The following is a 56,460-nucleotide window of genomic DNA, read 5'->3' as shown; positions in this document are numbered from 1 at the left end:
GTTGGCGAGTTCGAGGCGAGCGAGTTGGCGGTTGTGTTCGCGTGAGCGTCCGGCTTGGCATTTGATTTCGATTCCTGACGGGTGGTGTTTGAGGTAGACGCAGGTGGAGGATTTATTAATTTTTTGGCCACCGGCGCCTGATCCGAGGATGAATTTTTCGGTGAGAGTGGCAGGAGGGGCTCCGAGTTTGGTGAGGAGGGTTTCGAGTTGGGGATCGAGTGGCATTTGGATGGTGCTTATAGCATTGTCTGAGGAGAACATCCAGCGAAGCTGGGGGGAGGGTTTTGCTGAATCTGGAGGGAACAAGTAGTGGGGGGAAAACGAGCGTTGACTCAAGAGGATCCATGATTAGGCTGCGCACATGTTCGCAGGAACCCATACAGCAATAATCACACCCTTTCGTGAGGGCCGCGTCGACGAGTCCGCTTTCCGTCAGTTAATCGAGAAGCAGGTAGCCGGCGGGGTTCAAGGGATCGTGCCTGTAGGCACGACTGGTGAGTCACCGACCTTGGATGCGGACGAGCATTTAGAGGTGATTCGGATCGCGGTGGATGCTGCGGCAGGCAGAGTGAAGGTGATCGCTGGAACTGGTGCGAATTCGACTTCTGAGGCGATTCATTTGACTGAGGAAGCTGAGGCATTGGGGGCGGATGCCTCTCTGCAAGTCACACCTTACTATAACAAGCCTTCTCAGGAGGGATTGTACCACCATTTCCGAGCGGTAGCTGAAAGTTCCTCGCTACCGATCATGTTGTATTCGGTACCTGGTCGTTCGGTGGTAGAGATTGCGCCTGAGACAGCTGCGCGCTTGGCGAATGATTGTGAGACAGTGGTGTCTATCAAGGAAGCTGGAGGGAACGTGGAGCGTGTGGACGCCTTGAAAGCGGCGCTTCCTGATGGATTTGAGATTTTATCTGGGGATGACCCATTGACTATTGAATTCATGAAGCGTGGGGCATGTGGTGTAGTTTCTGTGGCATCGAACATCGTGCCAGACAAGGTTTCAGCATTAGTGAATGCGATGTTAGCTGGAGACGTTGCAGGGGCGGAAGCCATTCAGGAAGAATACTTTGATTTATTGAGCACCTTGATGTCTGTAGAGACAAACCCGATGCCCATCAAAGCTGCAGCAGCATTGATGGGGCTTTGCTCAGATGAAATTCGTTTGCCGATGTTGCCATTGGAGGGGGAGAAGTTAGAGCATGTGCGTTCGCTACTTCAGAAGTATTCTCTCGTCTAAATTTACCTACTGATACTTATGACAAATCTTCTTATTTTAGGACGTTCTGGCCGCATGGGTCAGGCATTGATTGAGGCAGCGGAGGCGGATGCTCATGCTGCAGTGGCGCAGACTCACGACCATGGTGAGAACCTTCTTACAGCTTTTGAGGGGGTGGATGCTGCGATTGATTTCACTGTTCACAATTTTACTGAGAGCGTGCTGAATGCGGCTCTTGAGAATAACACGCCATTGGTGATTGGGACGACTGGCCATAGTGACGAGGAGAAAGCTCGCATTGTGGAAGCTTCGAAGACATTACCGATAGTGTTTGCTGCGAATTACTCTGTTGGTGTGAATACTTTGTTTTATCTCACTCAGAAAGCTGCTCAGATTTTGGGCAATGAGCGATTTGACATTGAAGTCACAGAGATGCACCACAAGCATAAGATCGATTCACCATCTGGTACTGCACGTAGATTGTTAGAAATTCTCAATGAGGAGACAGCCACAAGCTACAAGGATGATGTGACTCATGGGCGTGAAGGAAACATTGGTCCGCGTCCATCAAGGGAGATTGGGATGCACACATTACGTGGTGGCGACGTTGTGGGCGATCACACGGTGATGTTTGCTGCGGATGGTGAGCGTGTGGAGTTAACCCACAAGGCATCAAGCAGAATGACATTTGCGAGTGGTGCGGTACGGGCAGCTATTTGGTTACAAGGTCGAGGACCTGGGCTTTATGACATGCAGGATGTTTTAGGCTTAAAGTAAGTCTTGATGAGTGAATTGGTATGGCGACACGGGTTGGCATAGCACTGGGGGCAAACCTGGGGCAACGGCTCACGAATATTCGTGTTGCGAGAGATATGTTGAGGGGTTTAGTGGACCCGGAATCGCTGTACCTTCAGGCTCCGATCTATCAGAGTCAGCCGGTGGATTGTTCGAGTGATGCACCGGACTTTTACAACACGGTGATTGAGATTGATTACATTGGTGAGCCATACGAGTTACTGCAGATGACGCAGGCGGTAGAATTTCGTTTAGGGCGCGAGGCTGTATACGAGCAGAATGCACCGCGGGTCATCGATGTGGATATTTTGTATTTTGGGAGCGGGGTGATCAGCGAGGAGATTTTGACGATTCCGCATCCGAGGTTATTGGAGCGTCGGTTTGTGCTTCAGCCGCTGAACGACATCCGGCCTAATTTGGTATTACCTGGGGATACGGTGACGATTTCTGAGCACCACAGGTATTTGGATTCCGATGAACCTCCTTTGACCTTGGTGCAATCAATTTGGTAAGCTACACGACGCAATGAAGACACGCAGTCAGGAGAAGGCTCAGGCGCTGAAGATGAGAAAGGGCGGCAAGCGGATTGCTTGTCTCACTGCTTATGATTATCCCAGCGCTCGTTTGCTGGATGAAGCTGGGGTTGACTTATTGCTAGTGGGCGACTCGCTTGGGATGGTGGTGTTAGGTTATCCTGACACAACACATGTGACGATGTCGCACATGTTGCACCATGTAGAAGCGGTTGCACGTGGGTGTTCGAATGCGTTAATCGTGGGTGATTTACCTATTCATTCATATGATACTGCTGAGATGGCTTTAGCGAATGCAAAGCGTTTAGTGGCAGCTGGTGCTGATGCTGTAAAGTTAGAGGGTGGGGTGCGACAATTTGATAAGGTGAAAGCGATTGTGGATGCGGGGATTCCAGTGTTTGGGCACATGGGAATGTTACCGCAGCGCGTTTTAGAGGAAGGCGGCTACAAGAAGAAAGGAAAGTCTGAGGCTGAGTATGAGGCTATTTTAGAGGGTTGTCGGGCCTTGGAGGATGCAGGTGTTTTCGCAATTGTATTAGAGAGTGTGGTGGCGGCGACTGCGGAGCGTTTGACTGAAGAGTTGGAAGTTCCCACTATTGGTATTGGTTGTGGCGAGCAGACATGTGACGGTGAGGTTGCAGTGATCTCTGATTTGGTTGGTGGGTATCCATGGTTTGTACCACCATTTGCGAAGCCGCAGGCTGATATTTCTACTGAGGTGACGAAGGCGGTACGTTGGTACGTTGACCAAGTTTGATTTCTTGGGGCAATGGGGTGGGGAGATTAGGTCTTGCGTGGTGTTGGATGAGTGGAATAGGGTTGTGATTGACCTTATTTTTACCTCCTATGAAGTTCGCTCCCAAGATTCTCCATGCCGTATGTTTATTTTCTTTAGTGAGTTCGAGCCATGCAGCGATTTCGCTATTTGCGGAATACCGGCTTGGTGAGGCTGGTAGTTTGGGGGCAAACAACCTTCCGTTAGATTCCTCAGGTAACAATAGGGATCTGACGAATCAGATAAATGGAGGAAGTGTGGGGGTGGGGACTACAGGCGTTTTTGCTCCGGGTTCTACGGCTTACATTGACACGTCTGCAGCGACGAACCAAGGGTGGTTTGGTAATGCTCTAACGGGAATAGCAGATGACAATTTTGCATTTGGTGTATTTGCTCGAGCATCTGGACAGGGGGCTAATAACGGGAATGTATTTTCGTTAGGTGGTGGGGGAGGCTTCAAGCTAAGCCTTGTCAGCAATGGATGGGGGGCGAGCCAGCACAATGTGGCTTGGATATCGGATGTGAATGGCAATGCGGGTACATTCGTGGCGGACCAATGGGTGCACTTGGCATTAATTCGTTCTGCAGGAGTGACAGAATTTTACATTGATGGGGTGGCTCAGGGGGCGAACTATGCTGGAGTGCCGACGCATGAGAATGCCCATTTTTCAGTGGACCCGGGGGGCGCGACATTTTTCGATGGTCACATAGATGAGGCAAGGGTGGTGACTTTCACCGCTGGGGAGAGTGCGCAGGATATTCTTAATGTGTTACAGGGGGTGCCCGAGCCTTCCTCAGTGAGTTTGTTAGCACTGGGGGTGACGGCGTTTTTGGCACGCCGCCGCAGGAACTTATGAGTGGCTTTGGGGGGCAGGCCTGGCACAAGTATTTACCATTATTCGTATTCTTTTTCTAAGGCGCCCATTGGGAAGAGTGGGTTTGGGGTACGTGCTGAGCGCATGTAGCGTTCTAGTTCTTCGACCACTTCTGGGAATTGTTTTGCGAGGTTCTTTTTTTCACCGATGTCGGAGTCGAGGTTATAGAGGGCGAGAGGGGTGGAGCTGCCTGATTTCATCACATTGTTACGAATGCCTTTCCATTTCCCCATGCGAACGACTTGTTGTCCTTTGGTGAGGCGGCTTTCCCAGTAAAGGTATTTGTGTTGGGGTTGTTCTTTACCCAGCAGGGTTGGGAGGAATGAGATTCCGTTAGTGTTTTCTGGAAGTGTGGCACCAGTCATGTCACAGACGGTAGCGAGGAAGTCCCAGATGGCAGTGATATTTGATGTGGTTTGGTTTGGTTGGATTTTCCCTGGCCATGCTGCGATAGCAGGTACGCGGATTCCGCCCTCATAGAGGTCGCATTTTTTTCCACGAAGGGGACCATTGCCATTGAAGAAGGCGCGGTCGTAGCCGCCATTGAAGGTGGCGCCATTGTCGCTGGCAAAGAGGATGAGGGTGTTGTCATCGATATCTAAGTCTTCTAAGAGCGTGCGCATCATACCTAGAGTGCGATCCATGCGTGTGACCATTGCTGCATAGGTGGCACGCGGAGTTTTGTTAGGTAGGTAACCAGCACCTTTGACGTATGGCTTTTCTGGACCAAATGCTTCGCGGTATTCAGCGAGTGAGGGTTCATCCTCTGGGACTTGGAGGGCCGCATGTGGGATAGGAGTGGCGTAGTAGAGAAAGAAGGGATTGTCTTTGTTTTGTTTGATGTAGTTGAGGGCCTCTTCACGCATGACATCGGCTGCGTAGGTCTGGCCTGTGAGGCCGCGATCATTACCAGGGAGGTCGACTTTGCTGTCATTTTTCCAGAGGTAGCGTGGGTAATAGTTGTGTGCTTGGACTTGGCAAATGTAGCCATAGAAGAAGTCGAAGCCTTGTTTGAGCGGGCTACCTTCATCCAGCGGGTACCCGAGCCCCCACTTTCCGATGCATGCAGTGGAGTAACCCTTTTCTTTTAGAACTTCGGCGACGGTAACTTCCTCAGCGGGGAGTGGAGCTTGTCCAGGGAAGCCGTCTTGTTTTTGATAGACTTTAAATTGGGGCATTTTCCCTCGGAGGTGGGAGGAATTTTCACGAATGGCGGCGTTGCCCATATGCTTGCCAGTAAGAAGGGCGCAACGGGTGGGGGCGCAAACGTTTTGACCGGAGTAGAACTGGGTGAACTTGATGCCGTCGTGCGCGAGTTTGTCGATGTGTGGTGTGCGAATTTTCTTTTGGCCGTAGACGCCGACTTCACCGTAGCCGAGGTCATCTACGAGAAAGCAGATAATGTTGGGTGGCTTGGCTTGATCTTCAGCGAAGCTGGAGACGGGTAATAGGGCACAGAGGCTGAGGAGTATCTTTTTCATCATTCTACAAAAGCTATGCAGAAGTCCGCATGAGTATTATTGAGAAATGCTCTCAGGGAGACATTTTTTTGTCGGGCGTATGCGTGAGATGAGGAAAGGGATAGAAGGTCAGCCTTTAGAGGGAATAGAGACGGTTTTCTCTGAGGTTTGGAGGGGTGGTTTAGGAACTGGGTTGGGTGCTCAGGCGAGGTGATGTAGACATTTATTAGACAAAATCTAGAAGTGGGTGATATTGAGGATGCGGTGCTTGTACTTGAATGGGTGGGAGCTGCGCAGAAATGTACGGAGATATGAAAATGCGATTATTGAGAGTGACTTTGCCCTTTGTATTGATTGGGTCATTGGCTGCGAATGAGAAGATGGTTTTAGCAGATTTGGAATCGATGCGTTCAGGCATGAACTGGAGGGCTGTGAATGATGGCGTAATGGGAGGTTTGTCACAGGGTGGGGCAGCGGTGGATGAGAGTGGGCGCTTAGTCTTTGAGGGGAAGATTTCTTTGGAGAATAATGGAGGGTTCTCATCGATTCGTTCCTCGGGCAGGGAAATGGATTTATCTGGTTTTGAGGGGATAGAGTTGAAGGTTAAAGGTGATGGGAGGAAGTACTACCTCACAGCACGTACGAAGGGGGGATGGCGAGTGGCATTTTGGAGTCCGATCCAGCCTGCGAAAGGGGAATGGGTGACAGTGAAGGTGCCTTTTTCCGATTTTTATGCGACATCATTTGGACGGAAGCTGCCGGGAGTGAAGTTCAAGACTGATCAGATCACGAGCATTGGCTTCATGCTTTATGACAAGAAAGATGGAGACTTTCATTTAGAAGTGGAATCCATCGGAGCCTACAAGTAGAGGTATAATAAGGCAGATGTCGGATAGGGCGCTTGCAGCAGCAGGACAAAAAAAGCCCCTCCGAGAGGAAGGGGCCTTGGTAAAATCAACTCACTCTATTGTGAGATCACTTCGAGGTATCAGGCACTTAGCCTTGAACTTCAGCGTACGCCCAGTCGAGCCATGGGACCAAGGCCTCGATGTCTTCGGTATTGACTGTGCCGCCGCACCAGATTCTGAGGCCTGCAGGAGCATCGCGGTAGGCACCGATGTCGTAAGCTGCGTCCTCAGCTTCGAGAAGTTTCACCATCGATTTCACACGGTCAGCCTCAAGCGAGAGAGTGAGACACACGGAAGTGGTGGACGCAGTTGCTGGGTCGACGGCGAGGTTGCTGACCCAATCACGTTCAGCGACAAACTTTTCGATGACTGCGGCATTGGCAGATGCGCGGTCGATCATTGTTTGAAGTCCGCCGATTGATTCGACCCAGTTAAGGGCGTCGATATAGTCGGCAACGGCGATCATGGAAGGCGTGTTGATGGTGGCACCTTTGAAAATACCGGCGATGATTTCGTCACCTTTAGTGAGGCGGAAGATTTTTGGAAGTGGGCGATTTGGCTTGTAGGTTTGGAGGCGTTCGACGGCACGAGGGCTGAGAACGATCATTCCGTGCGCACCTTCACCGCCGAGCACTTTTTGCCACGAGTAGGTGGTGACATCGAGTTTTTCCCATGGGAGGTCCATGGCGAATGCGGCAGAAGTTGCATCACAGATCGTGATTCCTTCGCGCTCATCGCTGATCCAGTCGGCATTTGGAACGCGCACACCGGAGGTGGTTCCATTCCAAGTGAATACGACGTCGTTGGCTGGGTCGACTTGGCTGAGGTCAGGAAGGAGTCCGTAATCAGCAGTGATTTCGTTAACGTTATCGAGCTTCAATTGCTTGGTCACATCTGTGAGCCAGCCTTTACCGAATGATTCCCAGTGGCAGACATCCACTCCACGCGCACCGAGGGTATGCCATAAAATCATTTCAACAGCACCCGTGTCTGAGGCGGGCACGATGCCTACGAGGTAGTCGTCGGGAATGCCGAGGAGGGTCTTACTTTTGTCGATCGCCTCTTGGAGCACCTTCTTGCCGATGGCCGAACGGTGGGAACGACCTAGGCAGTCTTGGTTGAGATTAGCAATATCGTAGCCAGGTCGCTTGGCGCATGGACCTGAAGAGAAGAATGGACGTGCTGGTTTCGTTGTTGGCTTTGACATGTGATTGAGTGGTCAGAAGTAAGTATGCCCCATGTGCTACATTCGAGGGGTATGTGAGTCAAGGTAGTGGGTTGTCAGTTTGTCAGATAATCTCCTGATGGGGGGCAATTTTTGGTGGCAGGATCAGGACGTAGGTTGTGAGCGGGTCGCCATTCCATTGATGTGCTTAGGTTGGTTGAAAAGGTGGCGCGCAAGTTTGGGTGGGGTTGGGGAGGCAAAGTCGGGGGCGTATTTGCATTGTCATGAGGGTGTTGGGGCGTATGCTTTCGGCTAGATGGTGAACGTTACGGAAGCTGCTGTTGAGATTAAAGACTTAGTGAAGACTTACCCTTCGTCGTTTCGGAGGAAGACTTTTAGGGCTGTCGATGAGGTTTCGTTACGCATTCAGAAGGGGGAAGTGTACGGGCTGATTGGGCCTAACGGCTCGGGAAAGTCGACAACCATGAAGGCCCTATTAGGTCTCGTGGCACCGACGAGTGGGGAGTGTCGGGTATTTGGCTATGATTCGATGAAAGTGGATGCGAGGAAGTATGTGGGGTTCTTACCGGAGAATCCCTATTTCTATAAGCATCAGACAGCGGTGGAGACATTAAAGTTTTACGGAAAACTTTGTGGCATGCGTGGAAAGCAGCTGGAGGGCAGGATTCGTGAGTTGTTAGAATTGGTTTCTTTGGAAGACGCTAAAGATAGGCGTCTCGGTGGATATTCAAAGGGGATGCTACAACGCGTTGGCCTAGCCCAAGCGCTGATACAAGATCCGCAGCTTGTCGTGTTAGATGAACCCACTGCTGGAGTGGATCCTGTGGGTTCGCGACAGATCAGGGACTTAATTTTCAAGCTTAAGGAAAGTGGGGTGACTGTTTTCCTCTGTTCTCATTTACTTGAGCAAGTTCAAGAGGTGTGTGACCAAGTGGGAATCTTATTTAACGGAAAGATGGTGATGCAGGGGAGTGTGGACTCACTGACAGCGGTGAGCAGTCAGAGGGAGATTTTAGTGGAGGGCATTGAGAGCATGGACATGGAACAATTAGAGAGCATGCTTACAAAGGCGGGTGGCAAGCTCATTGAATGTTCGGCACCGAGGAAGAGTCTGGAGAATTTGTTTTTAGAGATCGCAAAGCAAAGTGGGGAGGAAGCGAGATGAGAGATTTTTTATCGATACCGAGGGTAATGGTGATAGCGGGGCATACGTTCACGCAATTGGTGAGGATGAAGGTCTTTTACTTTTTGGTGGTATTTGCGTTGATCGTGTTGGGAATACAATTTGTGGACATGAGTATGTTGGGGGCGGTGAGTGCGGTAGAGCAGAACTTGCGGGTGATGAAGGGGGCTGGCTTTTTTGCGATGAATACTTTTTCCGTGATATTGGCTCTGTCTGCTACGGCGTTGTTGTTGCCTAAGGACATAGAAGATAGGACTCTTTATACGATTCTGTGTAAGCCGGTGCAGCGTCTCGACTATCTGTTAGGTAAGCTAATGGGGGTGATGTTACTGGTTGGGGTAGGATTGTTAGTGATGGATGGTTTATTTTGTTTGATCTTGAATTCGAGGGTGGAGTCTATCGTATCGGCCCAGTCGGAGGCTTTGCAAAAGATGGGGAGGTCAGAGGTGTACATCGCTGAGAGTGTGGAGGCAATAAGGGCACAGGGGGTAAGCTGGGGAATGCAAGCGGGGGTATTGGCAGTATTTTTGAAAGCTTTAGTTGTGGCCTCGATAGCCTTATTGGTGTCGACATTTTCGACGTCTACCTTGTTTACGATAGTTATCACTGTGGTTGTGGTGGTGATTGGATTAATCCAGGGGGAAGCTAGGGATTATTTTTTGGAGCAGCAGAGTTTGGGGAAGAGCTCGGGAATGCTTGAGATGACTCGGTGGGTCGCTTTATTATTTCCTGATTTCAAGCTATTGGGAATTGAGGATGGGGTGATAAATGGGAGGGATGTTCCATTACGGTTACTATGGCAAGTGAGTTTGGTAGCGGTTTTGTACTCAGCTATTTACACATGTTTGTCTTGGTTTGTTTTTAGGCGAAAGGAGCTTTAGTTGAGGAGCACTTGGATGAACTTACTAGTCGTTGTTGTCGTCCTAGTGTTAACTGGGTGGGTACGCATGGGCTATGAGCATGCTCTGAGTGAGGAGTTAGAACGTGAGCGTGTATTGACTCCGGCTTTTGATATGGAGTCACGAGCTGGGTTGAGCCAGAAGGGGTTCATTGCGACCTTTGGGAGCTTGAGACCGACCTTGGCGGCTTTGACAGTACTGTCATCGAGTAAGCATCACACTAATCAGGATTGGACAGCTTTAGAGGGCGCGATCGAGACCTCTGTTATGTTGGATCCCTACAATCCTTACTACTGGGATCTAGGGGCCTGGCACATGGCCTACAATGCTGCGGGTTCTTACCAGAAAAACGAGGAATATGCGCCACTACGAAGGCAGCGTTTGTTCAAGGAATCGATATACACGGGTGATAGCTTATTGGAGCGGGGGATTCATGCGAACCCAGAGGATTTGGGTTTACGACTTCAGCGGGCACGGCTCTGGTCGAGTGTGCATCGGATTCAGGATTTCCCCAGAGTGGTGGAGATTTTGCAGCGAGCACTTACGGAACTTGAGTTGAGTGATCAGCAGCGATTGATGTTACAGAGTGATCTTTTTTATACGTTGATGCGAATGCCTGAGAAGGTGCAAGAGGCGTATGCATTGGGCAGGTGGTTGTACGAATCAGCGCCCAGCACACGGGTGCCGTCGTTAGTGAATGGCTTATGTGCGCTGCAGATGCATCCAAAGGTGAAAGTGGATGAACCTATAGGTATGGCTCAACTTTATGGCAATAAGGCTAATGCTATTCGCTTGGTATCTAATTACCTGAGAGACGAAGACCCGGTGAAACCTCGCTATGGGATGCAGGCATTGTTGGATCGTTTACGTGCTGAACCACCTAGCAAATAGGTATGCTACTGTGGTGTGAACAGGAAGACAATGAGATGAGAAATCACCGAGCTATGGATGCCAATTTCGTGCTTCGAGGATGATTTGGCACAGTGCTGTGTTGGCAATGTGGTCATCCCGCGCGAGCGGGACTCCTCACTCACTGCCTTGCCAGTCACGAAATCATCTCTCATCGGCTAGCAAATCAATTTGTCCACACCGCACTAGGGGATCCAATTCTTATTTAGGGAGCTAAAGCATTTTTTTCTTTTCTATTCCGTCACTTACGTGCATTGCTTTCTTTACCTAGATGACAAAGCTAGGGAAACCACCAATTTCATAATGAAAATCGCTTTATTTGGAGACATTCACGCTAACTGGGAGGCCCTTGAGACGGTACTCGCTGATGCCGACGCACAGGGTTGTGACAGCTATGTGTGTCTCGGAGATGTGGTCGGTTACAATGCTGATCCAGTGAAGTGTTTGGAGAAGATTCAGGAAATGGGGTGCCCAGTTGTCAAAGGTAACCACGATGAGGATGCAGGTGGTGAACATTCATTAGAGATGATGAACCCGACAGCGGCAGAAGCATTGCAGTGGACTCGTGATCAACTGAGTGCTGAGCAACGCGAGTGGTTAGCGCGCATGCGCATGGTCCGTCAGGTTGAGGATTTTACGATTGTACACTCTACATTGGACCAACCGAATGTATGGAACTATGTGACCAACAAGTTCGATGCGATGTCTAACTTTTCCTACCAGTTTACTCAGGTTTGTTTCCACGGTCACACGCATGTTCCTCGAGTATTCGTACGAGGCACACGAGTTCAAGAAGTGACACCAGACTCAGTAGCGATTGAGCCAGGGATGAAGTATTTCATCAATGCGGGTTCAGTGGGGCAACCGCGTGACGGCGAGTGGAAAGCCTCCTACTGTATTTATGATACAGACAACAAGATCGTGACATTCCGCCGTTTGGAGTACGACATTGAGACAACTCAGAAGAAGATTCTCGATGCTGGATTGCCGAAGGTTCTCGCCGACCGTCTCTCACAAGGGAGATAGTTTGCAGTCTAGAGGTCTAGTAGACCATCGACTGTGACGAGTGAAGTCAGCATGCCGTGCCTAGAGGTTCGGCATTTGTTTTATGGAGTAGGGGTTTCGAGGGCTGAGAGGCAGCGTTGCATCTGTATTGAGCAGGTTTTGGCGAAGTCTTGGACGCTAATGGGGCGCTTTGCTTCATGTTCGACACAGGTGATTTTCACACCATCGAGGCCACATGGGGTAATGGACAGAAAGCCGATGAGGCTTTCCTTGGTGATATTGATAGCGAAGCCGTGCATACCGATCCATTTGCGGACGCCAACGCCGATGGAGGCAAGTTTACGGTGACCGACCCAGACGCCGGTGAGACCATCTCGTCTAGTGGCATCAATGTCGTACTGATTACAGGTGTCAATGAGGGCTTGTTCGATGGCTCTGATGTAGGTGTGAAGGTCTTTTCCGAGGGGGCGGAGGTCGACGATTGGGTAGCCGACAAGTTGTCCTGGGCCGTGATAAGTGGCCTGTCCACCTCGATTAATTTCAATGGTTGGGTGGGGGAGGTGTGCTGGGTTTCGCAGTGAAGATTTATCGCGCGTACGTCCAATGGTGTAGACGGGAGCATGCTCTAGCTGGAAGAAGGTATTTGGGCTGGTTCCATCGAGAACTTCTTTGAGTTTACTTTCCTGGAGGGCGAGGGCGTCATTGTAAGCGATGTTTGATCCTAACCATTGGTCGACGAGCTGCATGGAGGGAGTGATAAGCGAAAAGTGAGAAGTGTAAAGGGATTAGCTGTCTGTCTCGAATTGGTAAGACCCCTGTTGCATGAGTACGTTGGGCGGGCGTCGATGTTGTTCGAAGAATAGGTAACCGGGTTGGAGTTCCTCCCAGAAACTCAGCCATTGGTGTTCTTTGTGCTGGGATAGACTTTCTTCTGTGAGCTGGAATGGGAAGCAATGGACTCTAAAAAAGGGTTGGCCGTGCTTGAGAGCTGCATCACAGAGTGTGTAAATTTCTTCAATTTTTGCGTCAGTCATAGCGAAGCAACCGATCGAGACGGTTGAGCCATGGACCATAATCGCGGAGCCGGTGCGCCCTAGGGATCGGTCATAGGAATTGGGGTAACCAATATTGAAAGCGAGGTGGTAGCGGCTGCGAGGGTTCATTAATCTTTTGCTGACGGCATAGAACCCTTCGGGGGCTTGGCGGTCGCCCTCGGCTAGTTTGGGGCCAAGCGCACCTGACATGCCAGCGATGGGGTAGGTTTTGAAGTGTTCAAACTTTTGTGTGACGGAAGATTCAATCCAGATTTCGAGTTCGAGAGATTGTTTAAAGATGCGAATGAAGATTGGGGCACCAAGCTTGAGTTGCTTTTCTTGGAGCTGGTTTTGTAGTAGCGGGGTCACTCGTTGGGCAGCATCAGTTGCGCGCAATTTGCCATCGGCATATTCTTCAGGGCTAAGAGAGCTGAGTGGGTTTGAGCGAGGTTTTGAGTGTTTCATTATTTGGCAATACGCGAAGGTGCTGAGGAGGATGAGCAGTAAAACTCTACCGATGGGGTGGCAGATAAGGCATTTCAGCAAGGACATGCTAGGAAATTAGCACTGTGTGGAAATCTTGTCAGCTTTTTACTGGTGAGTTGGCGGATCTCTGCGACCCTTTGCGCCATGAATCAAGCTATTGGCGTTATTGGAGGGAGTGGGTTGTATAGTATGGAGGGGTTTGAGCAAAATGAGGAACGGGTGGTTGAGACTCCGTTCGGCGAGCCATCGGATGTTTTTGTGGGAGGTCAAATATCTGGGAAGCAAGTATGGTTTTTACCGCGGCATGGACGAGGGCACCGATTGTTACCTCATGAGATCAACCATCGGGCGAACCTATGGGCGATGAAGAGTTTGGGGGTTGGTTTTATTTTGTGTGTGGCGGCGGTTGGGAGTTTGAAGGAAGCATACGCTCCGAGAGATATTGTGCTACCTGATCAATTTTACGACCGGACGAGTCGGCGGGCGGAGCATACTTTTTTTGGGGATGGGATAGCGGCTCATATCGGATTTGCTGAGCCGGTGAGCCATGGCTTACGTGCGTTGCTGTTAGCAGCCTGTGAGGCTGAGGGGGCGAAGGTGCATGACGGGGGCACTTATGTGAATATGGACGGTCCGGCATTTTCGAGCAAGGCGGAGAGTTTTGCTAATCGGCAACTAGGTTTTGATGTGATTGGCATGACGAATGTGGCTGAGGCGAAGTTGGCGCGCGAGGCTGAAATGGCATTGGCTACCATGGCGATGGTAACTGATTATGATTGCTGGCATGAAGAAGAGGAGGCTGTCAATGTTCAGACAGTGATTGGTCACCTGATGGCGAACGCTGCACTCGCTCAGAAAGTAGTTAAGCGGACGATCGAGTCAATAGATGTGGAGTCGCAATGGATGGAGCACCAAGCACTCGAGCATGCGATTATCACGCCAAAGGAGTATTGGCCTGAGGAGACGGTCAAGAAACTAGGGCCAATTGTTGAGAGGTTTGTTTGAGAAGGATTTTTCGATTTCTCTCGAGCAGAAAAGTTGGTAATTCAAATAGATCGAAGTGCCTATGAGTGATCCAGACCAGCACCATTGTGATTCCTGTAATGCTATCTTTTCTGCAGACTCCCCTTTGTCGAGGGAAGCGTCCTGTCCTGATTGTGGTGAGAGTCCGTTTAGGAAAGCAGATTTTACCTCGATCGACCAGATGCAGCGAGTGGTTCAGTCGGATGACCATCACGGGGTGCCTGGTCTAGATGTGGCTGACTTTGTGTCTATGCAAAAGGTCCGTCGCAGGCGTCAAGGGAGGATGGCGATAGCACTATGGGTCATTTTATTGGTGGGAGGAGTCGGCTTTGCTATCTATAATCAACAGCTCGAAGAGGGCGAGGGTGCTGAGGAAAATCAATTTGTGAAGGCTGAGCGTGAGTACCAACAAACCTTGTTAGAGGAAGGGGGGAAATGTCTCAAAAATTATGATCGTTTTTTAGCTGCAAATTCGGTGAATGAGCGTTCTTCTTTGGTGGTAGGTGGGGTGCGGAAGATCCTGAGTATGGAGAAGCATGCTGAGGATATTGATGCTGTTGCGCCGGCACCCCCATTAGAGTTGTTAGGGCAAAAATATGAATCGCTGGAGGGGCGTGATCGGGTTGAGTTCTTGGTGCGTGACGGAGTGGAGAATGTATTTGAGTTAGTATTTTGGGAGATTGATGGTGAGTGGCTTTTAGATTGGGAGCAACACGTTAGGTACTCTGAAAAATCGTGGAGTAATTTTCTTGCTGAGAAGCCCGATGGGGCGAGGGAGAGTTTTCGCCTCTATGTGAGGCGCAGGCATGTTGGCAGCGGGCGCAGCCGGGCAGCGTTGCAGCTCATCTTTTACCAGCCAAAAGTATTAGCAGGTGAGCGTCTTAATGAATCTCCACAGGTGGTTGTCGAGATGGATGACCCACTGTATGGGCAGCTGAATGAAGCATTTGATAAGCTTGAGGCGCTTAAAAATGATGATGAACGTGTGATTGGCGCTAAGGATACTGCAGGTTTGTTAAGGGTGCATGCCGATTTAGAGTGGAGACCCGGGGAGGAAGCTCCAGAGCTTCATTTATCAGGTGTTAGAGCTCTTGATTGGATGGAGCCGGGGCTTGAGTCTGGGAGGTCTCAATAATTTAGCCCGCGACGCATAGCTGCTAGGTCAGGTGATTGTCCTAACCAGAATGCAAATGAGATAGCTCCTTGATGTAAGAGCATTGAGAGCCCGTTGGATGTGCTAGCTCCCAGTTCTTGGGCTTTTGCCAGCAGGGGAGTGAGGGGTGGGTTATAGATGGCATCATAGACCATCTGAGAAGAAGCCAACGCTGACTCAGGCAGAGGAAGGGGATCTTCAAAGTGGAGCCCTAGAGAAGTGGAGTTGATGATGAGGTCGACACGTGCTGCTGCAGTGGTGAGGTCTTCCGTTGCGTTTGAGAGTGTGCAAACGAGTTTTGCTCCATATTCGTTAGTGAGCGACTCGGCAATGGGCTCGAGTTTTTCGACGGTTCGGTTGGAGAGGTAGATTGCGGGAGACCCTTCACGGGCGCATTGAGTGGCGATAGCTCGGCCAGCTCCACCTCCGGCACCGAGAATGAGTACACGCAGTTCGGTGAGCGACTTGCCGAAGTCTTCGTAGATGGCTTGGGCGAGTCCTGGGCCGTCAGAGTTATGGCCGATACGCTTGCCGTCCTTAAAGAGGATGGTGTTGGTGGCGCCGAGGGCTTTGGCGTCCTCTGTGAGTTCGTGGCAGAGGTCCATGGCCTCTAGCTTGTGAGGCACAGTGACATTACAGCCAATAAATCCGAGGCGTTCCATTTCTGCGAAGCATGCTTCTACTTGATGTGGTTCGACTTCTACCCGGATGTATTGGATGTCGATTCCAGCAGCGTCGAGAGCTGCTTGGTGCATTTGCGGAGAGGCTGAGTGTTTGATCGGGTGCCCGATGACAGCGAGTTTCGCGTTGGGGGCGCTTTGAGCGAATGCAGGGTCGCGGAGATCGGAGAGTGTGTAGACGTGTTTCATCTGGGTGTGTTGCATAGCGGTTGCTGTGCTTGCTGCAAGTTTTTCACCACAGATTGTATGGAATAGACAGGCTTTTTTACCGGGTGTTGGTTGGTAGGTAATTCGGGTTAGCGCGCTGTCATTATCTAGAGTTCGAGGGTGCGGCGCCAGTTTATGATCATGAGATAGGGGGGAAGTGGAAGATTATTTGATTACCGCTTTGGCGTTACGGTCTAGAATTTTGAAGTATCCTAGTTGTTTTTTTTGCATGGACATGATGATCCAGTATGAGCCGGATTCGGCACGTAATGTGTGTTTCTGGCCAGCTTTGATGGTAGTCTGAAATTTGAGCGAACCATCTTTTTCGAGTGAGTAGACCTTGCGACTTGCGTGGGTTTTATTCATGAAGACGAGCTGGTAATTTGGGCCATCGAATGCGGGTTTCGGGAGCTTTGAGCTGTCTGAGTGTGCCACCCATTCGAGGGCAGGTAGGGCATCGTGTGATGGTGGTACATATTCTGCGAGTTTTGTGGGGATCGTAGCCGCGAGGCGTTTGATGTGCTTGGCGTGTTGTGGGCTTGAGGCTAGGTTATTCCATTCATGTGGATCTGTTGGGATGTGATAGAGTTCGTGATCGCCATTTTGGTAGCGGATGTAACGCCAATCCGTGCCACTAACAGCGACGGATCCACGGTGGTCGAGGAAGGTGAGTGCTGATTCGAATTGTTGGGCCTGTGACTTGAGGGTGGGAACGAGACTGATGCTATCGGTGCCATGTGCTGGGAGTCCGCAGAGTTCGTTCAGAGTATTGTAGAGTGAGAGGAGCGAAACTGGGTGTTTGTATACGGTGCCAGCTTTGGTGCCATGAGGGAGGGCTGTAGAGCAGCCCTTAGGAACACGGATCATGAGCGGCACGCGAGTAGAGGCACGCCATCCGGTGTATTTTTGCCAATGTTGTTTTTCTCCGAGATGCCATCCGTGATCTGACCAAAGAACCACAATGGTGTTGTCTTTATTCGGGCCTGACTCTAAGGCGTCAAGCACGCGGCCAAGCATTGCGTCGGCGAAGTTTATAGAAGCAAGATAGCCCTGAATACCTTGTTTCCATTGCTTGTGGGCGAGGATGTGCTTGAAGTAGCGGTTCGGTCCCATTTTTTTGCCAGATGGAGGTAGATCATCGAGGTCGTTTTTTTTGTATCCTAGTGGGAGTTTGATTGATTCGAGTGGGAACTTATCGAAATATTTTTGTGGGACGAACCACGGTTCGTGTGGGCGGTAGATACCGCAAGCGAGGAAGAATGGTTTGTCGTGTTGCTTTTTTAGATGTTTGCTTATCCAGTTGGACACGAGGAAGTCACCGCCGAATTCTTGATCGGTAGCGTCGAGACCGCCCCAGTCGGTTTCTTTGTATTGCCAAGCTCCAGCACGAGGGAGTGAGAGTGGCCGTGTTTCTGGGTAGAGAGTGCGAGGGAATGGGTTTTCTGTTTCTTTTTTTGGGAAGTAGGCATCCCATGAATTCGCATCGATAAAGTAATGAAGGAGCTTTCCTGATCCTCCAGACCAGTAGCCATTGTTAGAGAAATGTTTTGGCATGAGTGTGGTATCGGGGAGGACCTCACGCATTTTTTGTCCGTTTGAGTAGATACCTGAGGTGTGGGGGGAGACTCCGAGCATGAGTGAGCTACGGGATGGGTTGCATGATGCCGCTGAACAATGGGCGTTTGAGTAGAGTTGGCCGGACTTAGCGAGTCTATCAAAGTTGGGAGTGATGGTTTGAGGGTGTCCGCCGAGGCAGCCGATCCAGTCATTTAAATCGTCGATTGCGATGAAGAGTACATTGGGTTTTGGATGTTCTGAATGGGCAATAGACGGAGAGAGGGTCAGAGCTGCAAGCGCTAGCATTAGCAATTTCTGTTTCATAGGTTTGTTAGTTAGGGGATGAAAATAGGTGTCAGTTAGTGGGTTTGGCGGCGGATAATGATGGGCTTAATATTGTGAATCATTGCGGGTTGGTTAGACGTGATATTATCGACAGCAGCATTGACGACCTCAGGTAGATTGAGGCCTATTGAGGTTAGTTGAGGAGTCATGTAGTCGCATGCAGGGGCATTTCCCCAACCAATGATTTTGTAGTCTTGGCCCGGTACGAGGTTTGGATAGAGGCGGATGAGTTTAGCGGCAGTCCAGTCATCGGAGGTGAGGATTTGGTCGTTTGGAATTAGATCAGCCTTGTTGATGGATGTGTGTAGGAGCTTGTTTTGTTCGAGGTGGTTTTTCCAAAGTGGTGGGAGATTATCTGAGATGATTTTTATGGGGTGTTTGTTGGAGAATTGATCGAGGGCGAGTTGGATACCGCTGTTAAGAGCTGTTCGGATTCCGCAGCTGGATGGGCCAATTGATCCACCATCGAGCCGGACGGGAATGACGGGGACGCCTTCTTGTTTGCCTAGTTGTAGTGCTTGTTCGAGGTGGGTGTCATCTTCGCAGAATGCGAGTAGAGCATTTACGCCGTGACTGAGGAGGGCTACGATAGAGTGCTCCCAGTTGCTTGATGTTTCGGTGATTCGAGCGCTCATGAGGTGAAATGCATGGCGTTCTACAGAGGTTTGTAGACAGGCAAGGGCTCGGGTTTTGATTGGGTCCATGGCGCCATAGCTGATGGCTCCGATGACTTTGATTGATGAGCCTCGTAGGGCGCGAGCTGCTTGGTGGGGAGTGTAGTTGAGCTGTTTTGCCACCTCGCGGATATGGTCAGAGAGGGCTGGGCTGACGCTGACTTTTCCTTTGCCTGAACCATTGAGTACGTGTGAGACGGCCATGGTGGAAACACCGGCTTTTTGAGCAATGTCACTGAGGCGAATGCGATTCATAACGCGTCAGATTATGGTATATAGCGTTATATAAAAGGGGTTTTTGAGAAAAAGTAAGCATGGTGGGGGGAGTTTGGGGGTAAGAAGCTGCTGAATCTTTGGTTGTGTGGTTGAGCTGTGTGGCAGTGGGTGAAGATGAATCAAACGCATAAAAAGTGGCGATGGAGGATTTGGGCTTGCAAGTTGGGATAAAAATCCCTTGTGTCGTGCATGGCAGAGATTTCTCTCGGACTTTCTTTTGACGACGTACTTCTCGTACCGCAGCACAGTGCTGTGATTCCAAACGAGACGGACATTTCTTCGTGGTTGACCAAGGATATTGGATTGAACATTCCTGTGGTATCCGCAGCGATGGATTCAGTATCTGAAGCTGAGCTGGCAATTGCCTTGGCCCGTGAGGGTGGCATTGGGGTGATTCACCGCAACAACACGATTGAGGAACAAGCTGCGATGGTAGCGAAGGTGAAGCGTTCTGAGAATGCGGTGATTCAGGATCCTGTCACTGTGAGCAAGGCGATGACCTTGGCTGATGTGCGTGACATTATTGCTCAGGAAGGCTTTTCAGGTTTCCCTGTAGTGAACGAGGATAATGTTTTAGAGGGCATGGTTACGGGGCGTGATATTGGCTACGTAGAAAATAAGAATCGTACGGTGGAAGATGTGATGACACCGATCGACCGTTTGGTGGTAGCACCAGCTGACACATGTATTGAGGAAGCGCGACGGATTCTCTATGAGAACCGGATTGAGAAGCTGCCATTGATTGACGGTTTTGGAAAGTTGGCGGGGTTGATTACAGGTGCGGATATTGAGAAGCGCATGACATTCACGCATTCGGCCAAAGATGAGAACGGTCAGTTACGTTGTGGGGCGGCGGTAGGTCCAGGACCGGACCACATGAAGCGGGCGGAAGCATTGGTTGCAGCAGGCGTAGATGCTTTATTTATTGATGCGGCAACTGGCCACACTCAGGTGGTGATAGATGTGATCAAGAATTTGACGACTTTGGGCGTGCCTGTGGTCGCTGGCAACGTGGTGACAGCGCAGGGAGCGAAGGATCTTTGTGATGCTGGAGTATCCGCTGTGAAGGTGGGGGTAGGACCTGGTTCTATTTGTACGACTCGCGTTGTAGCGGGTGTCGGGATGCCTCAGTTCACCGCGATTCAGAATGTGGCATCAGTAGCGCGTGAGCGTGGTGTTGCTGTGATCGCGGATGGTGGCATTCGTTACTCTGGTGATATTGTGAAGGCAATGGCAGCAGGTGCTGATTTAGTGATGTTAGGGTCACTTCTCGCGGGTACTCGTGAGTCACCTGGTCAGACTGTGCATTTCCAAGGGCGCCGATTCAAGACGTACCGAGGTATGGGGTCGTTGGGAGCGATGCGGAAGGGCTCCAAAGACCGCTACAGCCAGAATGCTTCAGGCAAGATGGTGGCTGAGGGAGTTGAAGGTCGCGTTCCTTACAAGGGGCCTGTTGCGGATGTTGTATTCCAGCTTATGGGCGGATTGCGTTCAGGTTTGGGTTACGTCGGTGCGCAGGACTTGGCGAAATTACGTGAACGTGCAGAGTTTACGCAAATCACCGCAGGTGGGCTCCGTGAGTCGCATGCTCACGACATCACCATCACAGAGGAACCAACGAACTATCAGCCGCTCGGTTAAGGCCTAAGGCGTTGTTTTACGTGTTAGGTTATTACGTTATTAGGGGCCGATTCTATGAAACGTAATAACTTAACAACTTAAACTGTCACACGGCTCATTTAACTAATTACCAATTCGCGGGGCGCATGCTCCGCATTTTCACTTTTAAACAACCACTATTTCTATCATGGAAGAAATCAATCATGTAGCCGTACTCGATTTCGGCTCTCAGTACACCCAACTCATTGTGCGTCGCGTGCGTGAGCTTGGATATTTTGCGAAGCTGTACTTGCCTGAGCATTTGGATGCGATTGGGAAGCCGGGAGCGATTATTCTCTCTGGAGGCCCGAAGAGCACGAGTGATGAGGACGCGCCAGATATCGACTTTGAGATGCTCCAGGGGTATGGTGTTCCAGTGCTCGGTGTTTGTTATGGCATGCAGTTATTGAACATCAAGTTTGGTGGATGCGTGAAGAAGTCCAACCATCGTGAGTATGGGAATGCCATGTTGTATCCAGTCGAGCAGACTGGTTTATACGAAGGGATTTCCGCTGAATCTCAAGTATGGATGAGCCATTCTGATACGGTTGATTCTCTTGGTGAGGATTGTCGTGTGATTGCTAAGAACCAGCATGGGACTCCGGTGTCATTGCAGTGGGGCGAGAGTTTCTTTGGGATTCAATTCCACCCAGAGGTGACGCATTCGCATGAGGGAACTCAGATTTTGAAGAACTTTTTGGACACAGCTGGCGAGCTTGCAGCTTTCCACATTGAAGACTTTAAGCAGGAATTGATTGATGAGATTCGTGCGAAAGTTGGAGAGAAGCAGGTAGTTTGTGGGGTTTCAGGTGGTGTTGATTCTACTGTGCTTGCGGTTTTACTGCACGAGGCAGGTGTGAACGTGAAAGCGATCTATGTTGACCAGGGCTTGATGCGCAAGAATGAGACTGCGGAGGTAGAGGCGAACTTTAAGCGGATGGGAGTCCCCATCGAGGTGGTGGATGCTTCCGAGCGTTTCCTTACAGCTCTTGATGGAGAAGGTGACCCAGAGAAGAAACGCAAGATCATTGGCAATCTGTTCATTGATGTCTTCTGGGATGCTGTGGGGGATGCTGAAATGCTTGCGCAGGGAACTTTGTACCCAGATGTGATCGAGTCAGCTTCCAATGAAAATTCTAAGGCATCTACGATCAAGACCCACCACAACCGCGTGGATCGTATTTTGGAGATGCAGAAGGAAGGAAAGGTTCTCGAGCCACTTGCTGAGTTATTTAAAGATGAGGTGCGTGAATTGGGAGCGAACATGGGGATCCAGCAAGACATTTTGGATCGTCATCCATTCCCAGGGCCAGGTTTGGCTGTGCGTTGTCCAGGAGTTGTAACAAAAGAGCGTCTCGATATTATTCGTGACTGTGACCACATCTTTATTTCTGAGCTCAAAGAGAGCGGATGGTACCAAAAGACCTGGCAGGCCTATGCTGGGTTGATTCCAGTGAAGACAGTTGGAGTCAAAGGGGATGAACGTTCTTACGAGTATGCGACTAATCTGCGTGCTGTGATTTCTGAAGATGCGATGACTGCGGACTGGGTGGATTTACCCACACCATTGTTGCGTAAGGTTTCGAGCCGCATTTTGAATGAAGTCTCTGGTATCAACCGAGTGCTTTATGATATTTCCTCTAAGCCACCGGCATCGATCGAGTGGGAATAAGAAGGGGGGGATTTTTTCTTAATGAAGAATAGGCGACTTGGGCAACCAAGTCGCTTTTTTTTGAGGTTGCAGCGACTCATCTGATCTTAATGTTTCGCTTGTTAGTGTAGAACATGGCATGCATTCCCCCACCGAAAAAAATTGATGTGATTGAGTTTGGAGAACTCAAAAGGAAAAGTTACGATCCCAGCACCATGAGAATTCTATTGGTAGAAGACAATGGTCCACTCCGTGGAACCTTAGAAGAAGCATTAAGTGAAGAAGGTTATTTGGTTGATGCCTGTGAGGACGGAGAGGTGGGCTTGTATCACGCGCGGGAGATCTCTTATGACTTAGTGATCTTGGATGTGATGTTGCCAAAGATGAATGGTTGGGAGGTGTTAGAGACATTGCGGAAAGAGGGAAAGGAAGTGCCGGTGTTGATGTTGACCGCTCGGGATTCGACGGAGGATCGGGTGAGAGGTTTGGACTCGGGAGCGGATGATTATTTGGTGAAGCCATTTAAATTGGCGGAATTGACGGCACGCATGCGGTCCTTGTTAAGACGGTCCCGTGGGCAGAGTCAGAATGTGGTAAGGGTAGGGGATGTTACGATTGATGCTTCTAAGAAGGAGATTCAGAAAGCTGGGGAGTTGGTGGATGTGACTGCTTTGGAATACCGGATGGTAGACACCTTAGTGGCGCAGCGCGGCAAGGTGGTGTCGCGAGCTTTTCTTTATGAGCATTTATTTTCTGAGGAAAAGGAGGTGGTTTCTAATATTTTAGAGGTATACGTCTGTAATTTACGCAAGAAGCTGGGGGGGGATTTTGTGAAGACCAAGCGTGGTCATGGCTATTTTGTTGAGTGATGCGGATTTGGCATTCATTACGTTGGCAGATTCAGTCATGGCATTCGGTGCTTTTGGCATTGATTGTGACGGGGATGCTTACTGCGTTCTACTACTATGAGCGCGAGGTGAAGATTCAGTTGCTTGACAAGGAATTGTGGGGGCCGATTCACGGTGTGATTCCTGCCTTTGATTTTAGTGGAGTGCGTGGAGAGGCAGGGAGGCGACCTGAGCGAGAGGGTGGCTATGATGGGGTGCGGCCTGGGCCACGGGAGGGGAGAAGAGGTCGACCAAGCGAGGTTGATGGGTTCGATGAGTTATTTGGTGGGCCACCCCGTGAGAGAGGCCCTGGGCCACGACCACGAGGTCCGGGTTACGAACGTGGGCGTGGGCCTCAAGGGGGAGGGCCGGACCGCAGGCCACCTAGTGAGCGAAATGGGGGGCTGCCTGGCGATTCTTTTTCTGAGGGGGCAGGAAGGCGTGGGCCTCCAGATCCTGCTGGTGTACTTGAAAAAATAGAGAGCAGGGGGTTTTACGTGGTGGCGTTTGTGAATGAGGAGCTGTTCTACAAGTCTGAATTTGCGCCCAAACATATTCCGCAGCCTATGATCAAGCGGGGGCCAGAGCTGGCTGCTGAAGAGGAACGTGCGAGGTGGAACCTGGGGAACCGTGAGGTCATTCAGCCGACTCCACGAGGAGCGGTGATTGTTGGGGCCTCGGCGGATCGTGTGGATGCAGATTTAGTTTCGTTTCGCAACAAGTTGGTATTGGTCGGGGGGCTAGTGATCCTGGTCGGTGTAACTGGCGGGTGGTGGATTACGCATCGGGCTCTGAAGCCTGTGCAGATGATGTCGCATACAGCGAGGGAAATTTCTGGTGGAGATCTGAGCAGGAGGATTGATGTGGCAGACACGCAGAACGAGCTGAGTGAGCTCGCAGGTGTTTTGAACGATTCCTTTGAAAAGTTAGAAAACTCCTTTCAGCAACAGATTCGTTTTACTGCGGATGCCTCTCATGAGATGCGGACACCATTGGCGGTTATTTTGGCAAAATCAGAATTGGCATTGGCTCGTGAGCGCTCACCTGAGAAGTATCGGGAAACGATTCAGACCTGTCATGATTCGGCAAACCACATGCATGCATTGATTGAGTCATTGTTGGAGCTTTCCAAGGTCGATTCAGGCCAATTCAAGGTGCAGTTAGAGCACGGGGATATTTGTAGTTTAGTGCGGAGCTGTGTGGCCTTAGTGCGTCCCTTAGCGGAGCAGAAAGCGATAGTGATTGAGGAGAGTTTAGGTGATGAGGTGATGGTCCAGCATGACGTTCAGCGGATGAAGCAAGTTCTTATCAACCTGCTAAGCAATGCGATTAAATACAACTACCGTGATGGGCATGTGTGGGTGAGTCTTATTGAGGAGGAGCAGGATGTGGTTATTGAGGTGAAAGATACCGGGCCAGGGATTAGCGGGGAGGCATTGCCCCATGTCTTTGATCGTTTCTATAAGGTTGATGACTCTCGTTCGGCTGAGAAGGGGAGCACGGGCTTGGGCTTAGCGATCACCAAAGCGATAGTGGAAGCGCATGGTGGGAGTATCACGGTGCGAAGTCCACAGCAGGAGGGCGCGACCTTCAGAGTACGGATACCGAGTGGGAAGGATTGAGGTGGACGAAAGGATCGATGAGTTTCTTACTCATCTCTCCTTAATATTGAGTTTGTTATTCTTAGGGCATGAAGAAAAGAGAGTTGAGCAAAAAGCGGGTGACCCTCATTGGGCGACGGCCGATCAAGGTTGTCACTCGGGCATTGTTGGTGTTTTGGGTTACTGGGGAGATGCATGCGCATGAGGGAGTTCATGAGAGGGAATCTTCACGGTCTTTGAAGCTCGTGCGTGATAGTGAGGTGTCGATTCAGGTGGTTGGTGAGCGACGGGTGATCAAAGCGAATGGATTGCCAAATCATAAAACTGGGCGTTTTCCGAATCGGAACAATCCCAACGAGGTGCGCGAGCAGAGTTATCTGTTTGAGGTGCCGGCAAAGCCCGAGGTCGCTGGTCGCATGACACCGCTTGAGCGCCAGCCTTTTGGGGTGGCATTGAATGGGGTGGTTTTTGACCCTGGTACGGCAGAAATGTGGAATGGGGATCGGAAATGGACCTATGAAGCGCTGACATGTCCAATGAATTTAGGCTTGGATCACAGCCATGCTCATGTGCAGCCGACCGGGGCATACCACTACCACGGCATGCCAAATGGCTTGCTTGAGAAAGAGGGGGCTGCGAGCAAAGTCAAAAAGAATGTGATGGTGCTGGCTGGTTGGGCCGCAGACGGATTTCCCATCTATGCGAAGTACGGGCATGCGGAAGCTGCGGATGGGAAGAGTGCTTTGAAGGTTCTGAAATCGAGCTATGTGTTGAAGAAAGAAATGCGTCTTGGGAAGCCTCATGGGCCTGGGGGAAAGCCAGATGGGAGCTTTGCTAGTGATTATGCCTATGTTGAAGGGGCGGGTGACTTGGATGCATGTAATGGACGTTTTGGGGTTACTGCTGAATTTCCGGGTGGGACGTATTACTACGTTCTCACTGAGGAGTTTCCTTTTATTCCTCGGTTTTTCAAAGGGAAACCGGACCCGAGTTTTGGTCGTAAAGGTGGCCAAGCTGGGGAAAGGGGGGGCGAGCCAGGTGGACGGATGGGGCCGCCTCATGGTGGAGGAGGGCCACCTCACGGTGGAGGTAGACCGCCACACCGCCACCGTCATTAGGTCGCCTGAAGTCAGCTGAGTCGCAGTAAAGTCGACAGGGCGAGATTAGAGTTCGAGGAAGAGGTCGATCTCGCTGAGGGAGTTGGTATCATTGCTTGCGATCAATGAGATGGGGCTGATGATATCGTCAAAGTCTTCAGAGGCTGAGTAACTGGCTGTCACTTCCTCGAAGCTATCCTCGGTAGAGGTCGCGACGAGAGTCTCAGGGGATTTCTCTGGAGTAGAGGATTGCTGGGTGAGGATGAGCGCGACACAGGCGGCTGCAGTGGCTAAGGTGCCGACCACAGGGGCTGGGCTCAAGCACTTCTTCCACCACGGGGTGGCAGGAGTTTCTTCGAGACGAATAGAGCGCATGACATTTTTGGCAAACATGGGGTCTGCTTTTTGTGTCGATGCGTTATCGAGAAGGTCCCATACAGGCTCTTTATCTTTATCCGTCATAGCTCAATTTCTTTCAGGGTTATAGCACGGTGGCCAGTGAGTTGCAACTGAACCTCCGTGCTATCATGTGAAACCGAGTCGCTAGGAAAAAGTTGTAAGAAAGTTACAATTTTTTTCACTGAGGCTCTAGGAGCGCTTTCTTCTGAGAAGTAACGCGAGTGAGCCAAGGCCGATAAGGGTCATGGATGATGGCTCTGGGACAGAGGCAACAATGGCTACTTGACCAGCGGTGCTTGTATCAACGCGGAAGCTCAGTCCCGCTGGGAGTGGGTCTGAGAGGCTCCCAAACTCGAGCCCATTGTCAGTGAGTGAGCCGCTGTATTCTGCGATCACCCAGCGGTCTCCGTCGGAAGCATCTGAGAAGAGGTTGGTGTCTGAGCTGAGGTTAAGGATACCGTCGAGTGTGAAGTCGGTGATGCCGGTGAGCAGGTCGTTGATGCCACTGCCGATAGTTTGGTCAGCTCCATTCAAGTCGATGTTGAGGATCGTGGCATCTGAGAGGACGAGTGCGTCGTTGAAGGTCATGGTGCCAGGGCTATTGCCAGGAGCGAGCATGGAGCCGTCATCTAAGAGGATTTTACCTACGATATTGCCGGTGCCGGCGAGGCTTTGACCACTTGTGAGGCTGTAGCCTGTGCTCGCGAATGCTGAGACGTCAAAGCTTGCTCCGGACGCGACTTCAATTAGGGCACTGTTATTGAGGCTGCCCGAACTGCTGAGAGTGAGGGTTCCTTGGCTAATGAGTGTGTTACCAGTGAAGGTATTGGCACCTGAGAGGGTGAGGTTACCGGCACCTGTTTTCTCGATACCATGGGAGCCTGAGATGCGGCCACTGATGGTTCCGGATTCACTGATGGTGTGGGCCGTGAGGCGAGTGTCACCGTTGAGGCTGAGATCGCCAGCAATAGTGCCACCTGAGAAGCGGATCGCTCCGAGGTCGCCTGCATTTTCGCTCACGCCTGAGCCACGGAGTGAGATTGAGTTATTGAGTGTTCCACCTGTTGCCCAGAGTTGGCCACCGTCTTCGATGGTAAGGTGTCCTGAGCCGAGGCGATTACCTCCTGAGGAATTCACATTGATGCGAGCGCCGTCGATGTTGATTGCTCCGGTGAAGCTGGAGTTATCTCCGCTTACGACGTAGTTTGAGTTGTTGGTTCCGTTGCCAATGAAGTTTAGATTACCCGCACCACTGATGTTATTATTGAGGGTGATGTTGGTAGTGCCGTTGACTGCTAGGTTTGCATTGTTGGTGATAGAGCCTGTGAGTGAACCACCATTACCGATGGAAAGGGTGCCCTGATTGATCGTTGTTCCACCGGTGTAGGTATGATTTTGTGTGACATTCAGGGTGCCAGAACCTGCTTTGATGAGGCCTCCTGTGCCAGTGAATGCGTAGTTGGAGCCCACGGTGTGGCTGCCGGTATCGAAGGTGAGGTTACCATTGGTACCAGTGAGTTCGACATAGTTGGCATTCATATTGAAATCCGCACTAGCGACCAGTGTGCCGCCACCGAGGTAGAGGTTGATTCCGCGAGACCATGAGGCTCCAGATCCACCGCTGATATTGCCAGTGGTGAGGGTGCCGCCTGTGAGAGTGTATGTGCTATTCCCCCCTGTGCCACCTTGGTTACCTTCGTCTGTACGGTTTGAGCGCAAACTTCCGAGGGTGACTGAACCTCCGGACTGGACGACATCGTACCATGAATCACGGTTGTCTGAGGCCTCACCAGTAACGGTGAGTGAGCCGCCGGTGATCGTGGTTGTGGAGCGTTGTCCGCCATTGTAGCCAGAAAGTCGTGCTAGGCCGCCAATTTGAATGTTGGCACCATTTTCGATGGTGAGGTTTCCTCCACGGCCTCTGCGTAGGTCCCCATCGATGTTGACGGATGCGCCATTCGCGAGGGTGAGGTTGTTTGAGGTGGTGAGGTTTCCGGTGCCAGAAATCTGGTGGGTACTGGAATGGGCTCCGGCAACATTGAAGGAGAGGTCGCCATTGTTCGTAATGGTTCCTGAGCCTGTGGCATTGATGTGCTGGAGCTCTAGTGTTCCACCTGTGACGGTGGTGTTTCCTGTAAAGCCTGAGTTGTCAGCTGTGAGAGCAAGGGTGCCGGTGCCAGATTTTACGAGTGCGCCAGTTCCTGTGAGTGATCCATTAAGTGTTTGGTTGGCAGGGCTATTAAAGGTGAGGTTACCAGTGCCGTTGTGTTGGATGTTAGCATTTGAGGAAATGAGGGCATTGAATGTGGTATTGCCAGAGCCATTAAGGGTGAGTTGATTACCAATGGAGAGGACTTCGGTGCCGTCAGTGAGGTCTTCGAAGGTGTAGTCATTGCCGCTGGTGTTGCTCAGGGTCATGTTGTTAACGGCTATGTTCGACTGGAGAGTGACTGTGCCAGCTCCCGAGTCACCGAAGGTGACATCGTCGTAATCGAAGAAGAGGGCATCTGAGCCGCCGGTCCAGTTTGCAGAGGCATTGGTATCCCACTGTCCATTCCCTGCGCCGTTGTTCCAGGTTTTACTCTCGCTACCGATGTCTAGCTGGATTTTACCGTTGCTAGAAGCAGTGCTGGTGAAGAGGGCTTGGCGGGTAGTGGCATTGAGGCTGAAGTCGGACGCGGCAGTACCTGTGTAATTGCCTGAGTAGTTGAGAATGTCGATAGGGCCGGAGCCTGCACCGACGAGTGTTACGCCAACCGAGCCGGCGCTGGTGTCGAGGTTGCCATTGACCTGGAGTGCGCTGGAGGTGTTGGCATCGGCGATGAGTTCGCTTCCTGAAGCAAAGGTCAGGTCGCCGGTGACAGTGCCTTCGCCTGAGAGGCTTTGTCCTGAGCTGATGGTGAGGCCATTATTAGCAGCTGAAGCATCGATGACGGCTCCACTCTGAAGGTTAATTGCGCTTGAGTTCCCGATAGCGCCATTGCCACTGAGGGCGAGGGTGCCTTCGCTGACAGTGGTGGCACCGGTATAGGTATTGTTGACGGTCAGGAGCATGGTGCCGGAGCCTGTTTTTGTGATGCCACCTCCATTCTCTAGCTCGGTGTTGACGAAGAGGTCTGCACCAGCATCTCCGCTGGCGTCACTCACATCAAAGGTGACGATACCACTCTCTAGGGCGACACCATCTTTGGCGCTCATGGTGGAAGCGGAAGTGCCATCAACGGTGATGGTGGCATTGGGGCGGATGACAAAGTTTTCACCTGCGTATGAGCCGGCTGTGGCTTCGGTGGTCCAGACGGCACCGTTGCGCATTGTGATATTACCGAATTTATTATGGTTGCCGCCACTTGCGGTGAGTGTGCCGCCGTCAATGGTGATACCTGCACTATTGCTGGTCCGAAGGAAGATATTGGTTGATCTGAGGTCTAGGGTGGCGCCGTTATTGATATAGACTTCAGAGTTGCCATTGAGCGAACGGCTCATGGCGAAGGTGCCGGCATTGATGATAGTGTCACCTGTGAAGCTTGCATTTTGGGTCATCAGTAGGGTGCCAGAGCCTTCTTTTATCAGTCCGCCGCTGCCGATCATGTTCACAGAGATTGTGGCGTCGGCGTTTGCAGTGATAGTGCTATTATTTGAGAGTGTAAGGTCGGGAGAGCCGCTGAGGGTGTAGCCGGCGGTGTTGAAGGTGATGTCTCCCACTGAGATGCCTTCACCAAGCGTGATTGTTCCTACTCCGGTCGGGCCGAAAATGGCATTGTCGGGGGTGGCATTATTCCAGAATGGGCCTCCCCAGTTGCTCGAGGTGAGGTCCCAGGTGGTGTTGGTTGCTGCGTCCCATGTGAGGTCATCAGCATGGAGAGGGATGAGGGGGACACTCAAACATAGCGTGAGTGTGGCGGGGAGGTGTTGCAGATTCATTAGTATTGCAGAGTGGTTTTTATTGTCGTCTAGGTTCTTATAGCTGTATGAAATGTTAAAAATGCTATAATTTAGATCATAATGACATGAGCTTGATTTGATCGGTCAAAGCTGAATTTATTTATTGCTTGAATCGTTAACATAGGCTGGGAAATCGGCACATTGTATGAGAGGCGAGCAAAACTCAGGATGAGGGGGAGGAGAGGAAGGTTGCTAACTGTTAAGTTGTTAGATCGATTGTGAGTTGCCGTGCATTTGGGAGGTGACAGTCCTCAAATGGATTGGAGAGCCATGATTGAGGGGGGCACTGACTGCTATAAAAAATCCTAGAAGCATGGATTTTTTGTGTCTGATGGCAGGGATGTCAGCCTGTTAGTACTGGTTTTTTGGGGTATGTGGCGGGGGGGAGAACCACTGGTCGATAAGGTCGTAGAGTGCCTTATCGTAGGCTCTGAGCTCCTCTCTTGTATTGATATGGTTATGGACGCCATTTGGAGGAGAGGCTTCTCGGTTTGCATTGTACCAGCATTGGACTCCTTCGGCCCAGTATTCGATGTGGTTGGTTGCTGCATAGGTGCCATGCCAGAGTTTTTGCTCCATGGCAGCATGATAGAGAGCTTGAAGTTTTTGCTCAAAGTGGGGATCGACATCGTTGATTCCCATTTGGTGGATGGTGTGAGCAAACTCGTGAATCAGTATGTTTTCGCCTTTGTAGCGATCGTCATGGAGCTTGAGCAAGTTTTCTTCTCCGCAGCTAGTTGCGGGGCGAGATTTTGTGGCGCCGAGGCCACGGGCGCGCTGATCCCAATGTTCTTTGGGGGCTAGATCACTATGTTCAGGAATATCTGTTGTTAGTTCAGTGGGCGCCATGATGGCGACGACAACCTTGTTGCGGATGATAGCAGCGCGTACTTCAGGTTTATCGCTGAGCATATGGCTTACAATTTCATATGCCTTAGCATGCGCTGCAGAGGAGACCTTGGCGGAACTTACGATAGGGAGGTCGTGATAGAAGGTGACTTTCTGATAGAAGGAAGCAAAGGTGTTAGTTAGTGGAGCCTTTCCAATCACTGAGCAGGTGGGTCTTTGGCTCATGAGTCGGGATTGGGGGTGTTTGCTGCTCACAGGCACAGAGGACTATGAGTGATAAACTGAGTAGGATTGGAGAATGGCGGAGCACCTAGGGATATTAGCGAAAGGTCCGCGGACTGTATTGGCAAATAGTAGATGCAGGGGTGGAGAATTAGCGGGTCGTGTGAGGTGGTGTCACACGCCACGTTTTGAGCCCCAGAGTTGAATATGCAGTCGGTCAGAAAAACGGTAGTTGTGGTCTCTGCAGAGGTCTGCGAGCCAAAGGCGTTTTTTTTGGAGAGCTTCTTCGGTGCGCCCCTCTGGCATGAGGAGGATACGGTGGCGCGGTAAGTTGTACTTTTTCTCGAGAGCTTGCATTTCCTGAAGGTCTTCTGGGGATTGGATGACAAACTTGAACCAGGCTTTTTCAGAATGAGCGAACCACCGCATCGCTTCCGGCTTGTCTCTAAGCTTTGCGCTATTTCCAGAGTTCTCGAGCTTCGCTGAGACATTGAATTGGTCGATAGCACTGGCGAAGGATTCGGTGGGTATCTGTGTGCCATTGGTTTCGACTTCGAAGCGATAGTCTGGGTTGATGCGTCGAAGGTGATGAATCAGGGCGAGCCAAGCCTCTTGCTGGAGGAGAGGTTCACCGCCAGTGAGGATGACATTGAGACATGGGAACTTCTGAATTTCCTCCGCAACCAGTTCAATCGAGCATTCTTGAAGGTACTCCGCTTTACTAAACTTTTTATAGCTAGGATCAGCATCATTCTCATGTATCCAAGGGGTGCCTTCCCAGTTCCAGGTATAGTCAGTGTCACACCAAGAGCAATGAAGGTTACAGAGTGAGGATCGCACGAAAACTGATGCGACACCCATACTGACTCCTTCACCCTGAAGGGTGTGGAAGATTTCAGGTTTGCCGTTGAGCACAGCCAGTTTGAGTATGGGTGACATGTCAGGGGAGAGTGGCAGATCGTTCGACATTTTCAAGTGTTAGCCCATTGTACTGGTTGAGAGGTGGATAGGTGCAGCTTTGAGCGAAATTGAGAGGGCGGCTACATCAAGGTTTGTTTTTGGCGACAAAAAAGCCGTCTGTGGGGGCACAGACGGCTGGATAAATGGAGCTAGAGTCGTCTTAGATGACTCCGAGGTCTTTCCCAGCTTTGATGAAGGCATCGATTCCTTCATCGAGTTGCTCACGGGTGTGTGCTGCGGAGATTTGGGTACGGATACGGGCGGTGTTATGCGGCACCACTGGGTAGAAGAAGCCAATCGCGTAGACGCCGTAGTCGAGGAGTTTTTCGGAGAATTGTTGGGAGAGGGCAGCATCGCCGAGCATGACTGGTGAGATGGGGTGGTCTTTACCGGCGATGGTGAAGCCTGTGGAGGCCATGTTTTCTCTGAAATACTTAGTGTTTTCTTTCACGCGGTCAGCGTACTCAGTAGATTCTTCGAGCATGTTGAAGACCTCGAGTGAGGCTGCTGCAATCACAGGAGCCACGGAGTTAGAGAAAAGGTAAGGGCGTGAACGCTGGCGAAGGAGGTCGATAATTTCTTTTTTACCGGAGGTGTAGCCACCTGAGGCACCACCGAGAGCTTTCCCAAGCGTCCCTGTGGTGATATCAATTTTACCGAAGAGGCCACAATGTTCATGGGTGCCGCGTCCGCGTTCACCAAGGAATCCAGTGGAGTGGCAATCATCGAAGTGAACGATGGCGTTGTATTTATCAGCGAGGGCGTGGACTTTATCGAGGTCACAGATGATGCCGTCCATTGAGAAGACGCCGTCGGTGGTGATGAGTTTGAAGCGGGCGCCGGCTTCGTCTGCTTCTTTAAGTTTCGCTTCGAGGTCAGCCATGTCGTTGTTGGCGTAGCGGAAACGTTTAGCCTTACAGAGGCGTACACCGTCGATAATAGATGCGTGGTTGAGGCTATCAGAAATGACGGCATCTTCGGCAGTCAGAAGGACCTCGAAGAGGCCACCATTGGCATCAAAGCATGATGGGTAAAGGATGGTGTCTTCAGTGCCGAGGTATTCGGTGATTTTCTCTTCAAGCTGGCGGTGCAGAGTTTGAGTGCCACAGATGAAGCGTACGGAAGCCATACCGAATCCCCAGTCTCTTGCAGCTTTGGAAGCAGCTTCGACGACGCGTGGGTGGTCAGCGAGTCCGAGGTAATTGTTGGCGCACATGTTGATGACTTCGCGGCCTCCTTCGAGAGTGACCGTGGAGTTCTGAGTGGAGGTAATGAAGCGCTCGCTTTTGAAGAGCCCAGCATCTTTGATTTCGCCGAGGGTATTCTGGAGGTGGCTTTGGAATGATTGTGGATACATGAAAAAGTTAGGGTGAGTTCTTGGGCTAGGTGTACTGGGCAAAAGCTGTCCTGCCTAGTCAGAATATGCCATGTGCTGGCTTTCTTTCTTTTGTCTGTGAAATTGGCACAGGGCGACACCGATTTTTTTGTGATCTGTATTGCTGACGTGCACAGCTGGTACGCGGAGGGGACCACAGAAATGAAAAAGCCACCAGAGCTAAGGTGCGGACTGGTGGCTGGAGTATGGGGCTATGCAGATGTATGCATGTTTAGCGTGTGGGTGGCATGGCGAGGAGGCAGGAGGTCATGCAGAATGCGGCTCCAGCATCCATGTATTTTTTCTCATGACCGGCACCCCAAGAGTCGGAATAGATAATGGCGTTATCTTTGGTGTTGTAGCCGATGATGAGGCGCATGTGGCCACCACCTGCTTGGGGTATTCCAGGTTCTGGGAACATGCCAAGTTTGAGGGTCCAAGCGAGAGGGATACCTTGGTCGATGTATTCTTTGACTTTGCTGTAGAAGCGTTTGTAACTGGATTTATCCATCATGACTTCGCGGTAGATTTTGGGGTCACATTGGGCGCGGAATCTTTCCATTTGTGCGAAGCTCCATGGGGCTTTGCGGTCGATGCGTGCGTAGCTAGATCCGCCGAGGACGCTTTTACCTTTTTTCTTTTTTGCGAGCCTTTGGTAGTCATTGACGTCTTGCTTCATTTCATCGAATCCGCGAAGGACTTTGTCGACGTCGCTGCTGCGGGCGCGTCCTGATTTGTATTCCGCATCTGTAGGGAGGTCAGAGATGCCTTTGGGGTATTCGTAGAGGACGACGATGCGCGAGTTGAGCTTTCCTGTGACTTTTTTCAGTGAAGCGACCATTTCATTGATGGCGGTGCCGCTATCGGCTGTGGAGTTGGCCAGTTGGGCAATTTCGTGTTGGTCGGTTTGGCGGCCGTAGTATTGGTAGATGCGGGCAGCTGAAGCGCAGACGCAGTATCCTTTACGCCCTTGGTCTACCATTGGGACGTTGTGAATGAAGGTGTCGCCATTTTTATCGCGTGTCACGTTCGCCTTGAGGCTGGAGCGTCTGGCTGTTTTAGACCCTTCACGGGCTTTACTGAGTGAAGCGACTCGAAGTCGGATGAATTCGGGTGTTTTTGTAGAACGGGTGAAGGATTTTTCTAATTGGAAGGCTGAGTCTTTGTAGCGCCAGAATGTTTTAGTGAGCACGACGGTACCACGGCCAGACTTGTCTTCAGCTCGGCTGCCGGTGGTTGAGGTAATGGTTTCGGCAAGGTTTTTGTAGAGTGCATCGAACTGAGCGGGGCTCATCGGGCCATTATCACCACGGTTGTAGAAGGAGATAGAGACCCCATTCACATTGCCATCATTATCGGAGGTAACTAGGAGTTCGCCGGAGGCTTTACCAAAGGTTTGGGTATTTTTCCCAATTGAGCGGAGTCGGGATTTACTCGCACTCATCCACTTGAATTGGAAGGGTTTATGGGATGCTTGGAAATCGCTGATCTTCGTTTCCCAGAGAGAGTCGTTCATGAGGCTCTGGGTGAGATCATGTTTTTCAGCGGCTTGGGCGATGGAAAGAAGTGGGAGGGATAGGCAAAGAAAGCTTGAGGATTTTATGTGTGGCATTGGGTGGGTGTGTTGCGGGTGTGTTGCGGGTGTGTTGCGGGTGTGTTGCGGGTGTGTGTCTAGTGAGTGGCAATCCAATCGAGGAGAGCTTGGTGGTTGGAGGCTGAATATTGGTGAGCGTTGAGGCCGTGAGCACGGCCTGCGGCTACATTTTCAGCTAAGTCATCGATATAGTAGGTTTGTTCGGGGAGAATAGCAAATTGGTCAAACGAACGGGTGAAAAAGTCATCATGTGGCTTGATTGCTCCGATTTCATGGGAGAAGACTGCGTGGTCGAAGTGCTTGAAGACATCATAGGTATCCAGGCAATGGGAAGCATGGATGGCGTTCGTATTGGAGTAGAGGATTAGGCGGTGGCCTTCGGCTTTGAGTTGCTCGGCTAGTTTCCACGTTCCTTCAATTGGGGTGAAAATATGCCGCCACGCGTGCTTGAAGGCATCGGGGTCTCCACCGAAATCGAGCAATTCTGAGGCCCAAGCAATGTAGTTTTCTACAGGAATCTGGCCGGCCTCGAACGCATCTTTACGGGCGATGATGTCCTGGATGGCATTGGGGGCGGGATTGGAGCCCATTAGGGCATTGAGGGCTGGGGAAAAGTCAAATGCGAGCAGGACATTACCGATGTCAAAGAGGTAGGTTTTCATTGAGATTATTGGGACTTAGCGAGATGGTTGAGGATAAAGTTTGCGGCGGCGTTTGCTCCACAGGGAAGCGCCTTGGACAAGAGGTTTTGTTTCATGACTCTCCAAGATTTGAGGTCATCGCTCATCATATGCTGAATAGCATGGCGTACTTGTTTTGAGTTTTCGGTGAGTTGGCCTGCACCGATTTCTTGAAGGAGGGCAAGGTTGCCCTCTTCTTGGCCGGGGACAAGGTGGTGGATGAGCATGGGGGTTTGAGCGGCGATTGCTTCATGGACTGTAGCTCCGCCAGCTTTGCCTACGATAAGGTGGTGGTTGCAGAGAAGCTCTGGGACGCGCCTAGTCCAGCCTTTGATTTGCACTCTCCCAGGAAACTCGAGTTGGATTTCTCTAGCTCGGTCATAGAGCTTTCGGACATTGCGTCCGAGGACAACAGTGACTTCGGTGCGGCCATCTGGGCAGGCGTTGAGGATGGCGCGCATGAAGCGACGGACAGTGGGTTTCTTAGAGGTTGGGAAGTAGAGCACTTTGAATGGTGAACCTGAGTCATCTGGGGTGATGCGTGGGAGGTTTTGAAATCGTGGATGGACTGCAAAGCCGGTGACGATAATTTTTTGGGGGTCTAGGTTTTGTGCGATGAGTTTGTCACGCGTCAAATTGTCGGTGACGCACCAGAAATCGGTTGGGGCTTTCGTCCATGAGGAGTTGATTTCGATCGAGTCGGTGATGATGGTGAAGACGGGAACGCGCCTTGCTCCGCGCTGAAATGAGCGCTCGAGAAAGTAGGGGTAGAGTGGGTAGGTGCTGATAATGGCGTCTGGTTCGAAGCTAAGAATGGCTTCATGGAGGGCATTTTCTGGGCGACGCATGAGGGGGAGGCGCTCTTTAGAAAAGTCGTGGCGGTCAGTGGATTTGTAGATACGAGACCACGTTTTTGGTGCGTAGGTAGTGATGAAGCGATAGAAGTTACGCAATTGGTGGTTCACCCAGGGGGCCCCGATATCACAGGGGTCAACGATTTCGACTTCCGCTTTTGGTTCGAGGGCCACTGCGAGATGGTTGGCAGCACTATTGTGTCCCTCGCCAAAGCCAGCGGTGGTTATGATTACCCTTGGTGGTGTTGCCTCGATCACGCTAGCATTCATAGCAGAATTCTTTGTTGCGTCTATGGTGATCTGAGGAGCGGGGGGGAGATTGTGAGGAGGCTTAGGGGTGGAGAAATTCTGAGGCAGGTAAAATCGATGCTAGCCAGAAGTCTAGAGCTGCAGTAGTTGTTTCATCGATGGCTGATTCGGACCCACAGGAGGGCAATAAGGTGCATAAGCTTGAGTCTAAAAAGGCTCCGGTGCTGTTGTCTAAGACGGTGCGTTCTGAGGAGTCTGATACGTTGGGAGGAATAGCGTCGCTGAGCTTGAAGGAGGAAGTGCAAGATGTGCAAGAGCTGGTGGAAGAGGCCTGGGATAAAAAGGGGGGCAAACCGAGTAGGTGGTTTCTTCTTAGTTTGTATGTTTTGGTTGGAGTCGTGACCGTTGCTGGTGTTTGGGCGATTGTGTTATTATCGCAGCAGGCTGAGATGAGTGTGGCTGCACCACGTGAGAAAGAAGCTATGAGCTATGCTGAAAAGCAAGCATTACGTCTGGAGGTGATTCAATCCTACTTAGCCGCGAGTACTGTTGCTGAGAAAGCTCTCTATGTGAGGGATGCCGCGCGCGTGCTCCCATTGATGGAGGCGTATTACTCAAAGTACCCCATGCAGCCAGAAAGTCTGAGTGGACAAGTTATCGAGTCACCGGTTATGGGGAAAGAAGGGGTGATGTGGCGGGTGAAAGTGCGCGAAGGTGAGGCTGAAGCCTTATCCTATATTTATGTGGAGAGCTCGGATGATGGTTCAGCGCTAGTGGATTGGGAGACTGATGTGATTTATCAACCATCGGACTGGGGCGCGTTCACGGATGAGCGGAGTACCAAGCCGCATACCTTCCGGGCGTTTGTGCAAGCTGCCCAATTGGATGGTTTCCACGGCTTTGAGTTTTCGGAGTACAACAAGTATCGGTGTTTCAAAGTCACACTTCCAGGTAGTGACGATTACTTGTGGGCGTATACGGAGATTGGTTCTGCCTTGGATGCTCAATTGGTGAATGTGGTATCAGGTGGTGGGAGAAGAAGCGTAAACAGTAAGCGTAAGGTGCCAGTGATTTTGAGTTTGAGTTATCCTGAGGGGGCATTGTCGCCACGCTGCGTGCACCTAACAGAGTTGTTGCAAATTGGGTGGATGAAGTGAGATTGGCTCTTGTCAATGCGCTGTAGGTAGATACCTTTCTGGTGAAGTTCTATAGTCCCTAGGACGCAAGTATTATGAAAAAGAGATTCACATGGTTGGTAAGTTGTCTTGCGGTAATGTCACTGCAACTGACGGCGGTTGCTGCGGAGGTGCCCGAATATTTCGCAAAAGCTTTTGAGAAAGATAAGCCAGTGAAAGCTCAGATCATAGCGATTATTCCCCCAAAAGAGTTCGAGGGTTTTGTCCAGAAACTGAGTGAAGCAGCTCAGAAAGATCCTGAATGGTTTGACGAGCATTCAAAGAAGACAGCGGGAAGCCCATTGCCTTTGTACGATGAGAAGCTTGGCATGAGTCAGGAAGAGTACGACAAGTATGCGAAGCTTTGGGATAGTAGGGAAGCTAAGAAGTTAGCGGACACCTCTCTCCTGTTAGAGGAGGTTGGTAATGGTCAGTGGAAGATCAATGCGACTGGGCCAGCGGCTTCTATTTCGTTGCTTCGTTATGATCCGGAGAAGAATGTATTTACATCGACCAATGGTGAGATGATAGCGATTGCTGACATTGATGCTCCAGAGCGTAGTTTGTTAGGTGCATGGAAAGGAAAAGAATGGCGTTATCAATCTGAGAATTCTCTCACTAAGATGAAGGAGAACTTGGCACTGGGGACGACGACGGATGGGAAGTATGCGATATTGGTATATCGATTGCAGGAGATTACAGCGAAGGGAAAACCACTATTTGACCAGAGTTTGGTGATACGTTTCCCAGCGATTAAGTCGAAGTGATTTGTACGAGTGAGCGTATCATTACTCAAGGTACTTTTGAAGAGGCGACGTCTATGGCGTCGCCTCTTTTATTGGGTATGTGTACCGGTGTTTGGTATTTTCACCGTAGGGAACATTGTTCTGAATAGTGCGTGGTCAAAGAATGAAGTTGCCCGGCAGTTGGAGCGACGTACTGGTGAAAAGTGGAAGGTGGGCACCATTACCTATGGGTTTGATGGGAGGCTTCATATTTACCAATTAAGTTGTGAACTTGGTGAGGGGGGGCTGAATGTTGGACACATTGAGATTTTGCCAAATTATGGATTATTGTGGGAAGGTGAGAAGCGGATTTCCCGGGTGACAATTCGCAAGCCAGAGCTACTAGTGACAGATATGTGGTTGTTAGAGCGCTTGCAGGAGTATGGGAGGCAGCCAGCGGTGATAGCTCAGACTGATAGAGCAGCCGCCCCAGCGATTGTTCAAAATGAGTCGATCGATGGAGAAGGTCAAGAGAGTGGTCATGTAGAGGGCGAGATCAAGAGCGGGCTAGTGGTGAATAAAAAGATAGAGGTACGCCCTGGCATAGGAGATGTGCCGATAGGGAATCATGCACCTGGGGATGATTATGAGTCATGGTTAGTAATCGAGGACGCTCAAATCTCAGTTAAAGGTAGGGGGGGGAGTCTTGTTTCTCTTACGGATTTCGATGCGAATTTACCAGTAGGAGGGGCTGATCTAACAGGAGAGGTTGCATGGGGAGGTTTATCTGTATTGGGGTATGCGTTAGTGGAGGAAGGGAGTTTTAGAATGAGTAAACGGGGGGGACTTCTGAGCATCAAGGAGACGGAGGTGGATTTTTTTGGGCTTTCTGTCTTACCGACTTTTTATCTAGGGCGTTCATCAGGAGGCATTGCCTTTTTGGTAGACATGGTCATTCCTGAGCAGGAGGTTGAGGAGATATTGACCCATTTGAACTTAGAGGTGGATATTGGTTCAGACAAGATAGTGGGGAGGATGCGTCTGGGAGGTATCGTCAGTCAGCCGATGTCATGGCGAGGGGCTGCGGAAATTTTAGCAAGTGGCATACATGTTAAGGAAGGGCATCGAGGTACAATGGCTCATTTTGAAAGCTGTGCATTACGCTCGTATTTTGGCAGGGGGAGATTGTACACACCACAGATTGAGTTGCGTGGTGACGCAATATCTGTGATGGGGAATGGGGTCGTTGAGGCTAATGGTGCTGGATATGGGGTGTTGCGGGTCGTGACTTCACCAGAAAAGCGGGGGTGGATTAATCGCTTGGCAAATGGGAGTAATTTTTTTGTTGGGTTGCGTGGAGGGGTGATGCAACCGCTTGATACAAATGATATGTACTACTGTGATCTGTTAGTAGATGGAGGTTTGTTAGACCCCGTGATAAAGTTAGAAAACAAGACGGATTGGCAGCCGCTTTGGGAGTCAGTATCCCGCTTAAAGCAATTCATCAAAAGTGAGCGTGCTGAGGATCAGCGTGCGTTTACCAAAGGTCAGAAATAAAGGTGTTGCCATACTGTGGGTGATCGATGGTATTGCCCACATGTTTTCCCAAAATGAGGGAGCCGATTGGTGAGTCTGGAGTGACGACGGTGAATTCTAGACCTTGTGATAGCAGTGTCATTCCTCCGCCTGCGGGAAGGAGCATGTATCCGTAGTCGTCGTCTGAGGAGCTGAGAATGACCATGGAGCCTGAGGCAATGGGGGCGCTATCATCGTAATCGTTGCCGTCGAGTTGTTTGAGCTTTCTTAAATGATCTTCGAGCTGGAGAACTTTTCCAGCTTGAGCTTCGGCGAGGTAGGAGGCTTCGAGGCCACGGGTATCATATTTACCTTCAGCCTTACTTTGTTCATCCGTCGAATTGCTGTGCGTTTCTTGAGCAGCCTTACGCAACACGTCGAGGTCGGCTTCAAGGGAGGTGATAACTTGTTGGATGAGATCGGATTTATTGTCGCTCATAGCTGGGGGGGTGAGATTAGAAAATGGGAGGAGTGTTGGTCAATACTTTGCGGCATGTGATTTGCATGGTGAGAAACTCGTGTTAGTATGCGTTGTTATGCAATGGAAACCCACAGTAATGACGGCGGCAGTAATTGGCACAACTTTTGTTAGTGCATCTGCTATTGAGAAGCCAGCGTATGAGTCATTGAAAAAGGACGGGAAGTTTGAGCTTCGTCAGTATGGAGAGTTACACATTGTCACAGCGACGATGACGAGCGAGAACCAGCGCAACCAAGCTTTCCGGAAATTGGCTGGTTACATTGGTCAGCAGAATGACCGCCAGCAGAAGATCGCGATGACCGCTCCGGTGTTAATTGACGGGGTGGAGCAGGCGATGCAGAAGCAAGCAGGGGTGGTAAAGATGAGCTTTGTGATTCCTCAGGCCGTGGTCAAAGCGGGAATTCCCAAACCTACTGATAACACGATTAGTTTGAGTAAAGTCAAAGGGGGGAAGTTTGCTGTGACTTCCTTCAAGTCGTCTAATTCTGAGAAGGCGCGGAAGGATGCATTGGAGAAGTTACGCGTGTGGATGGCTGGGGAGAAGTTGAAGGAGGTTGGCGAGCCGAGCTTTGCCTTTTACAACCCACCTTGGATCCCGCAGATGTTCCGAACCAATGAGGTGTGGGTGCGCGTAAAATAGTTGGCTAACGGCGCTTGCGTTTATTTTGCGGTCTCTTTCGCTTATTGGCGGAGGGGGATTGTGGTTTGTTTTTATGTGAGAACTTCGAGGGGGAGGCGTGAGCCGACTTCTTGGCTGCTTTTTTTGCAGGCTTGCGCTTAGGTTCTTCTGGTTCTGCGTCTACGTCGTAGGTGAAGCCGTCGGCCTTTTTTTGCGGAAGGGTGACGCGAATGAGTTTTTCGAGTTTTTTGAGAGCGGGGAAGTTTTTTGGGGTCACGAAGGTAATGGCTTCACCTTGAGCTTCTGCGCGGCCAGTCCGGCCAATGCGGTGGATGTAGTCTTCGCTATGCTCTGGGAAGTCGTAGTTGATGACGTGAGTGACGCCGTCGATATCGATGCCGCGAGCTGCGACATCTGTGGCGACGAGCACACGGATTTTACCTTCTTTAAATTCTTTGAGAGCACGTCGGCGTTGGCCTTGTTTTTTGTCACCGTGTATTGCTTCGGCAGTAATATTGGCAAACTTGAGGGCCTTTGTGAGTTCTTCTGCGCCATCTCTAGTGCGGGCGAAGACGATGACGGCATAAAAGTGGTGTGAGCTTTCAAGGAGGTGCTCAAGCAATTCGAACTTTTGGTGTTCGTGTACTGGATAGACTGACTGGGTGATCGTTTCCGCTGGATTGGCTCGGCGGTCGACTTCGACGAGGGTGGGGGAGTGGAGGAATTCTTTTGTGAGGGCTTCAATTTGGCCATTCATCGTTGCTGAGAAGAGCAAGGTCTGGCGGGATTTAGGCAATGTTTTGCAGATTGTTCTGATGTCGGGGATGAAGCCCATATCGAGCATGCGATCGGCTTCGTCTAGGACGAGTGCTTGGATGTTTTGGAAGCGGCCATGCCCTTGTTCTACGAGGTCGAGCAATCTTCCGGGGGTGGCGATGACGATATCGACACCGGAGCGCAACTTGTCGATTTGACCGCGGTCAGGGACACCACCGTGGATTGCGGCGGTGCGGAGGTTGGTATATTTCGCGTAGGTGCGAACGTTGTCATGGATTTGGGAAACCAGCTCACGTGTAGGAGCAATGATGAGCACGCGGGTGCAGCGTTCTTCTTTTGCTTCGGTAGATTCAGTGAGTAGAGAGAGGAGAGGGAGAGTGAACGCGGCAGTTTTCCCGGTGCCAGTTTGGGCGATGCCGATGACGTCAGCCCCTTTGAGGACACGTGGTATTGCTCGTTCTTGGATGGGAGTTTCTTTTTGGTATCCTGCATCTTGGACGGCTTTTTTGATGCGCTCGTGAAGTTGTGAAAATGACATGGGAAAGGTGGATGTAGATTTGAAAAAGAATTCGAGCTGGGCGGGCTACGTCGTGATGTCGATGTTGTGGAGGGATGCGGAGAGTTCGGGGCAGAGAATCGGAAAAAGGCGTTCTAGGCAAGCAAGGTTTCCTGTTGTGTGGATGGAAATGCCCCCTGTGCCTGAGTGGTAGGGATTGAGGGATGCGGTTCTGCGCGCGACGGCCTCACCGGTATCAATGAGCTGGACGGAGTCACCGACAATTTTGCGAATGGTTGGGCTCAAGAAGGGGTAGTGGGTGCATCCCAGAACGAGGGTGTCCGCACCGGCTTCGACCATTGGGAGGGCATATTTGGCAACGGCAGACTCCACGGATGGGCCTGAGAGGGTGCCCTCTTCGACGAGGGTCACAAATTCTGGGCAGGGCTGGGTGATGACCTTGAGGTCGTTGGGGTAAATGTGGGTATCGACGAGTTGGTGAAATTTTTCACCAGCGATTGATGCCTCTGTCGCGAGAACTCCGATAGTACCCGTACGGGTGATTTTACTTGCTGGTTTTACCGCTGGTTCCATGCCAACAAAGGTGAGTGGGTAGCGTGCCCGTAGGGCTTCGACGGCATGGATGGTTGCTGAATTACAGGCAACAACAATCGTGTTGGCTCCCATTTTGATGAGCTCTTCACAGACGGCAAAGGCTCGCTTTTGGATTTGCTCTGCCGGTTTGTTTCCGTAGGGACACCAGGCGGAATCGCCAATGTAATGGATGGTGGACTGAGGGAGTTTTTTACGCAATTCAAGGAGTACTGAAAATCCGCCGACTCCAGAGTCGAGTATGCCAATGGCGTTGTTTGAGAGATCCACTTGGAGGATGATCTATCGCATAATCTGCAATGTCGAGAGCAAGCGCAAACAAGTTGTCATAGCATCGAGATATTTTGCATATGGGAGTATGAAGATGAAAACAAGTGTGCTTGGCGTGATGATTTTGGGTGTGGCTCAGGTGGTTTGGGCTGAAGGGATCATTGAGAGGAAGAGTGCTGATGGGAGTCGATTTTATCAGGGGGAGAAAGCCGAGCAGGGTGTGCTTAGATTAGATGCTAACAATGGCTTTTTTGACAAGGGGAGCTTCCGGGCCTTGGGCAAGGAGGTAGTGGAGAATCCAGATGAGAAAGCTTTGATTAAATCTCATTCAGCAAGTCTGCAATCACTGAAGGCGGGAAATGCGGGAGCAGCGCGTTGGTATTTTCTAATGGAGAAAGCTGGAGCGGTTCAGATCATGCTCCAATTTCAGAATCCTAGAGATTTGGGGAAGCTCCAGGAATGGGAAGTTGGGGTTGGGGGAAGGCAGCAAGCTTTCAAAGTGAATCCACTAGAAGGGCAACAACACGTGCAGGTGGAAATTCCTCTATCCGAGGGTGTACAGACCTTGAGCTTGAGCTTGCTCTCAGGCGATGTCGACGGAGTGTTGGAGTCAGTCGTGCTGAAGGGTGAGTCAGTCCAGTCGGCTCAGTTGTTACGGGCTCGATGGAGGCCAGCGGCTGTCCATGCGCGATACAGTTCAAAAAGTTGTCCGAAGACTAGAATGTGGGTTTTTGAGACGCGCAATGATTTACCGAGCTCGAACTACTCGCCGATCACGACAAGTTTTGGGTATTTTGGGGCAAGTTTTGATGCAGACCAAAGGGCCAGCGGGGGATTAAATTTTTCAATGTGGGCTGCCTCTCAGCATGCTGAGAAAGTGCCGTCACTGGAGCGGATGCCTCACTTGATTGCGTCTGGGAATCCTGAGGCTCAATTTAGTGGGTTTGGGCACGAGGGCAGTGGAGTGAAGATTCGGGGTTGGGAGCCATTCAGCCACCGACCGAAGTCGGTGATACAGGCATTGCGAGTAGAGACCAGTGAGGGGATGGATACTTTTTATGGTTACATTTATGATGAACCATCGGAGAGTTGGAAGCTCTTTGCGTCAGCCATGCGGCCGCAGAAGCATGTCAAAGATGAGGGGGGAAGTTATTTGCGAGTGGGATCATTTTGTGAGGTGCCGGGACCACCTCAGCGCGAACGGACCGGAGATCAGCGTCGACAAGTGGCCAGACGTGGCTGGTTTTATGGTGCGGATGGGAAATGGCATGCGATTGACACGATTCACTTAGGCAGCAAGGGGGAAATAAGTAGTAAAGCAGTCGGTGTGGCAAAAGATGGATGGTTGACGATGGCGACGGGGGGGATTGAAATGACTCGCCCCGCTGTTAGCGCGACGCGCGCAGAAGCAATGGCTCTTCCAGATTACCTAAAGGGGGAGAAAGAACGTCAACTTTGGAAGTTGCCAGTCGGGTTCAAGGGGGGAGAGGTGCTGTCTGTAAGGCCGCAGGCTGCAAGCGTTATGTACTCATTGGAGGGGCTGGAGGCAGGAGCTCAGGCGAAGTTGTATTACGGGACTGTGGATTGTTTAAGTTTCGTGGCTCGAGCGCTACACGGCACTGAGAAGAAAGGCGTGAGCAAAGACTTTTTGGGCGAGGGTAGAGTTTGGCAAGAAAGCACGCAATTCCAGAGTGTGATCAATGGTGCTAACCGTTTTGAAATCAAAGGTCTGAAGCCAGCAACCCAATATTACTTTCGCCTCTACGTGAAGCATGGAGGTGGTCAGAGTTGGGCATACAAATCTGGCCAATTCACTACGCCTGCTGAATAATGGAGCTCAGTCCTGCTGTGGTGAGTCTGGCTGGTCTGCTTTTGCCAGAACGATTTGGTAGCTGTATTTTCCGTCTGCAATTTTTTTTGCAATCATGAGAATTTGTGCATCTTTCTCTTTTCGTTGGAGGAGCCCGTCGGTCTTCTGAAGTTCGACGTCTTCAGGGAAATACATCTGAGTCGTGAGTGGGCGGAAGCCAAACTTGGTGATTTTGAAGTGGAGGTGGGGGGGGCGCGTCCACTTTTTGGCAACTTTGTAGGCGCCAGGCTTGATGGTTTTGAAATGGAATCCGCCCTCTTTTCCCGATGGTACGATGGCCCATCCTTGGAAGTTGGGATCGAGTGGTGCTTTGGAGGTGTCGCGGGGGTGTGCGTAGCGGCCAGCGGCATTTGCCTGCCACATTTCCACCATCGCGTCTTCGATGGGGTTGCCCTCAGTGTCGACGACTTTGCCGGTCAGGCTCACCACTTCGCCCTTGGCCTTTTCTGAACGCCCTTCGATTTGCGTGAGGTCGAAGTCTTTGTCCTTTTGCTGCGTGACTGGGTAGAAGGGGCCTTCTATTTCTGGTGGGGTTGGAGAGGATTTGGCTTCGCTATTGTGCGATGTAAATACTCCAACAGCAGTTCCTAACAATGTGGTTTTGAGGGCGTGGCGTCGATCGATGGGATTTTTCATAACTGAGGAAGATAGCTCAAATGGACTGTGGGCCAAGTTTGAATCTCTCTCTATTGCCACGTGGGTCACTTATGAAGTGCATTTACGGAACGAAAAAGGGGTTACATTTTACTGTAACCCCTTTAGTTAGAATGGTGCGCAATACAAGATTTGAACTTGTGACCTCTGCCATGTCAAGGCATTGCTCTACCACTGAGCTAATCGCGCTTTGTGTGCTTGCTTGAACCTTTTTGGGGTTCGCGCTGCGGGCGGGAAGCTAGGCTTTAGCCCGTGCGCTTGCAAGCATTTTTTCACTAAATTTCGATTGCTTTGACTGAGAGAACTCCGGCTTCGCTGCTTAGTTTATCGATAATCTCCTGAGTAGCAGGGGAATCGAGCTCAATCACGCTAAGGGCATTGCCTTCGGATTTATTGCGGGCGAGTGAGAGGTTCGCGATGTTCAAATTGTTTTCAGCAAGGCTGGTACCAACGAGGCCAACGATACCTGGGCGGTCATCATTGCGGACGATGAGGAAGTTGCCCGTGATATTGGTATCGACGTAGAGTTTATCGATTTCGACGATACGCGGTGATTTCCCGATGATGGTGCCAGCTAGGCGGAATTTCTCGCCACCTTTTTTGAGTTCAACGACGATGAGTTCGGCGTACTCAGTGGAGGCATTGATGGTGGACTCAATGAGTTCGAGGCCGAGTTCCTTGGCGATGGCAGGGCAGTTGACAATATTTACGTCCTCACGGGATGAGGATAGGAAGCCGTGGAGAACAGTACGTGAGACGAGCGGGGTGTCCTTGTCGGCAATTGGGCCGTGGTAGGACACGCGAATGGAATCGGGGCTGATAGGGCCGAGCTTTGCGATAAACTTGCCAAGGGACTTAGCAAGTCCAAGGTATTCGCCAATGTCTTCGAGTGCTGCCGCATCGAGTGATGGCATATTGATGGCATTACGGATTTCACCTGCAGTGAGGAAGTCACGGAGTTGTTCCGCTACCTGGATACCGACGTTTTCCTGGGCTTCATTTGTGGAAGCGCCGAGGTGAGGGGTGAATGCTGTGTGCCTTGGAAGGTCAAAGAGGATGTGGTCCGATGCGGGTGGTTCATCTTCGTAGACGTCGAGGCCACAGCCTGCGATGTGTCCAGAATCGATGGCGGCACGGAGAGCGGGTTCATCAATGAGGCCACCGCGTGCGCAGTTTACGACGATGGCGCCTTTGTTCATGAGGGCAAGGCGGTCGGCATTGATGATGTGCTTAGTTTCTGTGGTGAGGGGGACGTGAAGAGTGACAAAATCGGCTCCTGTGAGGGCTTCGTCAGGGGAAGCGGCGAGTTCGATCTTGAGTTGCTCTGCGCGAGCTGCAGTGAGGAATGGGTCAAATGCGCTGACTGTCATGCCGAAGGCTTGAGCGCGCTTCACAAACTCAGTGCCGATACGGCCCATGCCGATGACGGCGAGGCGTTTTTGATAGATTTCAATTCCTTTGAATGCTTTACGTGCAGCTGGGAAATCACCTGCGAGAACGCCAGCATGGCCAGGGCCAATGTTACGGGCCGCAGAGAGCATGAGAGTGAAGGCTAGCTCAGCGGTGGAGATGGTATTACCTGTCGGGGTGTTCATGACGATCACACCGTGGTCTGTAGCGGCTTCACGATCGACGTTATCGACACCAACACCAGCGCGACCGATGACTTTAAGATTGGTGGCAGCTTCAAGTACAGCGCGAGTCACCTTTGTTTGAGAACGGATGATGAGGCCATCATACTCGCCGATGATTTCGAGCAGGGCTTCTGGAGCGAGGCCTGTATTTACGTCGACTTGGAGGTCGGGATGTTGGGTGAGTGCTTCGACGCCAATTTCGGAAATGGGGTCAGATACAAGGATGCGCTTTTTGGACATGCGCAAACAACTACGGATTCGTCAGATTCTTGTCAAAGCCCGTGAGTGTCTTAATTGTCATCATCTGAACTTTATACCAAAATGTGACGATATGTTGTGAGAATCGGCAAAATGGTTTGCTTTGGAGACCTTTCTGTCGGGAAGAATTACTACTGAGATATGGAGCAAATATGGGCATCTACTTGTCATCTGACTTCACAGGCTTGACCCTGTGAAGAAGTATGAAAGACTGCGGGCAATTACTCACTTTTTTAAGTTATGAATCCATACGAAAACAACCGCCGTCCCTACTCATCTAAGGTAGTTGACGGTGATGATCGTGCGCCAAGCCGCGCGATGCTTTATGCTGTAGGTTTTGAAAAGGAAGATTTCGAGAAGCCGCAGGTGGCGATAGCCTCACTTTGGAGTGAAGTCACTCCCTGCAACATCCACTTGGACAAGCTCGCAGTTGAGGCTGCAAAGGGTGCTGACGCAGCTGGAGGTAAGTCACTGACATTCGGTTCTATCACGGTTTCTGATGGGATATCTATGGGAACTGAGGGAATGAAGTATTCATTGGTTTCGCGCGAAGTGATTGCAGACTCTATTGAAACGACTGTGGGGGCTGAAGGTATGGACGGTTTGGTTGCAGTGGGTGGTTGTGATAAGAATATGCCAGGATGTATGATCGCCATTGCGCGTCTCAACCGTCCGGCTGTCTTTATTTATGGGGGGACGATTTTACCGGGTTGTGCCTCGGTGAAGGGGGAGGAGAAAGATCTCGATGTGGTGTCAGTATTTGAAGCAGTTGGGAAGCATGCGAGTGGCGAGTTCAATGACAATGAGCTTCAGACTGTAGAGAGTTGTGCGATTCCAGGAGCTGGTTCATGCGGGGGCATGTATACTGCTAACACCATGGCGAGCGCGATTGAGGCTCTTGGTATGTCTTTACCCAATAGCTCGGCTCAAGCAGCAGTGGGGGATGATAAGATGATGGATTGTTTTGATGCAGGTGCAGCAGTGGTGAACATGATAGATAAGGGAATTCGCCCGAGTGATATTATGACTCGCAAAGCGTTTGAGAATGCTATCACTGTGGTGATTGCGCTTGGTGGTTCTACGAACGCGGTGCTTCACCTCTTGGCGATGGCACATGCGGCAAATGTCGAGCTCAGCATTGATGATTTCACTGAAATCGGTAAACGTGTGCCAGTGGTTGCTGACCTGAAGCCATCAGGCAAGTATGTGATGGCTGATTTGGTACGTATCGGTGGTACGATTCCATTGATGCGCACTTTGTTAGAAGCTGGCTTACTCCATGGTGATTGCATGACAGTCACAGGTAAGACAATGGCTGAGAACTTGGAGAATTCACCATTGTACTACCCAGAAGGGCAGAAGGTGATTCTTCCATTAGATAAGCCGAAGAAGAAGGACAGTCACTTGCGCATTTTATACGGCAACCTTGCATCTGAGGGGGCAGTGGCAAAGATTTCCGGTAATGAGGGAACGCTCTTTACTGGGTCAGCTCGCTGCTTTGATTCTGAAGAGGAATCAATGAAGGCTATTCTCGATGGAGAGATCAAGGCTGGGGATGTGATTGTGGTGCGCCGTGAGGGGCCGAAAGGTGGTCCTGGAATGCGTGAAATGCTTGGACCAACCGCTGCGGTGATGGGTCGAGGTCTCGGTGACAGTGTCGCATTGATCACCGATGGGCGATTCTCTGGTGGTTCACACGGGTTTGTTGTGGGACACATCACACCTGAGGCTTATGTTGGAGGAACCATCGGATTGTTGAAGGATGGTGACACGATTACCATTGATGCTGAGAATAACGAAATCAATGTTGACCTCAGCGAAGAAGAGTTAGCAGCCCGTAAGGCTGCTTGGGTTCAGCCTGAGCCACGTTACCGCCGTGGAGTATTAGCCAAGTACGCGAAGCTCACAGAGTCTGCTTCTAAGGGGGCTGTGACCGACGCGGGGCTCTAATCAAAAGTAGATTAGATTTTCATAGCACAGCTTCTCAGGAGGCTGTGCTTTTTTCATGGGTAGACGTGACCTTTGCAGCTGCAGCTAACCACAGGTTTCTTACTATGCTTTAGGTTGTGTGAGTGGTAGATGTAGGTGCCCCCAGACGGGCAGACAGGGAGACTGTGAGGAAATGGAGCAGTGGGGCCAGTGAGGTCATTGAGATTTTTTGGGATTTGACCATTGATGCCGTACCAGGCCTCTGCCGACTTAGTGATGGAGGATTGATTAATTATGCAGGCGGCACGGTTCGCCGATTCATGATAGAAATAGAGCCCCACTAGAATGCATGCAATCGCACAGCTGACAGAGACGATCAGGAGGACTTGTTTTTGTTTCGAGGACATTTCTTGTCCACCTGGATCGAGTGTGGGCTCTGGGAGTTTGTGTGATTGTGACGAGGCCATCATTACGGGTGTTTTTTGCTGTAAGCGGTGAGGCTGAGGTGGGCAGGAGTCATTGTTGACACAGAAAACATAGCCTTGGTGATGCCAAGCATTTAGGGGATTTGCAAGATCCTGAAAAAGATTTCATGAATTTTTCACCATTTCTTTGGAATAATTTCACGAATTGCGTATCTTACCCATGCTATGAAAGCAAAATCGATATTCGCAGCATTTGCGGTAGTTTCCTTGAGCAGTCTTTCCTTTGCTCAAGCTGAAGAAGCTGCAAGTGCAACAACTGAGAAGGCTGCTGCTGATGCAGCAGAGACAATGAAAGTCTTCATTGTCACCGCTAAAGGCGGTGGATGAGGCGCTGGCAAAGCGGTCCGTGCGGCCATTGGAAGTCAGGAGGGCGTAGAGTCCTATAAGATGTCAGGACTTCGTACCACTGTCGTCATGAAAGACGGTATGAAGCTCGACGAAACAAAACTCAAAGAAGCATTCAACAAAGGTCCTGTATCCTTTGTTTCACTTGAGGAAAAAGATCAGCCGGTTCCCAAGGCTGCCTATGTTCTGATGGTGAAAGGCGCTGGATGAGCAACTACAAATGATAAGGCTCGTGTAGCCTTAGAAGAGTTGCCAGGTATCGCTGCTGCTTATGTGAATCGCAAGTTGGAGATCCAGCTCAGCGAGGACAAAGCACTCGATGAAGCTGCAGTGAAAGATGCTCTCGCTAAATACAAGATCTCGGTAGAGTCTGTGAAGAAGGCAGAGCTTTAAGAATTGCTCCATATTATTTTTAACGGGTCCCCCAGTATCATTTGCGGATACTGGGGGATTTTTTGTTTTTAGAAGATGCATGAGATAGCTGTTGCTAATCTGGGGACATGCAGTCTAGCTTGCCAGCCCTGCGAGACCTCCACGACTATGAAGTTTTCTGATTTACCACTTTCCCCTCCGATATTGAAAGCGATTCACGAGGAGGGATATGATGAACCATCTCCCATTCAGCAACAGGCAATTCCTGCAGTGCTAGGTGGGCGAGATGTGATGGCGGCAGCTCAGACAGGGACAGGTAAAACAGCTGGCTTTACATTGCCGATTCTAGAAAAGTTGAGTGAGTCAGAAGCGCAAAGCTCACATAGGATTCGGGCCTTAATTTTGACTCCCACTCGTGAATTGGCGGCTCAGGTTGGAGAGGCAGTGGCTGCCTATGGAAAGCATACTTCATTGCGCTCTGCTGTTGTTTTCGGCGGGGTGAAAATCAACCCTCAGATTCGTAAGTTGAAGGCTGGTTGTGATATCTTAGTAGCGACACCGGGGCGTTTATTAGATCTCCACTCTCAGGGGGCTGTTCAGTTCAATCGTTTGGAGTTTTTTGTGTTAGATGAAGCTGATCGGATGTTGGATATGGGGTTTATTCACGACATCAAGAAGGTGATTGCCGCGTTGCCTGCTAGAAGGCAAAATTTGTTATTTTCGGCGACTTTTTCAGACCCCATTCGAAAGTTGGCAAAGGGGATTGTTCACAAGCCGATTGAGGTTTCAGTGAGTCCACGGAACACGACCGCGGAAACGGTGCAGCAAAGTTTGTATTCAGCGGGCAAGTCGCAGCGGGCTAGCTTATTGGTGAGGTTGTTTAAGGAGAATGGCTGGAAGCAGGTTTTAGTGTTTGTCAGGACGAAGCATGGAGCTAACCGCTTAGCTCGTCAGCTAGAGTCCAAAGGGATTAAGTCCGCTGCGATTCACGGAGATAAAGGTCAGGGGGCGAGAACGAGGGCCTTGGAGGGGTTTAAGAACGGGCAGTTAGATGCCTTAGTCGCCACAGACATTGCAGCTAGAGGCATTGATATTGATCAACTTCCTCAGGTGGTGAATTTTGATTTGCCTGATCAAGCTGAGGATTATGTCCACCGAATTGGGCGCACTGGACGAGCAGGGGCTGCAGGACAGGCTATTTCTCTAGTGTGTGCGGAACAATTCCCCCAGCTAGTGGATATTGAAAATTTGATTAAGACGCTCATTCCTCGCGTGAACCTCCAGGGATTTGAGCCCAGTGAGGTACTACCTGAGACGCGGCTTGGGATGCGTTCACCAAAACGTCCGCCTAAGAAGACTCCTCAGCGTGGGAAGCGGTTAGTGAAGGGTGGAGAGAAAAACTCTGAGAAAAAAGGAGGAACTCAGAAGAAGTTTCACCAACGTAGAAGGGGTAAAGGTTCGATGGCTGCCCAAAAACGTTCGAGTCACAATAAGTGACCAGATGTTAGAAGAAGGGGTTGTTTGCACGTTCTTGTGCGACAGTCGTCATGGGACCGTGGCCTGGGCATAAAATCGTATTTTCTGGCAGGCTAAGAATATGGTCACGAATGTTGGCTAGAGCAGTCGTGTAGAGTTCTGAGTTCAGGCATTTCCCCACAGAGCCTGCAAAGATGGCATCTCCGACAATACAGATAGGATAGGGCGTGCCAGTGATGAAGTAGGCTCTCGCGGGGGTGAAGTGTCCACTGACATCGAGGACTTTGATTTGGATATCCTCGAGTTGTATGATTTGGCCGTGCTGTAGTTCTTCTGGGAAATGTTTTTGGCTCATATCGAACTCGACGATTCCGGCGGTATGGTCGGGGTGGCCGTGAGTGATGAACAAATGTGAAGGTTGTGGGGTAAATGAGAGTAATTCAGTGGAATCCGTGCCCGTGTCGAAAACGATGGATTGTTCGTCTAGCTGAAGAAGATAGGCATTCACTCCGAGGTGGCCGAATGGACTGATCACACGAGTGAGAGCTGGGAGTTCCGGAGTGGTTGGCTGATAGTGTTTGAGAGCAATGAGTTTATTAGCATTGAGCTGAAGGTGCGGAGCGATACTATGAATGACTGAGGCATCTTCGGTGCCTGCGAGGCAATTACTGATGCGTTTTTCATTGATGCCCGCGAGGTGTGCGAGCTGCATGACACTACAACCATGGCCACGGATGGCTTTGGATAGGCAATCATTGTAGTCGTCCTCAAGCATAAGTATGGGGTGTTAAAATGTTGGGCTTTGCTGGGCTAACCAATCAGAGAGGATCTCGACGGCAGCAGCTTGGTCGATTAAGCCCTTTTGTTTCTTTGCATTTTTTCCAGCGGCATGGAGTTTTTCTGCAGCGGAGACAGTAGTGAGTCGTTCATCTATGAAATGGAGTGGAAGTGGGGTCGATAGGCTGGCTTTGAGATCGTTGGCGAAATCACGAATTTTGGCTGCGGCTGAGCCCTCGGTTCCATCCATTCTCAGGGGGAGACCGATGATGATTTGCTTTACTTGGCGTTGCTCTATGAGGGTGTTGATACGTTCGATGGGGTCTGTTTGCTGGCAATGAATGGTTTCTAGCGGGTGGGCGAGAATGCCTATGGGGTCTGTGATCGCCAAACCAATTCTAGCTTCGCCGTGATCAATGCCTAATGCTGGATGAAGTTCTTCCATGTTATATGGGTCGTCTTTGTCGTTGTAGGATCTTTTATACCTTATTGTCGTCATAAATGACAGTGAGTCCCACAAGAATTTACCTGATAAATTTTAGGGAGATGGAAATGGGGGCTAGAAAACAAGGTGATAATCTGCTAGAAAGAGAGTTATGAAAACTATCCTTGCTGCAATAGATTTTTCCAAAGGGACCCAAAGGATTTTGCAAGCTGCTAGTAAGTTGGCGGCTGCTTTTGATGAACATGTCTATTTAGTACATGTCATCGATGACACACCTTTGTATACGATGTATGGAATGTACCCTGAGGAGATTCCAGCAATGGCGGAGTATCGAGAGCTTGCTGTTGAGCGTGCGAAGCAGAAGATGGAAGAAGCTAAGGAGACTTTAGCTGGGATGGGGGTAGCTGTGGTGAGCGAGATACTAGACGGCCAGCCACAAGAGGCGATTCTTGAATTTGCAGAGAAGGTTCAGACGGACATGGTGGTAGTGGGGACGCATGGTCATTCTGCGATTGGGAGTGTGCTGATGGGAAGTGTGGCGAGTAGTTTGGTGAGGCAGGCGAAAGTTCCGGTGCTTGTAGTGCCTATTGATTGAGGGGGAAATCCGTTTGCTGGCGAAGGGCTGCCTTGACATCAGTTGCAAGCTAACGAAGAGTGCACGGGTGAAGAAAACCCGAACAAAACAAATGATCGCAGCAGGTATGGGTGCCATGCTTGCTTGTGGTGGGATTAATCTTGTGAATGCAGCAAATGTAGAGACTCCAGGTGATGTGGCGGCCGCCCCAGCTGGAGCAGAAAAGACGGCTTCGGGCTTAGCTTCGAAGGTTCTTAAAAAAGGTACGGGCGCAGAGAAGCCTGGTGCGCGTGATGAAGTCACAGTCCATTACAGTGGCTGGACTACAGACGGTAAACTTTTTGATAGCTCTGTGGAGCGAGGTCAGCCAGCAACATTCCCGCTTGATCGCGTGATTAAAGGTTGGACAGAAGGTCTTCAGCTTATGGTTGTCGGTGAGAAACGTCGTTTTTGGATTCCTGCTGATTTAGCCTATGGTGAAAACCCAGGTGGTGGTCGTCCAGGTGGGATGCTTTGCTTTGATGTTGAATTACTCAATATCAAAAAGGCACCTGAAGCTCCGAAGACTCCGGAAAATGTGGCTGCTGCACCTGCTGATGCAGAGAAAAGCCCAAAAGGGATTCCCACCCAGATCGTAAAAAAGGGAGAAGGTGAAGCCACACCGGATGCTCATGATCAGGTAACAGTTCATTATTCTGTATGGTTATCCGATGGGAAACTACTTGAGAGTTCTAAAATGAATGAACGCCCAGTAGTCGTGTCTCCAGACAAGCTACCTATCGATGGGTGGAGCGAGGCTGTTCAGCTCATGAAGAAGGGGGAGACTCGTCGTATTTGGCTCAGTTCAGCACAGGCATTTGGTGAAAACCCGCCTCCGGGTGCACCATCTGGCTCCGTGTGTTTTGAAATTGACTTAGTTGATTTTAAGGAAATGCCGGCTCCACCGCAAGCCCCAGCAGATGTAGCAGCGGCTCCAGCTGATGCAGAAAAGACAGCCAGCGGCTTAGCTTCGAAAGTGATTCAGAAAGGCACGGGTACCACGAAACCAAAAGCAACGGATACTGTGGAGGTACATTACTCAGGTTGGACTACAGATGGTAAGATGTTTGATAGCTCTGTCGCACGTGGAGAGACAACTTCATTCCCCTTGAATCAGGTAATACCCGGTTGGACCGAAGGCCTCCAACTTATGGTTGAAGGTGAAAAACGCCGTTTTTGGATTCCTGCCAATCTCGCTTATGGTGAAAACCCCGGTGGTGGACGCCCAGGCGGCATGCTTTGTTTCGACGTCGAGCTTGTAAAAATCAAGTAAGCTGGAACACGTCTAAGTTTATTCAGCCCGATTGCGAGAGCAATCGGGCTTTTTTTATCTAGAGTGAGAGGTGAATGACCTAGTTTCCATGAAGTGAGGGGGCGAAATTGGTGCAGTTAGATTTAGAATTAGAAAAAAGATTTTGGGGGGATTTGTTGAGTTATCAGTGGCTTGTGTGGTGGTGTGGAAGAAAAGCGTAAAAAAGTATCGAAAAGAGCTTGCGCGGGGTTGGGAAATATGTAGATTGCGCCCCGCCTCACCCGCCAAGGGGAGCGCAGGAGAGACTCACCAAGTTGCTCTGGAACACGGTTCCGCAAGTTGATGGTTCTTCCCTGAAAATGATCTTTTACACAACAAGGCTTTATTGGGATGCAATGTAACAATTGGAAGGCTCAATA

Annotated in this window: 52 protein-coding genes and 1 tRNA gene (1 of these 53 only partly in view); 28 read left to right on the top strand and 25 right to left on the bottom strand. The window is 50.6% G+C overall.

Translation table 11 applies throughout. The features are described from left to right. A protein-coding gene (locus ACFSW8_RS02930; RefSeq protein ID WP_377177399.1) for a peptide chain release factor family protein crosses the window boundary here: on the bottom strand, positions 1-225 show its 5' portion. It extends 171 nt beyond the left edge of the window; only the first 225 of its 396 coding nucleotides appear in the window; its start codon is at positions 223-225; its stop codon lies beyond the left edge, outside the window. 136 nt (positions 226-361) lie between these two features. Between ACFSW8_RS02930 and dapA the strand changes: the two genes are divergently transcribed. The 5 genes from dapA to ACFSW8_RS02905 all read left to right on the top strand — a co-directional run bounded on the left by dapA (position 362) and on the right by ACFSW8_RS02905 (position 4,179). Continuing rightward, the gene (dapA, locus tag ACFSW8_RS02925) at positions 362-1,240 is read left to right on the top strand and encodes a 4-hydroxy-tetrahydrodipicolinate synthase (protein WP_377086000.1); all 879 of its coding nucleotides are present in this window, start codon (positions 362-364) and stop codon (positions 1,238-1,240) included. Positions 1,241-1,258: 18 nt separating this feature from the next. Further along, positions 1,259-1,996, top strand: coding sequence for a 4-hydroxy-tetrahydrodipicolinate reductase (dapB, locus tag ACFSW8_RS02920; RefSeq protein WP_377085999.1), 738 nt, complete (start codon positions 1,259-1,261; stop codon positions 1,994-1,996). Positions 1,997-2,016: 20 nt separating this feature from the next. Further along, the gene (folK, locus tag ACFSW8_RS02915; RefSeq protein ID WP_377177397.1) at positions 2,017-2,526 is read left to right on the top strand and encodes a 2-amino-4-hydroxy-6-hydroxymethyldihydropteridine diphosphokinase; all 510 of its coding nucleotides are present in this window, start codon (positions 2,017-2,019) and stop codon (positions 2,524-2,526) included. A gap of 13 nt (positions 2,527-2,539) precedes the next feature. After that, positions 2,540-3,304, top strand: coding sequence for a 3-methyl-2-oxobutanoate hydroxymethyltransferase (gene panB, locus ACFSW8_RS02910; protein WP_377085996.1), 765 nt, complete (start codon positions 2,540-2,542; stop codon positions 3,302-3,304). A gap of 89 nt (positions 3,305-3,393) precedes the next feature. Next, on the top strand, positions 3,394-4,179 hold the full coding sequence (locus ACFSW8_RS02905) for a LamG-like jellyroll fold domain-containing protein (protein ID WP_377177395.1): 786 nt from the start codon (positions 3,394-3,396) through the stop codon (positions 4,177-4,179). Positions 4,180-4,217: 38 nt separating this feature from the next. Here the strand turns inward: ACFSW8_RS02905 and ACFSW8_RS02900 are convergent, their stop codons facing one another. Beyond that, on the bottom strand, positions 4,218-5,681 hold the full coding sequence (locus tag ACFSW8_RS02900) for an arylsulfatase (RefSeq protein ID WP_377085991.1): 1,464 nt from the start codon (positions 5,679-5,681) through the stop codon (positions 4,218-4,220). A 287-nt stretch (positions 5,682-5,968) separates the two neighbouring features. Here ACFSW8_RS02900 and ACFSW8_RS02895 point away from each other — a divergent pair, with 287 nt between their 5' ends. Further along, complete coding sequence (locus ACFSW8_RS02895) at positions 5,969-6,526, top strand: CIA30 family protein (RefSeq protein ID WP_377177393.1); 558 nt, start codon at positions 5,969-5,971, stop codon at positions 6,524-6,526. A gap of 127 nt (positions 6,527-6,653) precedes the next feature. On the opposite strand, the gene ACFSW8_RS02890 is transcribed toward ACFSW8_RS02895, so the two are convergent. After that, positions 6,654-7,772, bottom strand: coding sequence for a phosphoserine transaminase (locus tag ACFSW8_RS02890; protein ID WP_377085986.1), 1,119 nt, complete (start codon positions 7,770-7,772; stop codon positions 6,654-6,656). A gap of 274 nt (positions 7,773-8,046) precedes the next feature. Between ACFSW8_RS02890 and ACFSW8_RS02885 the strand changes: the two genes are divergently transcribed. The 4 genes from ACFSW8_RS02885 (at position 8,047) to ACFSW8_RS02870 (ending at position 11,768) form a co-directional block, all read left to right on the top strand. Then, positions 8,047-8,916 (top strand): ABC transporter ATP-binding protein, encoded by an 870-nt coding sequence (locus ACFSW8_RS02885; protein ID WP_377085984.1) that lies wholly within the window; start codon positions 8,047-8,049, stop codon positions 8,914-8,916. Further along, entirely contained in the window at positions 8,913-9,815 is a 903-nt protein-coding gene (locus ACFSW8_RS02880) for an ABC transporter permease subunit (RefSeq protein WP_377177391.1), read from the top strand. The genes ACFSW8_RS02885 and ACFSW8_RS02880 overlap by 4 nt, the downstream gene beginning before the upstream one ends. A 15-nt stretch (positions 9,816-9,830) precedes the next feature. Then, complete coding sequence (locus tag ACFSW8_RS02875; protein WP_377085981.1) at positions 9,831-10,724, top strand: hypothetical protein; 894 nt, start codon at positions 9,831-9,833, stop codon at positions 10,722-10,724. A 321-nt stretch (positions 10,725-11,045) separates the two neighbouring features. Then, positions 11,046-11,768, top strand: coding sequence for a metallophosphoesterase family protein (locus ACFSW8_RS02870; protein ID WP_377177389.1), 723 nt, complete (start codon positions 11,046-11,048; stop codon positions 11,766-11,768). Between the two features lie 80 nt (positions 11,769-11,848). On the opposite strand, the gene lipB is transcribed toward ACFSW8_RS02870, so the two are convergent. Together lipB and ACFSW8_RS02860 are read right to left on the bottom strand one after the other, a co-directional pair. Next, positions 11,849-12,493, bottom strand: a complete 645-nt coding sequence (lipB, locus tag ACFSW8_RS02865) for a lipoyl(octanoyl) transferase LipB (RefSeq protein WP_377085978.1) — start codon at positions 12,491-12,493, stop codon at positions 11,849-11,851. A 39-nt stretch (positions 12,494-12,532) separates the two neighbouring features. Further along, entirely contained in the window at positions 12,533-13,333 is an 801-nt protein-coding gene (locus tag ACFSW8_RS02860) for a L,D-transpeptidase family protein (protein ID WP_377085977.1), read from the bottom strand. Between the two features lie 78 nt (positions 13,334-13,411). Between ACFSW8_RS02860 and mtnP the strand changes: the two genes are divergently transcribed. Further along, on the top strand, positions 13,412-14,272 hold the full coding sequence (gene mtnP, locus ACFSW8_RS02855) for an S-methyl-5'-thioadenosine phosphorylase (protein ID WP_377086027.1): 861 nt from the start codon (positions 13,412-13,414) through the stop codon (positions 14,270-14,272). A 61-nt stretch (positions 14,273-14,333) separates the two neighbouring features. After that, positions 14,334-15,425: an FmdB family zinc ribbon protein gene (locus tag ACFSW8_RS02850; RefSeq protein WP_377085976.1), complete on the top strand. Its 1,092-nt coding sequence runs from the start codon at positions 14,334-14,336 to the stop codon at positions 15,423-15,425. Here the strand turns inward: ACFSW8_RS02850 and aroE are convergent. The 3 genes from aroE to ACFSW8_RS02835 all read right to left on the bottom strand — a co-directional run bounded on the left by aroE (position 15,419) and on the right by ACFSW8_RS02835 (position 19,161). Further along, positions 15,419-16,327, bottom strand: a complete 909-nt coding sequence (gene aroE, locus ACFSW8_RS02845; RefSeq protein ID WP_377085975.1) for a shikimate dehydrogenase — start codon at positions 16,325-16,327, stop codon at positions 15,419-15,421. The genes ACFSW8_RS02850 and aroE overlap by 7 nt on opposite strands. 168 nt (positions 16,328-16,495) lie before the next feature. After that, complete coding sequence (locus ACFSW8_RS02840) at positions 16,496-18,211, bottom strand: sulfatase (RefSeq protein ID WP_377089008.1); 1,716 nt, start codon at positions 18,209-18,211, stop codon at positions 16,496-16,498. A 35-nt stretch (positions 18,212-18,246) separates the two neighbouring features. Then, positions 18,247-19,161 (bottom strand): LacI family DNA-binding transcriptional regulator, encoded by a 915-nt coding sequence (locus tag ACFSW8_RS02835; protein WP_377089009.1) that lies wholly within the window; start codon positions 19,159-19,161, stop codon positions 18,247-18,249. A 210-nt stretch (positions 19,162-19,371) separates the two neighbouring features. Here ACFSW8_RS02835 and guaB point away from each other — a divergent pair, with 210 nt between their 5' ends. From guaB to ACFSW8_RS02810, 5 genes are all read left to right on the top strand, one after another. Then, positions 19,372-20,823, top strand: a complete 1,452-nt coding sequence (gene guaB, locus ACFSW8_RS02830; protein ID WP_377089010.1) for an IMP dehydrogenase — start codon at positions 19,372-19,374, stop codon at positions 20,821-20,823. Between the two features lie 175 nt (positions 20,824-20,998). Then, entirely contained in the window at positions 20,999-22,513 is a 1,515-nt protein-coding gene (gene guaA, locus ACFSW8_RS02825; RefSeq protein WP_377091457.1) for a glutamine-hydrolyzing GMP synthase, read from the top strand. A gap of 194 nt (positions 22,514-22,707) precedes the next feature. Continuing rightward, positions 22,708-23,361, top strand: coding sequence for a response regulator transcription factor (locus ACFSW8_RS02820; protein ID WP_377177387.1), 654 nt, complete (start codon positions 22,708-22,710; stop codon positions 23,359-23,361). Further along, positions 23,361-25,001: a sensor histidine kinase gene (locus tag ACFSW8_RS02815; RefSeq protein ID WP_377089012.1), complete on the top strand. Its 1,641-nt coding sequence runs from the start codon at positions 23,361-23,363 to the stop codon at positions 24,999-25,001. The genes ACFSW8_RS02820 and ACFSW8_RS02815 overlap by 1 nt, the downstream gene beginning before the upstream one ends. A gap of 68 nt (positions 25,002-25,069) precedes the next feature. Next, on the top strand, positions 25,070-26,098 hold the full coding sequence (locus ACFSW8_RS02810) for a YHYH protein (RefSeq protein WP_377089014.1): 1,029 nt from the start codon (positions 25,070-25,072) through the stop codon (positions 26,096-26,098). A 45-nt stretch (positions 26,099-26,143) separates the two neighbouring features. Here the strand turns inward: ACFSW8_RS02810 and ACFSW8_RS02805 are convergent, their stop codons facing one another. From ACFSW8_RS02805 to ACFSW8_RS02770, 8 genes are all read right to left on the bottom strand, one after another. After that, complete coding sequence (locus tag ACFSW8_RS02805) at positions 26,144-26,539, bottom strand: hypothetical protein (RefSeq protein ID WP_377089015.1); 396 nt, start codon at positions 26,537-26,539, stop codon at positions 26,144-26,146. 126 nt (positions 26,540-26,665) lie between these two features. Then, the gene (locus ACFSW8_RS02800; RefSeq protein WP_377089017.1) at positions 26,666-30,397 is read right to left on the bottom strand and encodes an autotransporter-associated beta strand repeat-containing protein; all 3,732 of its coding nucleotides are present in this window, start codon (positions 30,395-30,397) and stop codon (positions 26,666-26,668) included. A 372-nt stretch (positions 30,398-30,769) separates the two neighbouring features. Then, the gene (locus tag ACFSW8_RS02795; protein WP_377177385.1) at positions 30,770-31,492 is read right to left on the bottom strand and encodes a M90 metallopeptidase family protein; all 723 of its coding nucleotides are present in this window, start codon (positions 31,490-31,492) and stop codon (positions 30,770-30,772) included. Between the two features lie 171 nt (positions 31,493-31,663). Further along, complete coding sequence (locus ACFSW8_RS02790) at positions 31,664-32,428, bottom strand: 7-carboxy-7-deazaguanine synthase QueE (RefSeq protein ID WP_377177383.1); 765 nt, start codon at positions 32,426-32,428, stop codon at positions 31,664-31,666. A 181-nt stretch (positions 32,429-32,609) separates the two neighbouring features. Beyond that, entirely contained in the window at positions 32,610-33,806 is a 1,197-nt protein-coding gene (gene kbl, locus ACFSW8_RS02785; RefSeq protein ID WP_377089023.1) for a glycine C-acetyltransferase, read from the bottom strand. A 250-nt stretch (positions 33,807-34,056) separates the two neighbouring features. Then, positions 34,057-35,436, bottom strand: a complete 1,380-nt coding sequence (locus tag ACFSW8_RS02780) for a C39 family peptidase (protein WP_377089025.1) — start codon at positions 35,434-35,436, stop codon at positions 34,057-34,059. A gap of 59 nt (positions 35,437-35,495) precedes the next feature. Next, the gene (locus ACFSW8_RS02775; protein ID WP_377089029.1) at positions 35,496-36,080 is read right to left on the bottom strand and encodes an HAD family hydrolase; all 585 of its coding nucleotides are present in this window, start codon (positions 36,078-36,080) and stop codon (positions 35,496-35,498) included. Positions 36,081-36,085: 5 nt separating this feature from the next. Then, entirely contained in the window at positions 36,086-37,222 is a 1,137-nt protein-coding gene (locus ACFSW8_RS02770; protein WP_377089030.1) for an MGDG synthase family glycosyltransferase, read from the bottom strand. A 137-nt stretch (positions 37,223-37,359) separates the two neighbouring features. Between ACFSW8_RS02770 and ACFSW8_RS02765 the strand changes: the two genes are divergently transcribed. From ACFSW8_RS02765 to ACFSW8_RS02755, 3 genes are all read left to right on the top strand, one after another. Further along, positions 37,360-38,358, top strand: a complete 999-nt coding sequence (locus ACFSW8_RS02765; RefSeq protein WP_377089031.1) for a hypothetical protein — start codon at positions 37,360-37,362, stop codon at positions 38,356-38,358. 74 nt (positions 38,359-38,432) lie between these two features. After that, positions 38,433-39,143 (top strand): hypothetical protein, encoded by a 711-nt coding sequence (locus tag ACFSW8_RS02760; protein ID WP_377089032.1) that lies wholly within the window; start codon positions 38,433-38,435, stop codon positions 39,141-39,143. 9 nt (positions 39,144-39,152) lie between these two features. Further along, positions 39,153-40,658, top strand: coding sequence for a hypothetical protein (locus ACFSW8_RS02755; RefSeq protein ID WP_377089033.1), 1,506 nt, complete (start codon positions 39,153-39,155; stop codon positions 40,656-40,658). On the opposite strand, the gene ACFSW8_RS02750 is transcribed toward ACFSW8_RS02755, so the two are convergent. Further along, a complete protein-coding gene (locus tag ACFSW8_RS02750; protein ID WP_377089034.1) occupies positions 40,639-41,115 on the bottom strand; it encodes a transcription elongation factor in 477 nt (158 codons plus the stop codon). The genes ACFSW8_RS02755 and ACFSW8_RS02750 overlap by 20 nt on opposite strands. A 97-nt stretch (positions 41,116-41,212) precedes the next feature. Between ACFSW8_RS02750 and ACFSW8_RS02745 the strand changes: the two genes are divergently transcribed. Further along, positions 41,213-41,797, top strand: a complete 585-nt coding sequence (locus tag ACFSW8_RS02745; RefSeq protein ID WP_377177381.1) for an SOUL family heme-binding protein — start codon at positions 41,213-41,215, stop codon at positions 41,795-41,797. 4 nt (positions 41,798-41,801) lie between these two features. Here the strand turns inward: ACFSW8_RS02745 and ACFSW8_RS02740 are convergent, their stop codons facing one another. Further along, positions 41,802-43,091, bottom strand: coding sequence for a DEAD/DEAH box helicase (locus tag ACFSW8_RS02740; RefSeq protein WP_377089036.1), 1,290 nt, complete (start codon positions 43,089-43,091; stop codon positions 41,802-41,804). Between the two features lie 45 nt (positions 43,092-43,136). After that, positions 43,137-43,931: a glutamate racemase gene (gene murI / locus ACFSW8_RS02735; protein WP_377089037.1), complete on the bottom strand. Its 795-nt coding sequence runs from the start codon at positions 43,929-43,931 to the stop codon at positions 43,137-43,139. Positions 43,932-44,019: 88 nt separating this feature from the next. On the opposite strand from murI, the gene ACFSW8_RS02730 reads away from it, so the two are divergent. Further along, positions 44,020-45,762, top strand: a complete 1,743-nt coding sequence (locus tag ACFSW8_RS02730; protein WP_377177379.1) for a DUF3472 domain-containing protein — start codon at positions 44,020-44,022, stop codon at positions 45,760-45,762. Positions 45,763-45,768: 6 nt separating this feature from the next. On the opposite strand, the gene ACFSW8_RS02725 is transcribed toward ACFSW8_RS02730, so the two are convergent. From ACFSW8_RS02725 to serA, 3 genes are all read right to left on the bottom strand, one after another. Next, entirely contained in the window at positions 45,769-46,437 is a 669-nt protein-coding gene (locus ACFSW8_RS02725) for a dioxygenase family protein (protein WP_377177377.1), read from the bottom strand. 132 nt (positions 46,438-46,569) lie between these two features. Then, a tRNA-Val gene (locus tag ACFSW8_RS02720) sits at positions 46,570-46,644 on the bottom strand. Positions 46,645-46,730: 86 nt separating this feature from the next. Beyond that, positions 46,731-48,329 (bottom strand): phosphoglycerate dehydrogenase, encoded by a 1,599-nt coding sequence (serA, locus tag ACFSW8_RS02715; RefSeq protein ID WP_377089040.1) that lies wholly within the window; start codon positions 48,327-48,329, stop codon positions 46,731-46,733. 258 nt (positions 48,330-48,587) lie between these two features. Between serA and ilvD the strand changes: the two genes are divergently transcribed. Next, a complete protein-coding gene (gene ilvD, locus ACFSW8_RS02710; protein WP_377089042.1) occupies positions 48,588-50,297 on the top strand; it encodes a dihydroxy-acid dehydratase in 1,710 nt (569 codons plus the stop codon). 53 nt (positions 50,298-50,350) lie between these two features. Here the strand turns inward: ilvD and ACFSW8_RS02705 are convergent, their stop codons facing one another. Further along, positions 50,351-50,746 (bottom strand): hypothetical protein, encoded by a 396-nt coding sequence (locus ACFSW8_RS02705; protein WP_377089043.1) that lies wholly within the window; start codon positions 50,744-50,746, stop codon positions 50,351-50,353. A gap of 180 nt (positions 50,747-50,926) precedes the next feature. On the opposite strand from ACFSW8_RS02705, the gene ACFSW8_RS02700 reads away from it, so the two are divergent. From ACFSW8_RS02700 to ACFSW8_RS02690, 3 genes are all read left to right on the top strand, one after another. Next, positions 50,927-51,088, top strand: coding sequence for a hypothetical protein (locus ACFSW8_RS02700; protein WP_377089044.1), 162 nt, complete (start codon positions 50,927-50,929; stop codon positions 51,086-51,088). A 60-nt stretch (positions 51,089-51,148) separates the two neighbouring features. Then, positions 51,149-51,316 (top strand): hypothetical protein, encoded by a 168-nt coding sequence (locus ACFSW8_RS02695; RefSeq protein WP_377089045.1) that lies wholly within the window; start codon positions 51,149-51,151, stop codon positions 51,314-51,316. 330 nt (positions 51,317-51,646) lie between these two features. Next, entirely contained in the window at positions 51,647-52,975 is a 1,329-nt protein-coding gene (locus tag ACFSW8_RS02690; protein WP_377091459.1) for a DEAD/DEAH box helicase, read from the top strand. Between the two features lie 7 nt (positions 52,976-52,982). Here the strand turns inward: ACFSW8_RS02690 and ACFSW8_RS02685 are convergent, their stop codons facing one another. Beyond that, entirely contained in the window at positions 52,983-53,729 is a 747-nt protein-coding gene (locus tag ACFSW8_RS02685) for an MBL fold metallo-hydrolase (RefSeq protein WP_377089047.1), read from the bottom strand. A gap of 12 nt (positions 53,730-53,741) precedes the next feature. Next, a complete protein-coding gene (gene ruvX, locus ACFSW8_RS02680; protein ID WP_377177375.1) occupies positions 53,742-54,230 on the bottom strand; it encodes a Holliday junction resolvase RuvX in 489 nt (162 codons plus the stop codon). 97 nt (positions 54,231-54,327) lie between these two features. Between ruvX and ACFSW8_RS02675 the strand changes: the two genes are divergently transcribed. Both ACFSW8_RS02675 and ACFSW8_RS02670 read left to right on the top strand, forming a co-directional pair. After that, positions 54,328-54,771, top strand: a complete 444-nt coding sequence (locus ACFSW8_RS02675; protein ID WP_377089049.1) for a universal stress protein — start codon at positions 54,328-54,330, stop codon at positions 54,769-54,771. Positions 54,772-54,838: 67 nt separating this feature from the next. After that, positions 54,839-56,062: an FKBP-type peptidyl-prolyl cis-trans isomerase gene (locus ACFSW8_RS02670; protein ID WP_377177373.1), complete on the top strand. Its 1,224-nt coding sequence runs from the start codon at positions 54,839-54,841 to the stop codon at positions 56,060-56,062. Positions 56,063-56,460: the final 398 nt, after the last annotated feature.

Origin of the sequence: Rubritalea tangerina (assembly GCF_042683245.1) — a bacterium.
GTDB classification, from domain to species: domain Bacteria; phylum Verrucomicrobiota; class Verrucomicrobiia; order Verrucomicrobiales; family Akkermansiaceae; genus Rubritalea; species Rubritalea tangerina.
The sequence above is the reverse complement of the archived record's forward strand: the minus strand, read 5'-3'. Positions and strand labels throughout refer to the sequence as shown.

Excerpts from the sequence above, each read along its gene's own strand:
- kbl (WP_377089023.1), bottom strand. The coding sequence starts at position 33,806 with ATGTATCCACAATCATTCCAAAGCCACCTCCAGAATACCCTCGGCGAA.
- dapB (WP_377085999.1), top strand. The coding sequence starts at position 1,259 with ATGACAAATCTTCTTATTTTAGGACGTTCTGGCCGCATGGGTCAGGCA.
- ACFSW8_RS02705 (WP_377089043.1), bottom strand. The coding sequence starts at position 50,746 with ATGATGGCCTCGTCACAATCACACAAACTCCCAGAGCCCACACTCGAT.
- ACFSW8_RS02810 (WP_377089014.1), top strand. The coding sequence starts at position 25,070 with ATGAAGAAAAGAGAGTTGAGCAAAAAGCGGGTGACCCTCATTGGGCGA.
- dapA (WP_377086000.1), top strand. The coding sequence starts at position 362 with ATGTTCGCAGGAACCCATACAGCAATAATCACACCCTTTCGTGAGGGC.
- ACFSW8_RS02730 (WP_377177379.1), top strand. The coding sequence starts at position 44,020 with ATGAAGATGAAAACAAGTGTGCTTGGCGTGATGATTTTGGGTGTGGCT.
- panB (WP_377085996.1), top strand. The coding sequence starts at position 2,540 with ATGAAGACACGCAGTCAGGAGAAGGCTCAGGCGCTGAAGATGAGAAAG.
- ACFSW8_RS02820 (WP_377177387.1), top strand. The coding sequence starts at position 22,708 with ATGAGAATTCTATTGGTAGAAGACAATGGTCCACTCCGTGGAACCTTA.
- ACFSW8_RS02815 (WP_377089012.1), top strand. The coding sequence starts at position 23,361 with ATGCGGATTTGGCATTCATTACGTTGGCAGATTCAGTCATGGCATTCG.
- ACFSW8_RS02800 (WP_377089017.1), bottom strand. The coding sequence starts at position 30,397 with ATGAATCTGCAACACCTCCCCGCCACACTCACGCTATGTTTGAGTGTC.
- ACFSW8_RS02905 (WP_377177395.1), top strand. The coding sequence starts at position 3,394 with ATGAAGTTCGCTCCCAAGATTCTCCATGCCGTATGTTTATTTTCTTTA.
- ACFSW8_RS02795 (WP_377177385.1), bottom strand. The coding sequence starts at position 31,492 with ATGAGCCAAAGACCCACCTGCTCAGTGATTGGAAAGGCTCCACTAACT.
- ruvX (WP_377177375.1), bottom strand. The coding sequence starts at position 54,230 with ATGACGACAATAAGGTATAAAAGATCCTACAACGACAAAGACGACCCA.
- ACFSW8_RS02700 (WP_377089044.1), top strand. The coding sequence starts at position 50,927 with ATGAAAGCAAAATCGATATTCGCAGCATTTGCGGTAGTTTCCTTGAGC.
- ACFSW8_RS02770 (WP_377089030.1), bottom strand. The coding sequence starts at position 37,222 with ATGAATGCTAGCGTGATCGAGGCAACACCACCAAGGGTAATCATAACC.
- ACFSW8_RS02790 (WP_377177383.1), bottom strand. The coding sequence starts at position 32,428 with ATGTCACCCATACTCAAACTGGCTGTGCTCAACGGCAAACCTGAAATC.
- aroE (WP_377085975.1), bottom strand. The coding sequence starts at position 16,327 with ATGCAACACACCCAGATGAAACACGTCTACACACTCTCCGATCTCCGC.
- ACFSW8_RS02745 (WP_377177381.1), top strand. The coding sequence starts at position 41,213 with ATGCAATGGAAACCCACAGTAATGACGGCGGCAGTAATTGGCACAACT.
- folK (WP_377177397.1), top strand. The coding sequence starts at position 2,017 with ATGGCGACACGGGTTGGCATAGCACTGGGGGCAAACCTGGGGCAACGG.
- ACFSW8_RS02775 (WP_377089029.1), bottom strand. The coding sequence starts at position 36,080 with ATGAAAACCTACCTCTTTGACATCGGTAATGTCCTGCTCGCATTTGAC.
- ACFSW8_RS02835 (WP_377089009.1), bottom strand. The coding sequence starts at position 19,161 with ATGAATCGCATTCGCCTCAGTGACATTGCTCAAAAAGCCGGTGTTTCC.
- ACFSW8_RS02880 (WP_377177391.1), top strand. The coding sequence starts at position 8,913 with ATGAGAGATTTTTTATCGATACCGAGGGTAATGGTGATAGCGGGGCAT.
- ACFSW8_RS02740 (WP_377089036.1), bottom strand. The coding sequence starts at position 43,091 with ATGTCATTTTCACAACTTCACGAGCGCATCAAAAAAGCCGTCCAAGAT.
- ACFSW8_RS02750 (WP_377089034.1), bottom strand. The coding sequence starts at position 41,115 with ATGAGCGACAATAAATCCGATCTCATCCAACAAGTTATCACCTCCCTT.
- ACFSW8_RS02840 (WP_377089008.1), bottom strand. The coding sequence starts at position 18,211 with ATGAAACAGAAATTGCTAATGCTAGCGCTTGCAGCTCTGACCCTCTCT.
- ACFSW8_RS02805 (WP_377089015.1), bottom strand. The coding sequence starts at position 26,539 with ATGACGGATAAAGATAAAGAGCCTGTATGGGACCTTCTCGATAACGCA.
- ACFSW8_RS02870 (WP_377177389.1), top strand. The coding sequence starts at position 11,046 with ATGAAAATCGCTTTATTTGGAGACATTCACGCTAACTGGGAGGCCCTT.
- ilvD (WP_377089042.1), top strand. The coding sequence starts at position 48,588 with ATGAATCCATACGAAAACAACCGCCGTCCCTACTCATCTAAGGTAGTT.
- ACFSW8_RS02850 (WP_377085976.1), top strand. The coding sequence starts at position 14,334 with ATGAGTGATCCAGACCAGCACCATTGTGATTCCTGTAATGCTATCTTT.
- ACFSW8_RS02860 (WP_377085977.1), bottom strand. The coding sequence starts at position 13,333 with ATGTCCTTGCTGAAATGCCTTATCTGCCACCCCATCGGTAGAGTTTTA.
- ACFSW8_RS02885 (WP_377085984.1), top strand. The coding sequence starts at position 8,047 with ATGGTGAACGTTACGGAAGCTGCTGTTGAGATTAAAGACTTAGTGAAG.
- lipB (WP_377085978.1), bottom strand. The coding sequence starts at position 12,493 with ATGCAGCTCGTCGACCAATGGTTAGGATCAAACATCGCTTACAATGAC.
- ACFSW8_RS02690 (WP_377091459.1), top strand. The coding sequence starts at position 51,647 with ATGAAGTTTTCTGATTTACCACTTTCCCCTCCGATATTGAAAGCGATT.
- ACFSW8_RS02780 (WP_377089025.1), bottom strand. The coding sequence starts at position 35,436 with ATGCCACACATAAAATCCTCAAGCTTTCTTTGCCTATCCCTCCCACTT.
- guaB (WP_377089010.1), top strand. The coding sequence starts at position 19,372 with ATGGCAGAGATTTCTCTCGGACTTTCTTTTGACGACGTACTTCTCGTA.
- ACFSW8_RS02675 (WP_377089049.1), top strand. The coding sequence starts at position 54,328 with ATGAAAACTATCCTTGCTGCAATAGATTTTTCCAAAGGGACCCAAAGG.
- ACFSW8_RS02900 (WP_377085991.1), bottom strand. The coding sequence starts at position 5,681 with ATGATGAAAAAGATACTCCTCAGCCTCTGTGCCCTATTACCCGTCTCC.
- serA (WP_377089040.1), bottom strand. The coding sequence starts at position 48,329 with ATGTCCAAAAAGCGCATCCTTGTATCTGACCCCATTTCCGAAATTGGC.
- ACFSW8_RS02695 (WP_377089045.1), top strand. The coding sequence starts at position 51,149 with ATGTCAGGACTTCGTACCACTGTCGTCATGAAAGACGGTATGAAGCTC.
- ACFSW8_RS02895 (WP_377177393.1), top strand. The coding sequence starts at position 5,969 with ATGAAAATGCGATTATTGAGAGTGACTTTGCCCTTTGTATTGATTGGG.
- ACFSW8_RS02765 (WP_377089031.1), top strand. The coding sequence starts at position 37,360 with ATGGCTGATTCGGACCCACAGGAGGGCAATAAGGTGCATAAGCTTGAG.
- mtnP (WP_377086027.1), top strand. The coding sequence starts at position 13,412 with ATGAATCAAGCTATTGGCGTTATTGGAGGGAGTGGGTTGTATAGTATG.
- ACFSW8_RS02760 (WP_377089032.1), top strand. The coding sequence starts at position 38,433 with ATGAAAAAGAGATTCACATGGTTGGTAAGTTGTCTTGCGGTAATGTCA.
- ACFSW8_RS02875 (WP_377085981.1), top strand. The coding sequence starts at position 9,831 with ATGAACTTACTAGTCGTTGTTGTCGTCCTAGTGTTAACTGGGTGGGTA.
- ACFSW8_RS02685 (WP_377089047.1), bottom strand. The coding sequence starts at position 53,729 with ATGCTTGAGGACGACTACAATGATTGCCTATCCAAAGCCATCCGTGGC.
- ACFSW8_RS02890 (WP_377085986.1), bottom strand. The coding sequence starts at position 7,772 with ATGTCAAAGCCAACAACGAAACCAGCACGTCCATTCTTCTCTTCAGGT.
- ACFSW8_RS02725 (WP_377177377.1), bottom strand. The coding sequence starts at position 46,437 with ATGAAAAATCCCATCGATCGACGCCACGCCCTCAAAACCACATTGTTA.